This window comes from Limnohabitans sp. WS1, from assembly GCF_003063265.1.
In the GTDB taxonomy this organism is placed as follows: domain Bacteria; phylum Pseudomonadota; class Gammaproteobacteria; order Burkholderiales; family Burkholderiaceae_C; genus Limnohabitans_A.
In genome coordinates this window covers 54,370-109,401 of record NZ_NERU01000010.1, presented here as the reverse complement: position 1 = coordinate 109,401, position 55,032 = coordinate 54,370, and the positions used below count along the sequence as shown (strand labels likewise).

At 59.9% G+C, this 55,032-nt stretch carries 56 protein-coding genes and 1 pseudogene (2 of these 57 cut by a window edge); 33 read left to right on the top strand and 24 right to left on the bottom strand.

Features of this window, described 5'->3' with window-relative positions:
- Positions 1-456, bottom strand: partial view of an IclR family transcriptional regulator gene (locus B9Z48_RS13445; protein WP_108379041.1) — the 5' portion only. Its footprint begins 372 nt before the window's first position; the window shows 456 of its 828 coding nt (coding positions 1-456); its start codon is at positions 454-456; its stop codon lies beyond the left edge, outside the window.
- Between the two features lie 106 nt (positions 457-562).
- Between B9Z48_RS13445 and B9Z48_RS13440 the strand changes: the two genes are divergently transcribed.
- Entirely contained in the window at positions 563-1,573 is a 1,011-nt protein-coding gene (locus B9Z48_RS13440; RefSeq protein WP_108379039.1) for a fumarylacetoacetate hydrolase family protein, read from the top strand.
- Positions 1,574-1,693: 120 nt separating this feature from the next.
- Positions 1,694-2,104: a hypothetical protein gene (locus B9Z48_RS13435; RefSeq protein WP_108379037.1), complete on the top strand. Its 411-nt coding sequence runs from the start codon at positions 1,694-1,696 to the stop codon at positions 2,102-2,104.
- A 100-nt stretch (positions 2,105-2,204) separates the two neighbouring features.
- Here the strand turns inward: B9Z48_RS13435 and B9Z48_RS13430 are convergent, their stop codons facing one another.
- Together B9Z48_RS13430 and B9Z48_RS13425 are read right to left on the bottom strand one after the other, a co-directional pair.
- On the bottom strand, positions 2,205-2,630 hold the full coding sequence (locus tag B9Z48_RS13430) for a type II toxin-antitoxin system VapC family toxin (protein WP_108379035.1): 426 nt from the start codon (positions 2,628-2,630) through the stop codon (positions 2,205-2,207).
- 9 nt (positions 2,631-2,639) lie between these two features.
- A complete protein-coding gene (locus B9Z48_RS13425; protein ID WP_108379033.1) occupies positions 2,640-2,900 on the bottom strand; it encodes a type II toxin-antitoxin system prevent-host-death family antitoxin in 261 nt (86 codons plus the stop codon).
- Positions 2,901-3,055: 155 nt separating this feature from the next.
- Between B9Z48_RS13425 and B9Z48_RS13420 the strand changes: the two genes are divergently transcribed.
- Complete coding sequence (locus B9Z48_RS13420; protein ID WP_158273267.1) at positions 3,056-4,177, top strand: DUF4172 domain-containing protein; 1,122 nt, start codon at positions 3,056-3,058, stop codon at positions 4,175-4,177.
- Here the strand turns inward: B9Z48_RS13420 and B9Z48_RS21410 are convergent.
- The 8 genes and pseudogenes from B9Z48_RS21410 to gatC all read right to left on the bottom strand — a co-directional run bounded on the left by B9Z48_RS21410 (position 4,174) and on the right by gatC (position 10,990).
- Complete coding sequence (locus tag B9Z48_RS21410) at positions 4,174-4,500, bottom strand: hypothetical protein (RefSeq protein WP_146186286.1); 327 nt, start codon at positions 4,498-4,500, stop codon at positions 4,174-4,176. The genes B9Z48_RS13420 and B9Z48_RS21410 overlap by 4 nt on opposite strands.
- Positions 4,501-4,628: 128 nt before the next feature.
- Positions 4,629-5,063, bottom strand: a complete 435-nt coding sequence (locus tag B9Z48_RS13415; RefSeq protein ID WP_146186285.1) for a hypothetical protein — start codon at positions 5,061-5,063, stop codon at positions 4,629-4,631.
- Positions 5,064-5,192: 129 nt separating this feature from the next.
- Positions 5,193-5,525, bottom strand: a pseudogene (gene gatB / locus B9Z48_RS13410) (Asp-tRNA(Asn)/Glu-tRNA(Gln) amidotransferase GatCAB subunit B); the annotation flags it as partial.
- Positions 5,526-5,552: 27 nt separating this feature from the next.
- Entirely contained in the window at positions 5,553-7,010 is a 1,458-nt protein-coding gene (gatB, locus tag B9Z48_RS13405; RefSeq protein ID WP_108379027.1) for an Asp-tRNA(Asn)/Glu-tRNA(Gln) amidotransferase subunit GatB, read from the bottom strand.
- The gene (locus B9Z48_RS13400; RefSeq protein WP_108379025.1) at positions 7,007-8,011 is read right to left on the bottom strand and encodes a ParA family protein; all 1,005 of its coding nucleotides are present in this window, start codon (positions 8,009-8,011) and stop codon (positions 7,007-7,009) included. The genes gatB (B9Z48_RS13405) and B9Z48_RS13400 overlap by 4 nt, the downstream gene beginning before the upstream one ends.
- Positions 8,008-9,225, bottom strand: a complete 1,218-nt coding sequence (locus B9Z48_RS13395; RefSeq protein WP_108379023.1) for an RNA-binding domain-containing protein — start codon at positions 9,223-9,225, stop codon at positions 8,008-8,010. Before B9Z48_RS13395 ends, B9Z48_RS13400 begins: the two co-directional genes overlap by 4 nt.
- A 1-nt stretch (position 9,226) precedes the next feature.
- The gene (gene gatA, locus B9Z48_RS13390; protein ID WP_108379021.1) at positions 9,227-10,687 is read right to left on the bottom strand and encodes an Asp-tRNA(Asn)/Glu-tRNA(Gln) amidotransferase subunit GatA; all 1,461 of its coding nucleotides are present in this window, start codon (positions 10,685-10,687) and stop codon (positions 9,227-9,229) included.
- A gap of 3 nt (positions 10,688-10,690) precedes the next feature.
- Entirely contained in the window at positions 10,691-10,990 is a 300-nt protein-coding gene (gene gatC, locus B9Z48_RS13385) for an Asp-tRNA(Asn)/Glu-tRNA(Gln) amidotransferase subunit GatC (RefSeq protein ID WP_089952095.1), read from the bottom strand.
- A gap of 209 nt (positions 10,991-11,199) precedes the next feature.
- Here gatC and B9Z48_RS13380 point away from each other — a divergent pair, with 209 nt between their 5' ends.
- From B9Z48_RS13380 to mrdA, 4 genes are all read left to right on the top strand, one after another.
- On the top strand, positions 11,200-12,243 hold the full coding sequence (locus B9Z48_RS13380; protein WP_089952093.1) for a rod shape-determining protein: 1,044 nt from the start codon (positions 11,200-11,202) through the stop codon (positions 12,241-12,243).
- Positions 12,244-12,313: 70 nt separating this feature from the next.
- The gene (gene mreC, locus B9Z48_RS13375; protein ID WP_089952091.1) at positions 12,314-13,252 is read left to right on the top strand and encodes a rod shape-determining protein MreC; all 939 of its coding nucleotides are present in this window, start codon (positions 12,314-12,316) and stop codon (positions 13,250-13,252) included.
- Complete coding sequence (mreD, locus tag B9Z48_RS13370; RefSeq protein ID WP_108379019.1) at positions 13,249-13,770, top strand: rod shape-determining protein MreD; 522 nt, start codon at positions 13,249-13,251, stop codon at positions 13,768-13,770. Before mreC ends, mreD begins: the two co-directional genes overlap by 4 nt.
- A gap of 2 nt (positions 13,771-13,772) precedes the next feature.
- Entirely contained in the window at positions 13,773-15,758 is a 1,986-nt protein-coding gene (mrdA, locus tag B9Z48_RS13365) for a penicillin-binding protein 2 (RefSeq protein WP_108379017.1), read from the top strand.
- Positions 15,759-15,769: 11 nt separating this feature from the next.
- Here the strand turns inward: mrdA and B9Z48_RS13360 are convergent, their stop codons facing one another.
- From B9Z48_RS13360 to B9Z48_RS13345, 4 genes are all read right to left on the bottom strand, one after another.
- The gene (locus tag B9Z48_RS13360; protein ID WP_089952575.1) at positions 15,770-16,372 is read right to left on the bottom strand and encodes a MarC family protein; all 603 of its coding nucleotides are present in this window, start codon (positions 16,370-16,372) and stop codon (positions 15,770-15,772) included.
- A 244-nt stretch (positions 16,373-16,616) separates the two neighbouring features.
- Positions 16,617-16,988 carry a hypothetical protein gene (locus B9Z48_RS13355; protein ID WP_089952084.1) on the bottom strand — a complete coding sequence of 124 codons (372 nt, stop codon included), beginning with the start codon at positions 16,986-16,988 and terminating at the stop codon, positions 16,617-16,619.
- 21 nt (positions 16,989-17,009) lie between these two features.
- A complete protein-coding gene (locus B9Z48_RS13350; RefSeq protein WP_199233523.1) occupies positions 17,010-17,393 on the bottom strand; it encodes a TraR/DksA C4-type zinc finger protein in 384 nt (127 codons plus the stop codon).
- 129 nt (positions 17,394-17,522) lie between these two features.
- Positions 17,523-18,173 carry a glutathione S-transferase gene (locus B9Z48_RS13345; protein WP_108379015.1) on the bottom strand — a complete coding sequence of 217 codons (651 nt, stop codon included), beginning with the start codon at positions 18,171-18,173 and terminating at the stop codon, positions 17,523-17,525.
- A gap of 180 nt (positions 18,174-18,353) precedes the next feature.
- On the opposite strand from B9Z48_RS13345, the gene B9Z48_RS13340 reads away from it, so the two are divergent.
- A complete protein-coding gene (locus B9Z48_RS13340) occupies positions 18,354-19,733 on the top strand; it encodes an MmgE/PrpD family protein (RefSeq protein ID WP_108379013.1) in 1,380 nt (459 codons plus the stop codon).
- Between the two features lie 50 nt (positions 19,734-19,783).
- On the opposite strand, the gene B9Z48_RS13335 is transcribed toward B9Z48_RS13340, so the two are convergent.
- Both B9Z48_RS13335 and B9Z48_RS13330 read right to left on the bottom strand, forming a co-directional pair.
- A complete protein-coding gene (locus B9Z48_RS13335; RefSeq protein ID WP_108379011.1) occupies positions 19,784-20,536 on the bottom strand; it encodes an ABC transporter ATP-binding protein in 753 nt (250 codons plus the stop codon).
- 20 nt (positions 20,537-20,556) lie between these two features.
- Positions 20,557-21,552 (bottom strand): tripartite tricarboxylate transporter substrate binding protein, encoded by a 996-nt coding sequence (locus B9Z48_RS13330; RefSeq protein WP_108379009.1) that lies wholly within the window; start codon positions 21,550-21,552, stop codon positions 20,557-20,559.
- A 230-nt stretch (positions 21,553-21,782) separates the two neighbouring features.
- Between B9Z48_RS13330 and B9Z48_RS13320 the strand changes: the two genes are divergently transcribed.
- The 10 genes from B9Z48_RS13320 to B9Z48_RS13275 all read left to right on the top strand — a co-directional run bounded on the left by B9Z48_RS13320 (position 21,783) and on the right by B9Z48_RS13275 (position 33,704).
- Entirely contained in the window at positions 21,783-22,775 is a 993-nt protein-coding gene (locus tag B9Z48_RS13320) for a PQQ-dependent catabolism-associated beta-propeller protein (protein WP_108379005.1), read from the top strand.
- The gene (locus tag B9Z48_RS13315) at positions 22,772-24,037 is read left to right on the top strand and encodes a branched-chain amino acid ABC transporter substrate-binding protein (RefSeq protein WP_233261123.1); all 1,266 of its coding nucleotides are present in this window, start codon (positions 22,772-22,774) and stop codon (positions 24,035-24,037) included. The genes B9Z48_RS13320 and B9Z48_RS13315 overlap by 4 nt, the downstream gene beginning before the upstream one ends.
- Positions 24,019-24,870 (top strand): ABC transporter permease, encoded by an 852-nt coding sequence (locus tag B9Z48_RS13310; protein WP_108379001.1) that lies wholly within the window; start codon positions 24,019-24,021, stop codon positions 24,868-24,870. The genes B9Z48_RS13315 and B9Z48_RS13310 overlap by 19 nt, the downstream gene beginning before the upstream one ends.
- Positions 24,871-24,888: 18 nt before the next feature.
- Positions 24,889-25,689: a quinoprotein dehydrogenase-associated SoxYZ-like carrier gene (locus B9Z48_RS13305; protein ID WP_089952065.1), complete on the top strand. Its 801-nt coding sequence runs from the start codon at positions 24,889-24,891 to the stop codon at positions 25,687-25,689.
- Complete coding sequence (locus B9Z48_RS13300) at positions 25,686-26,669, top strand: quinoprotein relay system zinc metallohydrolase 1 (RefSeq protein WP_089952063.1); 984 nt, start codon at positions 25,686-25,688, stop codon at positions 26,667-26,669. Before B9Z48_RS13305 ends, B9Z48_RS13300 begins: the two co-directional genes overlap by 4 nt.
- Positions 26,670-26,902: 233 nt before the next feature.
- Complete coding sequence (locus B9Z48_RS13295) at positions 26,903-28,621, top strand: PQQ-dependent methanol/ethanol family dehydrogenase (protein ID WP_304438322.1); 1,719 nt, start codon at positions 26,903-26,905, stop codon at positions 28,619-28,621.
- A 144-nt stretch (positions 28,622-28,765) separates the two neighbouring features.
- Entirely contained in the window at positions 28,766-29,086 is a 321-nt protein-coding gene (locus B9Z48_RS13290; RefSeq protein WP_146186284.1) for a hypothetical protein, read from the top strand.
- Positions 29,087-29,175: 89 nt separating this feature from the next.
- Positions 29,176-30,495, top strand: coding sequence for a sensor histidine kinase (locus B9Z48_RS13285; protein WP_158273266.1), 1,320 nt, complete (start codon positions 29,176-29,178; stop codon positions 30,493-30,495).
- The gene (locus B9Z48_RS13280) at positions 30,492-31,130 is read left to right on the top strand and encodes a response regulator transcription factor (RefSeq protein WP_233261122.1); all 639 of its coding nucleotides are present in this window, start codon (positions 30,492-30,494) and stop codon (positions 31,128-31,130) included. The genes B9Z48_RS13285 and B9Z48_RS13280 overlap by 4 nt, the downstream gene beginning before the upstream one ends.
- A 390-nt stretch (positions 31,131-31,520) precedes the next feature.
- Positions 31,521-33,704, top strand: coding sequence for a TonB-dependent receptor (locus B9Z48_RS13275; protein ID WP_158273265.1), 2,184 nt, complete (start codon positions 31,521-31,523; stop codon positions 33,702-33,704).
- A gap of 318 nt (positions 33,705-34,022) precedes the next feature.
- On the opposite strand, the gene B9Z48_RS13270 is transcribed toward B9Z48_RS13275, so the two are convergent.
- Genes B9Z48_RS13270 through B9Z48_RS13255 form a run of 4 tightly spaced genes read right to left on the bottom strand, consistent with a single transcriptional unit; the run spans position 34,023 to position 36,644 of the window.
- Positions 34,023-34,721: a hypothetical protein gene (locus B9Z48_RS13270; RefSeq protein ID WP_146186283.1), complete on the bottom strand. Its 699-nt coding sequence runs from the start codon at positions 34,719-34,721 to the stop codon at positions 34,023-34,025.
- Positions 34,722-34,726: 5 nt separating this feature from the next.
- Entirely contained in the window at positions 34,727-35,251 is a 525-nt protein-coding gene (locus B9Z48_RS13265; protein WP_228769033.1) for a hypothetical protein, read from the bottom strand.
- 23 nt (positions 35,252-35,274) lie between these two features.
- On the bottom strand, positions 35,275-35,886 hold the full coding sequence (locus B9Z48_RS13260; protein ID WP_089952047.1) for a hypothetical protein: 612 nt from the start codon (positions 35,884-35,886) through the stop codon (positions 35,275-35,277).
- Complete coding sequence (locus B9Z48_RS13255; RefSeq protein WP_228769032.1) at positions 35,883-36,644, bottom strand: hypothetical protein; 762 nt, start codon at positions 36,642-36,644, stop codon at positions 35,883-35,885. Before B9Z48_RS13255 ends, B9Z48_RS13260 begins: the two co-directional genes overlap by 4 nt.
- Positions 36,645-36,873: 229 nt before the next feature.
- On the opposite strand from B9Z48_RS13255, the gene B9Z48_RS13250 reads away from it, so the two are divergent.
- A complete protein-coding gene (locus tag B9Z48_RS13250; RefSeq protein ID WP_368664955.1) occupies positions 36,874-38,127 on the top strand; it encodes an MBL fold metallo-hydrolase in 1,254 nt (417 codons plus the stop codon).
- Here the strand turns inward: B9Z48_RS13250 and B9Z48_RS13245 are convergent.
- Positions 38,104-40,389, bottom strand: a complete 2,286-nt coding sequence (locus tag B9Z48_RS13245; RefSeq protein WP_233261126.1) for a sigma-54-dependent Fis family transcriptional regulator — start codon at positions 40,387-40,389, stop codon at positions 38,104-38,106. The two genes, B9Z48_RS13250 and B9Z48_RS13245, sit on opposite strands and share 24 nt — an antisense overlap.
- A 437-nt stretch (positions 40,390-40,826) precedes the next feature.
- Here B9Z48_RS13245 and pedF point away from each other — a divergent pair, with 437 nt between their 5' ends.
- From pedF to B9Z48_RS13205, 8 genes are all read left to right on the top strand, one after another.
- A complete protein-coding gene (gene pedF, locus B9Z48_RS13240; protein ID WP_228769059.1) occupies positions 40,827-41,258 on the top strand; it encodes a cytochrome c-550 PedF in 432 nt (143 codons plus the stop codon).
- 173 nt (positions 41,259-41,431) lie between these two features.
- Positions 41,432-42,334, top strand: coding sequence for an ABC transporter substrate-binding protein (locus B9Z48_RS13235; protein ID WP_158273264.1), 903 nt, complete (start codon positions 41,432-41,434; stop codon positions 42,332-42,334).
- A gap of 347 nt (positions 42,335-42,681) precedes the next feature.
- On the top strand, positions 42,682-43,953 hold the full coding sequence (locus B9Z48_RS13230; RefSeq protein WP_199233524.1) for a sorbosone dehydrogenase family protein: 1,272 nt from the start codon (positions 42,682-42,684) through the stop codon (positions 43,951-43,953).
- A 67-nt stretch (positions 43,954-44,020) separates the two neighbouring features.
- On the top strand, positions 44,021-44,365 hold the full coding sequence (locus B9Z48_RS13225) for a cytochrome c (RefSeq protein ID WP_199233522.1): 345 nt from the start codon (positions 44,021-44,023) through the stop codon (positions 44,363-44,365).
- 183 nt (positions 44,366-44,548) lie between these two features.
- Entirely contained in the window at positions 44,549-46,738 is a 2,190-nt protein-coding gene (locus B9Z48_RS13220) for a TonB-dependent receptor (protein ID WP_233261121.1), read from the top strand.
- A gap of 282 nt (positions 46,739-47,020) precedes the next feature.
- Positions 47,021-48,541: an aldehyde dehydrogenase gene (gene adh / locus B9Z48_RS13215; RefSeq protein WP_108378985.1), complete on the top strand. Its 1,521-nt coding sequence runs from the start codon at positions 47,021-47,023 to the stop codon at positions 48,539-48,541.
- Positions 48,542-48,614: 73 nt separating this feature from the next.
- Positions 48,615-48,992 carry a DUF779 domain-containing protein gene (locus B9Z48_RS13210; RefSeq protein WP_089952565.1) on the top strand — a complete coding sequence of 126 codons (378 nt, stop codon included), beginning with the start codon at positions 48,615-48,617 and terminating at the stop codon, positions 48,990-48,992.
- Positions 48,993-49,092: 100 nt separating this feature from the next.
- Positions 49,093-49,509 (top strand): BLUF domain-containing protein, encoded by a 417-nt coding sequence (locus B9Z48_RS13205; RefSeq protein ID WP_089952029.1) that lies wholly within the window; start codon positions 49,093-49,095, stop codon positions 49,507-49,509.
- Positions 49,510-49,518: 9 nt separating this feature from the next.
- Here the strand turns inward: B9Z48_RS13205 and B9Z48_RS13200 are convergent, their stop codons facing one another.
- Complete coding sequence (locus B9Z48_RS13200) at positions 49,519-50,406, bottom strand: alpha/beta fold hydrolase (RefSeq protein WP_089952027.1); 888 nt, start codon at positions 50,404-50,406, stop codon at positions 49,519-49,521.
- Between the two features lie 7 nt (positions 50,407-50,413).
- Positions 50,414-51,403 (bottom strand): tripartite tricarboxylate transporter substrate binding protein, encoded by a 990-nt coding sequence (locus B9Z48_RS13195; protein WP_089952025.1) that lies wholly within the window; start codon positions 51,401-51,403, stop codon positions 50,414-50,416.
- Positions 51,404-51,519: 116 nt separating this feature from the next.
- Here B9Z48_RS13195 and B9Z48_RS13190 point away from each other — a divergent pair, with 116 nt between their 5' ends.
- The 6 genes from B9Z48_RS13190 to B9Z48_RS13165 form a co-directional block, all read left to right on the top strand.
- Positions 51,520-52,488 carry a LysR family transcriptional regulator gene (locus B9Z48_RS13190; protein ID WP_108378983.1) on the top strand — a complete coding sequence of 323 codons (969 nt, stop codon included), beginning with the start codon at positions 51,520-51,522 and terminating at the stop codon, positions 52,486-52,488.
- A gap of 47 nt (positions 52,489-52,535) precedes the next feature.
- On the top strand, positions 52,536-52,901 hold the full coding sequence (locus B9Z48_RS13185; RefSeq protein ID WP_108378981.1) for a DUF2946 family protein: 366 nt from the start codon (positions 52,536-52,538) through the stop codon (positions 52,899-52,901).
- Positions 52,902-53,033: 132 nt separating this feature from the next.
- Positions 53,034-53,507 carry a copper chaperone PCu(A)C gene (locus tag B9Z48_RS13180; RefSeq protein ID WP_089952016.1) on the top strand — a complete coding sequence of 158 codons (474 nt, stop codon included), beginning with the start codon at positions 53,034-53,036 and terminating at the stop codon, positions 53,505-53,507.
- Positions 53,508-53,538: 31 nt separating this feature from the next.
- A complete protein-coding gene (locus B9Z48_RS13175) occupies positions 53,539-53,937 on the top strand; it encodes a DUF2946 family protein (protein ID WP_108378979.1) in 399 nt (132 codons plus the stop codon).
- A gap of 94 nt (positions 53,938-54,031) precedes the next feature.
- On the top strand, positions 54,032-54,619 hold the full coding sequence (locus B9Z48_RS13170; RefSeq protein ID WP_146186281.1) for a cyclic nucleotide-binding domain-containing protein: 588 nt from the start codon (positions 54,032-54,034) through the stop codon (positions 54,617-54,619).
- Between the two features lie 10 nt (positions 54,620-54,629).
- A protein-coding gene (locus B9Z48_RS13165; protein ID WP_233261120.1) for a copper chaperone PCu(A)C crosses the window boundary here: on the top strand, positions 54,630-55,032 show its 5' portion. It continues 143 nt past the right edge of the window; only the first 403 of its 546 coding nucleotides appear in the window; it begins with the start codon at positions 54,630-54,632; its stop codon lies off the right edge, out of view.

Sequence of the window (55,032 nt, the reverse complement as noted above, 5' to 3'; positions counted from 1 at the left end):
GGACGACAGCAAAGGCATCACATCGCCCAAGCGCAAATTGACCGGCACGGTCAAGGGGGTCTCTTGCCAATGCACCAAGGTCGGACCACGGTTTCCCCAGACCGCCAAAGCCAGGGTGTGGCCAGTTTGGTCCAGCAGTGTTGGCAAGCGCTCACGCGCCAGCTTGACCGCATCCAACCGGGACAATGAGGCCAGTCCCAAGCGCAATGCCGCCGGGCCGAGTTCATAACGGGTGTTGCCATCTTGCACCACCAGGTGCAGACGTTGAAAGCTCACCAAATAACGGTGTGCCTTGGCTGCACTCATGCCAGCCGAGCCAGCGAGGTCGCGCAGCATGAGAGGGCCAGGGGCTTGTGCCAGCACATCGAGCAGTGCAAAGCCCACCTCAACCGACTGGATGCCCGCGCGTTCTTTGTCCTCAATCAGGGGGGTGTCTGCGGGTCTTGGGCTGGGCATATGGTCTAAAATTAATTTTTTCGTTTAGTTAAATGAGTTTAACAATACGTAATTTTGCCGTGTTTCCCCATGTGAGCAGCGGCCACCACACAAGGACACCTTCAAGATGAAATTGGCGACCTACAAAGACGGCTCACGCGATGGTCAGTTGGTGGTGGTTTCGCGCGACCTGAGCACCGCGCATTATGCGACGGGCATCGCCAGCAAGCTTCAGCAAGCGCTCGATGACTGGAATTTTCTGGCACCCCAACTGCAAGACCTGTACACCACCTTGAACCAAGGCAAAGCCCGTCATGCTTTTCCCTTTGACCCCGAGCGCTGCATGGCCCCTTTGCCGCGTGCATACCAGTGGGCCGATGGCTCAGCGTATCTGAACCATGTGGAGCTGGTACGGGCCTCACGCAACACCGAGGTGCCCAGCAGCTTTTACACCGACCCTCTGATGTACCAGGGCGGCAGCGATGATCTGTTTGGCCCCTGTGACCCGGTGGTGTGCGCCAACGAAGCGTTTGGCATCGACTTTGAGGCCGAGATCGCGGTCATCACGGGGGATGTGCCCATGCAAACTCCCGCCGACGATGCCATCGAGGCCGTGCGCTTGATCATGCTGGCCAACGACGTGAGCCTGCGCAACCTGATTCCGAACGAGTTGGCCAAGGGCTTTGGCTTCTTGCAAGGCAAACCTGCCACTGCCTTCAGCCCTGTGGCCGTGACGCCCGATGAACTCGGTGAGGCTTGGAAAGGGGGACGCGTGCACTTGACCATGCAATGCACCTGGAATGGCCGCAAAGTGGGCATGTGCGAAGCCGGACCCGAAATGACCTTCCATTTTGGCCAGCTGATTGCGCACCTTTGCAAAACCCGCCATGTTCGAGCAGGTTCCATCGTGGGCAGCGGTACGGTCAGCAACAAGAGTGTGCAAGTCAAGGGCAAGCCACAATGGCCCAAAGGCTACAGCTGCATCGCCGAAAAACGCGCCATCGAAACCATCCAGGACGGCCAGCCCAGCACCGAATACATGAAGTACGGTGACACCATCCGCATCGAGATGAAGGGCCAAAACGGTGAAAGTTTGTTTGGAGCGATTGAGCAGGAAGTGGTGCCTTTGGTGGGGTGACTTGCAAGCAAAAAGTCTTTTCAATTGATCAGCGCATCGGTCATTGGCATGGGGCGGATGGCGTCACAACAGCATGTTTGAAAACGCTATTGGCGCTTGCCCTGCGCCGATAGGCACGTTGTGCTCAGCCCCCTGTTGATCGAATTGGACAAAGTGGCGCACGCTGTTGCGGGTTGGTCCACATTGCGGGAACGTGTGAAACAGGCCTTGAATCTGTCACTGGCCAAAGCCCTGCCCGAGCAAGGCGACTGGTCCATGGTGGTGCCGGTCATGCGCTGTCAATGCGCCGATTGCCGACAAGTGATGACCTTCCTGAAAAATCACGACAGCGCAAACGTGTTGCTCGCCATGACAGAGGCCCGGCGAAAACACATCCTTGAAGAGTTTGGTCAATCCGGTCTGGGGCTGACGATGGAGGTGTTGCGCCAAGGTTCACCCCACAAACTGCGCATCACCAAGCGGGCTAACTTGCGCGAAAAAGCCGCACAGCAGCGTGTGCAGCATGAACAGTGGCGTGCCGACCTGGGCTGAAATCTATGCTCTCAGTCCAAAGAGCCTTGCGTTGCCCCCATGGATACGAGGGTGGTGCACCTGAATATTCACGCAAAACGTCCAACTCAAAACCACCCGTTCAGTGCGCTGCGTGTTCAAGCCAAGGATTCAACAGGGCCACACCGGTCGCTTCAAAATCCGACACATTGCGTGTCACGACGGTGAACCTGTGCTCAAGGGCTGTGGCCGCGATCATCGCGTCCCGGTCTGAGCGCGGGTTTGGGATGTGCAGTGATGCGCACACGGGTGCTGTGTTCTCTGCAAAGGGCAAGATGCGCCCCGAAAAAGCAGCGCGAACGCCACCCAGCCAATGGCGCAAAGCGCTGCCCTGCGGCGGTGTTTTGCGCTCCAACGCCTGAATGCCCAATTCCAACTCAAGCAGCGTGATGGCCGACAAAAAAAGTTGATGGCTGGGCTGGCCTGCGGCCCATTGGCGTACCGCCACGGACGGGTTGGGCTTGCCCTGGCGCAGCTCGGAAATGACGTTGGTGTCCAGAACGAACATGGATCGCTTTCAATCCAAGTTCGCGGCTTGAATTTGAATGCTCAGCTTGGGCGGATCAAACTCGATGCCTTCACCGCCCGGTATGCCGTCCATCACCTCCAGCAAAGACGGGGTGGCCTTTCCGGCCATGCGGTAGTAATCGTCGATTTTGAGCAGTGCAAACGCGGGGCGACCCCGGTCGGTGATGAACACAGGTCCATCCACGGCAGCGCGTTTGGCGGCTGACACGTCTCGTGTGAAGTCGCGGCTTGAAAACGTGTGAATGCTCATCTTCGACTCCAAATGACTAAATGTTTGTATGTTACGACAATTGCCTGGCTTGTCAATGCTCAGGGCTTGCTGTGCTGGATGCCGTTCACTAGCGTGAAGCGTAAAAAAGCCATTTACGCTTCATGTTTGAAGCGCAAATTTCTAAAATACGCATCATGTACCTCTGGCAATCCCCTTGCTGGCCTGAATTTCAGGTCGATCTGGCCGCGCTCCAACCGGCGTTGGCCGCTGCACGCTATGCACAAGGGCGGTCAATGGGACTCGCCAGCCATCTGCAACTGATGGACTTGGGCGCATTGGAACTGCAAGGCTGGGCCGACGAAGCGATCGCCACGGCGCAGATCGAAGGTGAGATTCTGCAAGTCAATTCGGTGCGGGCCTCAGCCGCGCGGCGCTTGGGCATGGCTGACGCCAAAGCGCTAGATCGTGATGCAAGGACCGAAGCCACGCTCGACGTGCTGCAAGCGGCCATCGAACAAAGCCAGCAGCCCTTGAGCCACGACACTCTGTACGGCTGGCAAGCGGCCTTGTTCCCGACCGGACGCAGCGGCATCCAGAAAATACGCACGGGCGCTTACCGCGACCATGCCGAACACATGCAGATCGTGACGCCCCGCATGGGCAAGCCCGACATCGTGCATTACCAGGCACCCGATTCGGCCGATGTGCATGCGCAGATGACGCGGCTGATCGACTGGTTCAACAGCAGCCTGGGCCAAACCGATGGTCTGGTGCGTGCAGCGCTGGCACACCTGTGGATCGAAGCCATTCACCCCTTCGAAGACGGCAACGGCCGCGTGGGTCGTGCGCTAATTGAAATGGCCCTGGCGCAAGACCTGAAAACCGACAAGCGTTTGTGGAGCCTGTCGCAGCAAATGTGGCTGGACCGGGCGGGCTACTACGCCCAACTGCAAGTGGCCACCGAACAGGCCAACATGGACGTGACGCCTTGGGTGCAGTGGTTCGTGGGCTGTGTGCACAAAGCCGCCGATGCCACCTGGGACCACATGCAAGCGGCCATGCGCAAAACCCGCTTCTGGTCAGAACTGCGCGAGCAACACCCGCAGCTCACGTCCACACAAACCAAGGCGATCAACAAACTCTATGACGTGGGGCCTGAAGGATTTGCCAACGGCATCAGCACCGAGAAATACGTGAACCTGTGCCGCGTGTCACGCGCAACGGCTTATCGTGAACTCACGGCTTTGTGCGAGATGGGGGTGTTGGTGCAGACCGGGGTGGGTAGGGGGACGCAGTATAGGTTCGCACCAAATTAATCTTCATTAACCAACCGAGTACAGAAGTGCACAAGTGCAGTTGATAAAAATGCATTTGCACTACCCTCACCACGTGGCGTTAAATTATCGAAGCTCACAGCGACAATGATGTCGTCTTGGCGCAAGTCAGTTTCTCTAACTTTTTGATACACGTCACCAGGTAAATTTACGGTTATCTGAATCTGATTTTGCACATCAGCGTTCTTTGAATAATCAACCCAAATGGCACCACATGGATTGTCTATTTTCCATTGGGGAGTGTCTGGAGCCGAAAGTACCTTCTCCCTATCTTCAAACGTGACGGTTACATGTGAGTTGCTCATGTCAATTGCCTCTGTGTCAATCCATATTTTTGAATCATTCTTCGTACGGCCAAAACAATGACAACGCCAAGTCGCTATAGCTGATGAAGTAACCTCGGCATATAGATTTCTGCTTCGCAGTACGGCTGTTAGTTTTCGCACAGCAACTTCTCCTTGTTGAATGACATCACAAAATTCAGAATTTCATCAATTGCAGATGAGTATGGAATGTTAAGCCTAGCCAAATCCGCTGCAGCCATAACAATCAACGCCTGTGGCTCAGCCGGAGAAACTAATACATCACAAGTTGGTTCTCTGTCGGCGTGTTTCATGCCGTTATACGAAGTAACAACAATCCTATGCACATCCCTTGTTTGATGTCCAAGTGATGCACTAACCATCTCGATGGTCGTGCCTATGCCGCGCGCCTCACACAAATCCCGCAAGACTTGCTGTGCGGCACCCGCCAATATGGTGGCGGCAATCCAATCAGCATTCTGATAGCACTGTGTCGCCCTAAGCAATGCAACTACCGCTATTTCAGATTTCGAATGTGCTTGCATTTCGGTGTCAGTCAGTTTCAATTCCAGCCAGAAAAATTCCGTGCATTCCCGAAAATATTAGGCTCATAGGTGTGTCACTCTCGACCCGAATCCATCTGTATTGATTCTCTTTGCTCTATCGATTAAATCGGCAACTCAAACTTCAAACGATCACCCAAGCTTCTTCATCAACAGCGCATTCACCTGCCCCGGATTGGCCTTGCCTTTGCTGGCTTTCATGATCGGACCCACCAAGCCGTTCAGGGCCTTGGCGTTACCGGCCTTGAACTCTTCCACGTTCTTGGGGTTGGCGGCCAGCACCTCGTCGATGATTTTTTCCAGCTCGCCGGTGTCGTTCATCTGCTTGAGGCCTTTGGTTTCGATGATGGCGTCGACTTCGCCCTCGCCGTTCCACAGGCCTTCAAACACCTGACGCGCGGCGTTGTTGCTGATGGTGTTGTCGCTGATGCGGACGATCAGCGCGGCCAGTTGAGCGGCGCTCACTAAATCGGCAACTCAAACTTCAAACGATCACCCAAGCTTCTTCATCAACAGCGCATTCACCTGCCCCGGATTGGCCTTGCCTTTGCTGGCTTTCATGATCGGACCCACCAAGCCGTTCAGGGCCTTGGCGTTACCGGCCTTGAACTCTTCCACGTTCTTGGGGTTGGCGGCCAGCACCTCGTCGATGATTTTTTCCAGCTCGCCGGTGTCGTTCATCTGCTTGAGGCCTTTGGTTTCGATGATGGCGTCGACTTCGCCCTCGCCGTTCCACAGGCCTTCAAACACCTGACGCGCGGCGTTGTTGCTGATGGTGTTGTCGCTGATGCGGACGATCAGCGCGGCCAGTTGAGCGGCGCTCACGGGCGCTTGCTCAATCGCCATTTCGCTGGCGTTCAGGCGGCGTGAGACTTCGCCCATGATCCAGTTGCTGGCCAGTTTGGCTTGGCCGCAGGCTTTGGCCGTGGCTTCAAAGTAGGAGGCAACCGCTTTGCTTTGCGTCAGTTGTGTGGCGTCGTATTCGGGCAGCGTGTAGTCGCGCACAAATCGTTCGGCCATCACGCGGGGCAGCTCGGCCATTTCACCTTTGACGCGCTCCACCCAGTCGCGGCCGATCACCAGTGGTGGCAGGTCCGGGTCCGGGAAGTAGCGGTAGTCGGCGGCGTCTTCCTTGGTGCGCATGGCGCGGGTCTCGCCCGTGTCGGGGTCGAACAGCACGGTGGCTTGCTGGATGGTGTGGCCGTCTTCGATTTGGTCGATTTGCCAGCGCACTTCGTAGTCGATGGCTTGCTGCATGAACTTGAAGCTGTTCAGGTTCTTGATCTCGCGGCGGGTGCCCAGAGGGCCACCAGGTTTGCGCACCGACACGTTGGCATCACACCGGAAAGAGCCTTCTTGCATGTTGCCGTCGCAGATGCCGATCCAGGTCACGATCTTGTGCAGCTCTTTGGCGTATGCCACGGCTTCTTCGCTGCTGCGTATGTCGGGCTGGGTCACGATTTCCAGCAGGGGCGTGCCGGCGCGGTTCAGGTCAATGCCGCTTTGCCCAATGAAGTCTTCGTGCAGCGATTTGCCTGCGTCTTCTTCGAGGTGGGCACGTTCCAGGCGCACGGTTTTGCGCACGGTCTCTTTGCCCACTTCTAAAAAGAAAGACACTTCGCCGCCTTGCACGACAGGGATCTCAAACTGGCTGATCTGGTAGCCCTTGGGCAGGTCGGGGTAGAAGTAGTTTTTGCGGGCAAAGATGCTGCGCTCGGCGATGTGCGCATTGATGGCCAAACCGAACTCGATGGCGCGTTCCACAGCGCCGATGTTCATCACGGGCAGCGTGCCGGGCAGTGCCATGTCCACCGCGCAGGCTTGCGTGTTGGGCTCGGCGCCAAAGGCCACCGAAGCGCGGCTGAAAATCTTGCTCTTGGTCGAGAGTTGGGCGTGTGTTTCGAAGCCGATGACGACTTCGTAGCCTTGGACGAGTTTGGGTGCAGTCATAAAAGATGGGCGAGATTGGCTTGAAGCAGAATTTTTGTGGCGAGGTTTTGAAAGTCGTCGTATGCGGCGCGAACAGTGGCCATTTGTGAACCACTGATACCGTCTGCGCTTTTCAAAGAAAAAATGGGTTTGCGGGCCTCTTGGCCGATGGGTACGATGCTTTTGTAGTGGCGCAGCAGTGCCAGAGCAAACGGGTCGTCTTCAATTTTTGGAGTGTTGTCAGTTGTTGTTTCTTCGATGTATTTGCGGTAGTCGCTCGGAATCTGATCCACCCATTGTTTGTAAGCTTGTACGGGTCGAGACAAACGTACTTGGTGTTGCATGGCAACGTAGCCTAAGACGTGCATATCACCCTTGGGCAATGTGTAGTCGTTGAAGGGCTTGGCGCTTCGGGTCTCCCACGATTTGCGCCAGACGCGCAATGCCGGGCCTATGTTTTGCAAGCCCCTCAAAGAAAACAAATCTGCGCCCAGCGGAACAATGACGTGGTCGGTGCCCAGTAAAACTGAGCGATTGATGGCACCCAAGTTCGGGCCAATGTCAAAAATGATGATGTCTGCTTCGCATTGGGACGCCGCTTCTTGTGCGCAGCGCCAAAACGCCGTCAAGATATCAAAAGACTGGCCATAGGTGTCTGAGTTGTCCGAATTGGCATTGCTCCATTGCTCGGACAATTGATCTTCAAAAGAAGACAGACCCAAGTCGCCCGCAATCAAATGCAACTTGGGCGTGATTTCTTGAAGCTTTGGCGTCACGTAATCGCCGTTTCCAGTCAAGGGTTGCACAGCGCGGTAAATGGTTTGCGCGCACGATGCATCGTCCCAAAGCGCTTGTAATGCTTCATCACGCAAGAAAGAAGCGCTGAGCTTGGCTTGCGGATCGCAATCCACAGCCAGGACGTGCACCCCCATGATCGCGAACATGTGGGCGATGTGGTAGATCAAACGGGTCTTTCCGGCACCCTCGTTGACGTTGAAAAAAGTGAAAACGGGTCTCGTCATGCCCGTTTCCGCATCGTCATGCTGACGTAGTTGGCGCTGGGGTCCAGTTCCAACGGTGGATTGCCATTGCTGAGCAGTTCGCTGCGCGCCAGGCCGATGCCCGCGCCAAAGCGCTGTACAAATCCCAGGTCTTTCAATGCGCCAGCCAAATTGGGGTTGCGATAGCCCACAGCATAGGGTTGTCCAAACTCTTCAAGGCCCATGCCAAATGGCCCACCAGGATTGGTGATGCGGATGCGGTCATTGAACCAATAAACACGAATGGGCGCATTGCTGCCAAAGTAGCTGCGATGCATCACGGCATTGCGAAACAGCTGTTGAAACGCCACTTTGGGGTACTGCGAAAACCGCTGTTCACGGTCTTGCGAAGTGAAGTCAATCGGTATCTGGTTGTGGGCGTTGAATTTGGCTTCGGTGCTTTGGATGACATCGGCAACGTTGCCGTGAATCTCTTGCTGGTCCAGAACGGGACTGGTTTCATCGTCACCGGCAAAACGCACAAACTGGACATAGGCACCGGGCACGGCATCGGCAGGAGACAAGCCCAAGCACAGCATGCCCAAGACCGTGGGGTAGAGCACGCCATCTCGGCCTTGCCCTGCCATCTTGGTGCTGGCCAAACGCTCTTCTTGCGTACGACCATTGGCTTGCAAAACATCTGGTGCAAAGGCTTGCACCACATATTGATTTTTGAAGTAGTCCAGATTCAAGTCATGGATGTGGAAACCTTCCAGGACTTGCGCGTCATCAGGCTGGTCTTTGTTACGGCGCTTTTCATTCAAGCGGCGCTCTTCCTCCGCGTTGGCTTGGTGTGTGACGTTGCCAGGACGCACCCAAATGCGTTGGTCAAATTTAACGGGTGTGGAAATGCTGGGCTGAATTTCGATGCACAAAATGGCTTGCCCAAGATGCTGACGCCGCACCGTGACAAAGCTGGGGAAAGGCAGGATTTTCCCCTCTCCACGAATCGATAAAACCTTCTGCTCCAACTCGTCGTCAATGGTGAGTCCAGAGGGTGAGCCATCGTCATTCACACCCAAGGCAATGACGCCGAACTCTTCATTCCCGTTCAAGTCGTTGGCAAAGGCGCAGATCGTGCGGCATATTTTTTCTTTGCCATCGCCTTTGCTGGAGAAGTCACTTTTGAATTCGCACCGATAAGACTCACCTGCTGCAATGAGGTGAGCGATCGTTTCATCGGATGCGCGGTACACGTCAAATCCCCTGAGGCTTTTGCAGGTGGAAATCGGTGGCTTGTTGCAAGCGGTGCGCAGCGTTCAGCAATTGGGCTTCTTTGAAGTAGTTGCCGATCAGCTGCAGGCCTACGGGCATACCGCCCGCGCCAAAGCCTGCGGGCACGCTCATGCCGGGCAGTCCGGCCAGCGAGGCTGGCAGGGTGAAGATGTCGGCCAAATAGTCGGCCACCGGGTCGTTGGCGTTTTCGCCAAACTTCCAGGCCACAGACGGGGCCACAGGGCCTGCGATCACGTCGCATTCTTTGAAGGCGTTCTGGAAGTCGTCGGCGATCATGCGGCGGATTTTTTGCGCCTGCAGGTAGTAGGCGTCGTAGTAGCCGTGGCTCAGCACATAAGCGCCCGTCATGATGCGGCGCTTGACTTCGTTGCCAAAGCCTTCGGCGCGGGTCTTTTTGTACATGTCCACCAGGTCGGTGTAGTCCTTGGCGCGGTGGCCGAACTTCACGCCGTCAAAGCGGCTGAGGTTGGAGCTGGCTTCGGCCGGGGCAATGATGTAGTAAACCGGAATCGACAACTCGGTGCGAGGCAGGCTGATCGGCACCAGCTTGGCACCGAGTTTTTCGTACTCGCGCAAAGCGCCGTCCACGGCGGCACGCACGTCGGTTGCCAAGCCTTCGCCAAAGAACTCTTTGGGAATGCCAATGCGCAGGCCTTCAATGGAGCTGTTGAGCGATGCCGAAAAGTCTTCACTGGGCATGTCCAGCGAAGTCGAGTCACGGTCCAAATCTGCGCCGCACATGGCACTCAGCAAGAGCGCGCAGTCTTCGGCGCTGCGGGCCATGGGGCCGGCCTGGTCCAGGCTCGATGCGTAAGCGATCATGCCGTAGCGGCTGGCGCGGCCATAGGTGGGTTTGATGCCGGTGATGCCGCAAAAGCTGGCCGGCTGGCGGATCGAGCCGCCCGTGTCGGTCCCGGTGGCGGCGGGGGCCAGGCCACCGGCCACAGCGGCGGCGCTGCCGCCGGACGAGCCGCCGGGTACGCGGGCTGTGTCCCAGGGGTTTTGCACCGGGCCGTAAGCCGAGTTTTCGTTGGCCGAGCCCATGGCGAATTCGTCGCAGTTGAGCTTGCCCAAAGTGACCATGCCCGCCGTGCGCAGGCGCTGCACCACGGTGGCGTCAAAGGGCGAGCGGTAGCCGCTCAGGATTTTGGAGCCTGCGGTGGTCGCAAAGTCTTGCGTGACGAACACGTCTTTGTGCGCCACAGGCACGCCTTCGAGGGGGCCTGCTGTGCCATCGGCCAGCTTGGCGTCCGAAGCTTGGGCCTGGGCCAGCGTCACTTCGCTGTCGATGTCGAGAAAGGCGTTGTGCGGGTTGCCGCCCATGCGGGCCAAAAAGCGCGTGGTGACTTCGACGGCGCTGACTTCTTTGGTTTGGAGCAGGGTGGCCAGCGCTTTCACGCTGAGGTTGTGCAGATCACTCATGGCTTACTCGATGACTTTGGGGACCAGGAACAGGCCGCGCTCGACGGCGGGGGCGCTTTGCTGGTTCAGATCGCGTTGGTTGGGTTCGCTCGCCAGGTCGGGACGCAGGCGCAGCGTGATGTCCTGAATGGCCGCCACGGGGTGGGCCATGGGGGTGATGCCGGTGGTGTCCACCGCCTGCATGGCTTGCACGATGCCAAAAAAGCCGTTGATTTGAGTGAGCATGCGCTCGCTTTCGTCCGGCTTGAGTTCCAGCCGGGCGAGGTTTGCAATGCGGGCAATATCCTGTGAGGTCAGCGACATGGTTTAAACGAGAGGTAAAAGGTCAGTTTTTCCAGGTTTCGCAAGGCTTGTGTGCGTACGAGTGACCAGGGGATCGGGTATTATCCTGTGTTTGCTGCAGTGACAAGAACCTTCTTGACACCTGACTGCACGCAAACCCAGATTTGATTGTTGTGCGCACCCACCCTGAATCCCCAAGCGGATGGGTTGTGGCACCTAAGGATTTCCGAATGTTTTCTTCATTCCGCCGTTATTTTTCCAGCGACCTGGCCATTGACCTGGGCACTGCCAACACCCTGATTTTTGTGCGCGACAAAGGCATTGTCCTCGATGAGCCATCGGTTGTGGCCATTCGCCACGAAGGCGGCCCCCAAGGCAAAAAGACCTTGCAAGCGGTTGGTCACGAAGCCAAGGCCATGCTGGGCAAAGTGCCCGGCAACATCGAAGCCATCCGCCCCATGAAGGACGGCGTGATCGCCGACTTCACCGTCACCGAGCAGATGCTCAAGCAGTTCATCCGCATGGTGCACCCCCGCAGCACCTTCCGCCCCAGCCCCCGCATCATCATTTGTGTGCCTTGCGGCTCCACCCAGGTCGAGCGCCGTGCGATTCGTGAATCGGCACTCGGCGCAGGCGCTTCTGAGGTGTACCTGATCGAAGAGCCCATGGCCGCAGCCATCGGCGCGGGCTTGCCTGTGTCAGAAGCTTCGGGCTCCATGGTGGTCGATATTGGCGGCGGCACCACCGAAGTGGGCGTGATCTCGCTGGGCGGCATGGTCTACAAAGGCAGCGTGCGCGTGGGCGGTGACAAGTTTGACGAAGCCATCATCAGCTACATCCGCCGCAACTACGGCATGCTGATTGGTGAACCCACAGCCGAATCGATCAAGAAAAACATCGGCTCGGCCTTTCCAGGCAGTGAAGTCAAGGAAATGGAAGTCAAAGGCCGCAACCTGTCCGAAGGCGTGCCACGCAGCTTCACCATCAGCTCCAACGAAATCCTCGAAGCCCTGACCGATCCGCTCAACCAGATCGTCTCGGCCGTCAAGACCGCGCTGGAGCAAACCCCGCCCGAACTGGGCGCCGACATTGCTGAGCGCGGCATGATGCTCACCGGTGGTGGTGCCTTGCTGCGTGACTTGGACCGCTTGCTGGCCGAAGAAACCGGCCTGCCGGTGCTGGTGGCCGAAGACCCGCTGACCTGTGTGGCGCGTGGTTGTGGCATGGCACTGGAGCGCATGGACCAGCTGGGCAGCATTTTCACCAGCGAGTAAAGCACTGCAGGTCAACGCTCGGGCGTGGACCTGCAGACGATTGACCCCCATCATCCGGTGCAACTGAACCATGGCTCTGGATACGATTGAGCGCAGCGCCCCGCCGATTTTTCGGCAGGGCCTTTCTTCGACCTCGAAGATGTTGCTGTTGGGCTTGTTGTCCATCTTGCTGATGGCCGCTGACCACCGTTTGCAAATTTCACAACCCATTCGTTCGGGGGTGGCCTTGGTTTTGTCGCCTTTGCAGTGGTTGTCACTGCAACCTGGGCGTGCCTTTGTCGCCATGGGGCAATATTTCGGCAACCTTGAAGAGGCACAAGATGCCGCGCAAAGTTACCAAAGCCGCACCATTGCGCAGGCACAGCGTTTGCAGCAGGTGGAGCAGTTGGGTCAGGAAAACGCTCATTTGCGGCAACTGCTGGATTTGCGGGTTCAGATCGCGGGTCCCTCCAAAGCGGTGCAAGTCTTGTACGACACGGCGGATCCATACACCCGTCGAGTGGTGGTGGATCGTGGGCAGCTGGCCGGTATTGTTCATGGCTCAGCCGTCATCGATACGGCGGGTGTGGTGGGTCAAGTCACTCGCGTTTACCCCTTGGTCAGCGAGGTGACCTTGCTCACCGATCGGGATCAAAGCATTCCGGTCATGAATGCACGCACAGGAAGCCGCCATGTGGCCAATGGCGACCCTTACACCTTGGGTGGATCATTGGATCTGAAGTTTGTGCCGGCTGGCGCAGACTTGCAAAAGGGTGATTTGCTGACCACCAGTGGCATTGATGGCGTCTATCCGGCGGGTTTGCATGTGGGTCGCATCGCACGCATCGACCGCCGTGTTGACTCATCTTTTGCCCGAGTCCATGCTGAGCCCATGGCCACGGAGCGGGGACGGCACTTGTTGGTGTTGTTGCCGGTCAAGGACTGGCCAGCAGCCCCCCCTGAGACGGGCAAGGCCTCCAACGCCAAGGCCAAGTCGTCCGGGTATTCGACGGCAGGAGCCAAACCATGATCATGCCCGCCGGTCGGCCGTTGTTGTTGCCTGCCAACCCCAAGTTCATCGGCATCACCCTGATGCTGGCCTTGCTGGTGCACATGTTGTTGGGTTTGCTGGGGTGGTATTGGTTGCCCGACGTCTTGGCCATTGTGGTGGTGTTTTGGACAGTCCACCAGCCACGGCGGGTCGGTTTGGTGTTGGCCTTTTTGTTGGGCTTGGCCCTGGATGTGCACGAGTCGGCCTTGTTGGGGCAAAACGCCTTGTCTTATGTGGTCTTGTCCGGACTGGCCAACATTGCCCAGCGCCGTTTGTTGTGGTTTCCGCTCAGAGAGCAAGCGCTGCAAATTTTGCCGCTGTTTGTGTTGGCTGCCTTGGTGGAGTGGTTGACGCGACTCGTTGCGCAGGACGCCTGGCCTGTGTGGACCCAAGTGTTGGGTCCTTTGCTTCAGGCGGCACTTTGGCCTTTGGTGGGCGCATTGTTGTTGGCCCCACAAAGGCGTGCATTCGAGCGTGACGATATTCGGCCGCTGTGACCATGCCTTTTCACCTGCCCTCACTTGCGGAATTGCGCGACACGCGTGTTGAGATCCAGCGTTTTCAGTACCGTGTGGCCGTGGTGCAATGGTTGGTGTTGTTTTGTTTTGCCTTGCTGGCCTCGCGCTTGATTTATTTGCAAGTGATTCGCCACGAGGATTTGCACGAGCAGGCCGAAAACAACCGCACGGCCATCTTGCCCACCGTGCCGCCTCGCGGCACCATCCTCGATCGAAATGGGGTGGTGCTGGCCAGTAATTACTCAGCTTATACCTTGGAGATCACCCCCTCCAAGGTCAGCGATCTGGAGGCCACCATCAACGAACTGTCGGAGTTGGTGGACATTCAGACCAAAGACCGTCGTCGTTTCAAACGTTTACGCGAGGAGTCCAAGAGCTTCGATTCCTTGCCCATTCGCAATCGGTTGACCGACGAAGAAGTGGCCCGCTTCAGTGCCCAGCGATACCGGTTCCCGGGTGTTGAAATCAAGGCCCGCTTGTTCAGACAGTACCCCTACGGTGAACTCGCCAGCCATGTGATCGGGTACATCGGGCGCATCAACCAACGCGAAAAAGAGCGGCTGGAAGAAGACGAGGATGCCTCCAACTACAGGGGAACTGAATACATCGGCAAGTTGGGTGTCGAGCAGCGCTACGAGCGTGAGTTGCACGGCATCACTGGGGTCAACCAGGTTGAAACCTCTGCGGGTGGACGCGCCACGCGCAGTTTGTCCAGCCGCCCCGCCATTCCTGGGCAAAACGTGGTGTTGTCCATCGACATCCAGATGCAGAAGATGGTGGAGGACCTTTTTGGCAATCGGCGAGGTGCTTTGGTGGCGCTGGACCCGAACACCGGGGAGGTATTGGCCTTTGTCAGCAAGCCCACCTTCGACCCCAACTTGTTTGTTGATGGCATTGATGTCGAGAACTGGCAAATGCTCAACGAATCGATTGACAAGCCTTTGCTCAATCGTGCTTTGCGCGGCACTTACCCTCCGGGGTCAACGTACAAACCGTTCATGGCCATGGCCGCCCTGTCCACGGGCAAGCGCAGTGCCAGCACCATCATCAACGACGCTGGCTCATGGACTTATGGCGGGCACACTTTCCGCAGCCATGGTGACCATGGCCTGGGACCGGTGGACATGGTGCGGTCGATCGTTTTGTCGAGCAATGTGTACTACTACTCGCTGGCCAACGACATGGGGGTCGATGCCATACATGACTTCATGAAGCCTTTGGGCTTTGGCCAAATCACGGGCATCGACTTGCCCGGTGAGGTGCGCGGCGTCTTGCCCAGCACCGAGTGGAAGCGCAATTACTACAAGCGGCCAGAGCAAAAGAAATGGTATGGCGGCGAAACCATTTCCTTGGGCATTGGTCAGGGCTACAACACGTTCACCATGGTGCAGTTGGCCTCGGCCACGGCCACTTTGGCCAGCGGGGGGCAACAGTACAAACCGCGCGTGGTCTCTGCCACGCAAGACGCTTTGACCCATGCGCAATCGGCCGTGCAGGTCTCTGAGTCGGTCAATTTAGGCTTCAAGCCCGAGCACATGGAAGTGGTGCGCAATGGTTTGGTCGGCGTGGTGACTTCGGGCACTTCAGCCCGAGTTTTTGCCGGGGCAGGTTACACCAGTGCCGGAAAAACAGGCACCGCGCAGGCGGTGACGATTGGACAAAAAGACAAGTACAACGCCGCCAAGTTGTCTGAGTACCAGCGCGACCACGCTTTGTACATGGCCTATGCACCTGCTGAGGCACCCAAAATTGCCGTGGCGGTGGTCGTTGAAAATGCAGGGTTTGGTGCCGCCTCTGCCGCACCCATTGCCCGGCGTGTGTTTGATTACTGGTTGTTGGGCCAATACCCCAGTGAAGAAGACATGGCCGCCACGCAAAAAGGGCAAACGGCCGGACCTGTCGGAACCCCACGGTCCAAAAAAGACGTGCCGCTGCTCAGTCCGAAAAACAAGCTGGGCGAAGAATGAGGTCTTGACCCTCAGGCATGGGGCCAGCGAAGCGCCAAGGATTGAAGGCCTCGAATCAGCATTTCCACCGAGATGGACACCAGGATCAGCCCCATCAAGCGTTCAAATGCGCTGACCACGCGTTCACCGACGACTTGTTGCAAGCGCTCGGCCATGAGCAGCACCCCTGCACAAACCACCATGGTCACCGTGAGCGCGGCCACCCATTCCAAACGGCGTTCGGGGGCCTGACTGACCAGCAACAAAACGGTGGCCATGGCCGAAGGACCGGCCAATGCCGGAATGGCCAAAGGCACGATCAGGGGTTCGACATCCGGGGTGGGACTGTCTTGGGCCGGAGGTGGAAAAACCATGCGCAGTGCGATCAAAAACAGCACCACAGCCCCACCAATTTGCAAGGACACATCGGACAGACTCATCGCTTTGAGGAAGCTTTGACCCACAAACATGAAGCTCAGCAGCAGGCCAAAAGCAATCAGGACTTCGCGCAGGATCACCCGTGCCCGTCGCTTCGGGGGCACGGCACGCAAGCTGTTGACAAAAATCGGGATGTTGCCCAGTGGGTCGGTGATCAGCAGCAGCAAGATGGTGGCCGAAGCAAAGGTGTGTTCCATGGCCATCAGCACGCGTCAAACGTGCTCAGCAAGGCCAGGTCCAATCCAGTGTCGTCAGAGCGGCCCTGCTGGCCGCTGAAGGTGCACCCATCAAAGCGAGGTGCCTCGTCAAGCTGGGGGATCTGAAAAGCAAAATGAAAAAAGCTGCGCATGCACCAAAGCATAGCAGCCCCCGGTGGGCGCATCAGGCGATGCAAGAAGCCGAAAAAGACGGGCAACTCGGACCCACCGGGGCTTGTCAGCGTCAGCCGCGAGGGGGCGTGTTCATGTTGTCAAATTTGACAAAGTACTGTTTGGCCATCGCGGCCAGTTGTGCATCCGAGGGGTGATCGCTTGCAATGCTGTCCACGATGGTGTTGGCTGTGGCTTTGTGGTGTTCGTTGCACCAAGTGCGAAACGCCAACCGAGTCTGCCCAGGCCCGGTCAACAGGACTTCGTGCGTGCCGATCAGGGCTTGGGCCACTTCGGCAAAAAAGGCGGGTGCATTGTCTGATGGGCCTTGGTGCTTGTGGTGGCTGCGTGATTGGATGCGCTGGGCTTGGACGTGCTCACGGTCAAACATGACCACATGGGCTTCGGTGTGGTCGATCCAGACGACGGCGTGAAAAGTACTCATGGGGCTCCTTATGCCAACAAATCAACGGTGGTGTTCTGCCAAAGACTGGCAGTCGATGCAGCGCTTGGCGACGGGGTAAGCGTTCAGCCGTTCGGCTGGGATGGTGATGCCGCAATCGGTGCAAATGCCATAAGTGCCCGCTTGCACACGCTCGAGTGCCGCTTCGATGTCGCCCAATTCGGCGGTTTCGTGCTCGTTCAGGGCGAATTCGGTCTGGCGTTCGGTTTGAATCTGAGCGCGGGATTCAAAACCATTGTCAAAGTGATCGGCGGCCACTTCGGCTCTGGAGCGCAGCCCACCGCGCTGATGGGCCATGCGTTGCAGCAGTTGTTGACGGGCCTCGATCAGGTGGGCTTTGTCGGCTTCGTGGAGGCGAGAGGGAGTGTTGAAAGAGGTGGTGCTCATGTCTGCATCATGAGCCGAGCCAGAGGGGGACAGGTTGATGCAGGTCAATGCCGACGAGAACGCTGTGCAGCGTCGTGACTGCGCTTGACCTGGATCAGTTTCGAGGGGCTTCGCGCCCCTGCTCGGGGTTCAGGCCTTGGCTTTGGCGCGTGCCAGCAGCAGTTCGGTGTTGGCTTTGCGGTCGGCGTTGACTTGTTGCAAGGTGGGGCGTTCGTTCATGTGCTTGAGGTAGTCGCGCACCGGCAGGTCGGCCAGAAAATCACGGCCATAGACGATTTTGGTGGCAGCCGAGACCAAGGGCAAATGCACCGCAGCAGCGCAGTCGGCCAAGCTCAGGTTGTCGCCCAGCATGTAAGGCTTGAATTGGGCCAACTTGGCAAAGGCGGCCACGTTTTTTTCGAGTTGGATGCCGGTTTTTTCCTTGGTGCTGTCGCTGATCTGGCCGCCAAAAAAAGCTTGTGGGTACAGGTTTCGAGCGACCAGTTCGAGGTGCAGCTCCAAAAAAGTCACCAATTCGCGCACCTTGGCTGCGGCAAATGGGTCTGCAGGCAGCAAAGGGTTTTGTGGGAATTTGTGCTCGATGTACTCCATGATCACGGCAGATTCACACAAGTTGCCGTGTTCGGTTCTCAGGTAAGGCACTTTGCCCAAGGGGCTGGCTTGTTCATCGGTTTGGCCCACCCAGGCCAGTTCTTCCTGAAAAGGCACGCCTTTTTCAAGCAAGGCGATTTTGACTTTGTTGTAGTAGTTGCTGGCTGAAAAGCCGCAGAGTGTCAGCATGGGGGCTCCTGTGGGGGTTGAAAATTCAAACACAAGGCTAACCGAGCCCAAGTCCTGGGAAGGTCACCCACTTGACCCTTGACCGTTCAGGGGGACAGGGGCTGACTTGTGTGTGACTGCTGGATGCCCTCCATCTCTTAAGATCGGGCGCTTGTTTTGACCCCAACTTTCATCCAAGCCATGACCGCACGCAATACCACTGTCCAAGCCGATGCCAACGCGCCCGCCGTCACGGCACTGTTGGCCCATTTTGTAGCCAACCACCCCTCTAAGGGCTGGACGGACGAGGTGGAGCAACAAGCCCACCGCACCTTTGCCAACTGGGCCGGTTGCGCCGTTGGACCCAGCACGCACGAAACGGTGACGGCGGCGTTGGCCGCTGTTCAAGCACTCGAACCCGCCCCCCAGGCCGCCGTTTTGGGCCGCAAAGAGCGGGTGGACATGGCCAATGCGGCGATGCTCAATGGCATCAGTTCGCACACCTTCGACTTTGACGACACCCACCTCAAGACCATCATTCACCCGGCAGGTCCAGTGGCCTCGGCAGCGTTGGCGCTGGGCGAGCATTTGGGTGCGTCCGGGCGTCAGGTGATTGACGCGCTGGTGCTGGGGGTGGAAGTGTCGTGTCGCGTGGGCAATGCCGTGTACCCCCACCATTACGACCGGGGTTGGCACATCACGGGCTCGACCGGCATGTTGGGCAGCGCAGCCGCTTGTGCACGTCTGTTGGGGTTGGACGCGGTTCAAACCCAAATGGCCTTGGGCATTGCCGCCTCGCAACCCGTGGGCCTGCGTGAACAGTTTGGCACCATGACCAAACCTTTTCATCCGGGGGCGGCCGCCAAGGCCGGCCTGATGTCGGCATTGCTGGCACGCCATGGTTTCACCTCCTCACGCCGGGCGCTCGAAGCACCGCGTGGCTTGATGCAGGTGTTTTCCGACAAAACCGATTGGGCTGAAATCACTGAAAACCTGGGCCAGACCTGGGAAATCGCCCTGAACACCTACAAACCCTTTGCCTGTGGCATCGTCATTCACCCGGCCATTGACGCCTGTGTACAACTGCGCAACGGTCATGCTTTGACGGCAGATCAAATTGCCCGCATCACCGTTCGGGCACACCCTTTGGTGCAAGAGCTGACCGGCAAGAAAACCCCACAAACCGGTTTGGAGAGCAAGTTCAGCGTGTTCCATTCTTGCGCCGTGGCCATCATGAAGGGCCAGGCAGGAGAGCATGAGTACGCGGACGAGGTGGTCCGCTCGCCCGAAGTCATCGCCTTGCGTGACCGTGTCGAGCTGATCGTGGACCGCCAGATCCACGAAGCCTCGGTGGACGTGACGATCGAGACCACCGACGGCCGCAGCCTGCACATCTTCATCGAGCGGGCCATTGGCAGTTTGGAAAGGCCCATGACCCACGATTTGCTCAAGGCCAAGTTTGTGGACCAAAGCGCGCCGATCCTGGGCCTTGCCCAGTCCGAACAGGCCTGGCTGGCGTGCATGGGCTTGGCCGATCAGCCTGATTTGAAAACGGTGCTCCAAAGTTTGACCCAGGGCTGAACGGGCGGGTCCAAGGATCCACGCCCTTTGTTCCAACCAAGGGCACCAGCTTAGACCCGTGTCAAACTCAAAAACGCCGCTTGCACCGTGGCCTGCCCGGTGTCGGTCAGCAGGTCGGCCACGCGGCCTTGGTGGCGGATGGCACCTTTGTGCAGCACGATCACGCGGTCGGCGTGTTCGACTTCTTCGACCAGGTGGGTGGCCCAGAGGGTGGCCACGCCTTGTTCGCGTTGCAGGTCTTGCACCGCTTGCAGCAGTTGCACGCGCGAGGCCGGGTCCAAGCCCACGGTGGCTTCGTCCATCAGCAGCACGGCGGGGCGGTGCAGCAGGGCTCGCACCAGTTCGATCTTGCGCCGGTTGCCGCCAGACAGGGTGCGGCAAGGCTTGTGCAGATGTTCCATCAGGCCCAGGCGCTCCAGCCCTTCGTGAATGCGGGCGTCGGCCGTGGCGCGGGACATGCCGTGCAAGTCGGTGTGAAAGCGCAAATTGGCCTGCACGCTCAAGTCCAGGTCCAGCGCCGGTTGCTGGAACACCACCCCCAAGTGGGCCAGGGCGCGGGGTGCGGCGCTGCGCATGTCGTGGCCCAGGATGTGGATGCTGCCGGTATCGGGCGCAAACAAGCCCGTCAGCAGCTGCATCAAGGTGGATTTGCCCGCGCCGTTGGGGCCCAGCAGGGCGACGCGTTCACCGGGCATGAGGCTCAGGGTGACCTCGCTCAGGGCCACATGGCCTTGGTAGGCCTTGCTCAAGTGGTCGGCTTTCAGGGCGGCGGCAGGGGCGGCAGGGGTGGCGGAAGAGGTCATTCGGGATTCCATCGAACGGGTCATTCGGCCAGCAGTTTCATGCGTTGCAGCAACTGGCGTTCCCGCGCCGCGATTTGCAGCAGGGTTTGTTTGTAGCTGGGGCTGTCCAGGTAGGCGGCGTCTTGGTCATAGCGTTGCAATTCGTGGAGGTGGCGCGGTGTGAACATCGCCGCCCGAAACGCATCATGCAAGGTTTTGACAATGGCCGCCGGGGTGCCCGAGGGGGCCACCAAGCCCCAGGGCGAGTGGTAGACCGATTGCGCAAACCCCAGCTCTTTCATGGTGGGCACGGCTGGCCAGCGGTTGCTGCGTTTGTCGCTGAACACCGCCAAAAGGCGCAGTTTGCCTTGTTCGACCCATGGCGCAAAACCTGTGGAGTTGACCCCGGCCATGATGTTGCCGCTGGCCAAGGCCAGCATTTGGTCGGTGGTGCCTTTGAAAGGAATGTGGGTGTAGGCAATTTGCTGCGCCCCCAGCAGTTCTTCCATGGCCAGGTGCGGTGTCGATCCCATGCCGGTGGAGCCCAGCATCAGGGCTGTGGGGTTTTGGCGTGCCCAGTCCAGCAGGTCTTGCACCTTGTGCCATGGGCTGCTGGTGGGCACCAACAAGCCAAAAGTGGTGCTGGACACCTGCAAGATGGGGCTCAAGTCGGTCAAGGGGTCCCAAGGCACTTTGTTCATGAGCGCGTGGCGCAACACCGGCAAGGGCAGTTGGCCAATGGTGTAGCCATCGGGCAAGGCCGCTTTGAGCAAGGGGGCCACCATGGTGCCCGCTGCACCGGGCCGGTTGATGACCACGATGGTTTGGCCCAGGCGATAGCTCGCTTCTTCGGCCAGGATGCGAATGCTCAGGTCCGTGCCGCCACCCGCAGGCCAGGGCACGATGAGTTGAATGGGTTTTTGGGGCCAGGCTTGCGGCGTGCTGGCTTGGGCCAAAGGGGCTCCAGCCATGCTGGCTGCACTCAGCAGCCAATGGCGTCGGGTCCAGGTGGGAGGCGCAAAAAAACCATGTGTCATGTGCCGATTTAAGCAAATTGCACGCCAAGAGTTCGCTGGCTTTGACCTGAAGCCCAAAGCCAGCATGGGGTGAAAGGGGCGGTGGTCGCGGTCCGCGCACAAGCAGGGTTCAGCTTTTGGTGTCCATTTTTGTCAGCCCGTGCAGGCACAGCTCTTGCAAAATAGGGGCTGCAAATGCGCAGTGTGTCAAAACGGAACACCTGCATCCCCCCCAAAACAGGAGACACCTCATGAAACCATCTCGCACCCCGATTGCACGCGGTCTGACGGCCTGCACCTTGGCCGTGGCACTGGCCTGGTCTTGGGCGGGCCAAGCCCTTGCCCAAAGCGTTTATGTGTCCTCGGAAAAAGACAACAAAGTGCTGGTGTTCGACGCCGCGGGCAAGCTGCAGTCCAAGATCGATGTGTGCAAACGCCCGCGCCACATGATGTTCAGCAAAGACCAGACCAAAATTTATGTCTGCTGCGGCGACAGCAACCAGCTGGGTGTGGTGGACCGCGCCAGCGGCAAGATGGTCGATACCGTGCCCTTGGGCGACAGCCCTGAAATTTTTGACCTGAGCCCGGATGGCAAAGTGGCCTATGTCTCGATTGAAGACGACAGCGTGCTCGCCGCCTATGACCTGAGCACCAAAAAACAGCTCTTCGAAGTCAAAACCGGGGGAGAGCCCGAGGGGGTGATGCTTTCTCGCGATGGCAAATTCGCCTACGTCACCTCGGAAGAAGCCAACGTGGTCCATCTGATTGACCTGAGCAGCAAAAAAATCGTCAAAGACATCAAAGTCGGCAACCGTCCACGGCGCTTTGCCGCCTCGCCCGATGGCAGCGAAATCTGGGTCAGCAATGAGCTGAGCGCGAATGTGTCGGTGATCGACGCCAAGACCCACACCGTCAAGGGCACCGTGGCTTTTGAGATCAAAGGCATGCGCGCCAGCGACATCACCCCGGTGGGCGTGCTCATGACCCGCGACGGCAAGACCGCCTGGGTCAGTTTGGGCAAAGCCAACCATGTGGCGGAGGTCGATGTGGCCACGCGCAAAGTGCGCCGCACCGTTCTGGCGGGCAAGCGGGCCTGGGGCCTGGCCCTGAGCCCAGATGAAAAACAGTTGTATGTGACCAATGGCTTGTCCGATGACATGACCTTGGTGGACACCCAAGCGGGCAAAGCCATCCGCACCGTGGCGGTGGGCCGCGTGCCCCACACCCCGCTGGTGAGCCCATGACGCCCTGCCCCGATGGCCCCAGCGGGGCCTGCACAAGCCAGGCGCGAGCACGTTTGGCCCCAGGGTTTTTGCAGCCCATGCTGGCTGCAAAGGCGTTGACGGCACTGGGTCTGCTGGCCGTGGGGCTGAGCGCAGCACCCGTGGTGCAGGCGGCCAACCACACGGTGGCCTTGGTGTCTTTGGACGATGACGCGCGTTACCAAAGTCGCCGTTTGGAGCGCCGTTTTCCGGGTCATCCTGCCGGGCGCTTGCTGCCAGCGGCGCAGTTGGGGGCCAGCGATGCCGAAGTCGGTTTGCGCGCAGCCGGGCACTCGCTCAAAGTGATCGAAGCCACGGCGGGCAGTGCCGCCGATCTGGGCAAGGTCTTGCAACAACTCAAAACCGACCGCGTGGCTTATTGGGTGCTGGATTTGCCCGAAGCCCAGTTTGCCCAAGCCGTGCAAGCCGCAGGCAGCAGTGCCTTGTTGTTCAACGCCAGCGCTGGTGCCGATGCGCTGCGGGGCAGCCAGTGCGCGGCCATGTTGTTTCACAGCTACCCCAGTCAGGCCATGTTCAGCGATGCGCTGGCCCAGTATCTGGCTGCGCGTTCTTGGCGCAACGCGCTGGTGCTGCAAGGCCCCGAAGCCGCCGACCAGTTGCAAGGCCAGGCTTGGCAGCGGGCGGCCAAACGCTATGGCATCAAAACGGTGGACACCAAGGCCTTCAAGCTCTCGGGCGATCCGCGAGAACGCGATTTGTCCAACACCCGCTTGCTCACCAACGACCGCAACCACGATGTGGTGGCGGTGATGGACGCCGATGGCGAGTTTGCCCGCACGCTGCCCTACGCCACGCAGCAGCCCCGCCCGGTGGTGGGGGCCAACGGTTTGGTGGCCTTGGCCTGGCACACCCAGTGGGAACGCAACGGCGGCCCGCAGGTCAACCGACGCTTTGCGCGCCTGGCCCAGCGGCCCATGGTCGGCCAAGACTGGGCTGCCTGGGTGGCCGTCAAGTCCATCGCAGCCCTGGTCAGCGATCACAGCAAAGCCGCCTTGCCCGAACAAGCCCGTTTGCTGCGCAGCGGTCAGGTGTTTGTGGACGGGGCCAAAGGGCCACGCCTGTCTTACCGCGCTTGGGACGGGCAGTTGCGCCAGCCCCTGTTTTTGAGCCATGTGGATGGCGTGGCGGGCACTGCGCCGTTGGACGGCGTGTTGCACCCGATTGAAGTGATGGACACCCTGGGTGTCGATGAAAAAGAAAGCCCATGCAAAGCCAAACCTTGAACGTGCAGCCCCCGCAAAGCCCACCCGGCAAAGGCCTGCATTTGCTGCGGGCCTTGCGGGCCGTGGTCGGGCGCGAGATCCACAAGTTTTTGCGCCAGCCCGCACGTCTGGCCTCGGCCCTGGTGCGGCCGCTGCTGTGGTTTGTGGTGTTTGCCACGGGTTTTCAGAACGTGTTTGGCGTGTCCATCATCCCGCCGTATGAGACCTACATCGAATACAAGGTCTACATGCTGCCGGGCCTGCTGGGCATGATCGCACTGTTCAACGGCATGCAAAGTTCACTGTCCTTGGTCTATGACCGCGAGATGGGGCTCATGCGTTTGCTGCTCACGGCGCCCCTGAACCGCGCCTGGTTGCTGGCCTTCAAGCTGCTGGCGGGCACCAGTTTGTCGGTGCTGCAAATGGTGGTTTTTTTGGGCGTGGCCTGGGTGTTGGGGGTGGACGTGGTCCCCATGCACGCCTTGCTGGCGCTGCCGGCCATGGTGCTGGCCGCCGTGCTCATGGCCGCGATGGGTTTGGTGCTGTCGGTCTATGTGCGGCAGCTGGAAAATTTTGCCGGTGCCATGAACTTCGTGATTTTTCCGATGTTCTTCATCAGCTCGGCCCTTTACCCCTTGTGGAAGTTTGAAGAAGCCGGGGCCGTGTGGCTTTACCAATTGGCGCTGTTCAACCCCTTCACACAGGCGGTGGAGATGATGCGCTTTGCCCTGCAAGGGCAAACCTACGCCACCGGCTGGCTGGTGGGCGTGCTGGGCACGCTGTTCTTTTTTGCGTTGGCGGTGCGTGGCTATGACCCGCAGCGTGGCGCGATGCGCCAACGCGGCGCGGCTTGAAAAAACCCTGGAGCTGAGATGCACACACTTTTGACGCGCCGTCGCGCCCTGGCTGGTTTGGGTGCGTCGCTGACCGCCACCGCCTGGGCTCAGTCAGCAGACCCCACCGGGGGAGACCCCTTGGGCTCCATGCAGTGGCCGGTGGTGATCAAAAAGTACATCGGCACTGCGCCTTGGCGCTTCACCGACGAGGTGGTGGTCAAAGGCCCCGAGTTCGCCGAAGACGCCATGAACGTGCCGGTGTTCGTCGATGCGCGGGCACTGGCGCGCTCAGCCGGGCCGATTGACCGGATTCGGCTGGTGGCTGACCGCAACCCGATCCAGCACATTCTGGACTTTGAACCCCTGGACAGCTGGCCGGTGTTGGCATTTCGCTTTCGCATGGAGCAAGGCTCACCCGTGCGGGCCTTGGTGCGCACACGCGATGGGCGCTGGCATGTGGGCCAGACCTGGGTGAATGCGTCGGGCGGTGGCTGCACCGTGCCGGGCATCACGCGGGCCGACGGCTCCTGGAGCCGCACGCTGGGCCAGGTGCAGGCGCGGGTCTTTCGCAACGTGCTCGAAGGCGGCACGCGCTTGCGCCTGCGCGTCATGCACCCCATGGACACGGGTTTGGTGGCGGGTATCCCGAGCTTTCACATCGAACACCTGGAGTTGCGCGACCCGCAAGACCAAGCCGTTTGGCGGCTGGCTTTGCACGAACCGGTGTCTGAAAACCCGCTGCTGACGCTGGAGCTGGGCGACACTTTGCGGGGGCCGTGGCAGCTGAGCGGGCGCGACAACAACGGCAACCGCATCCAGGCGCAGGTGAAAGCATGAGGGCGGCCCAGCTGCGCCGGGCCTGTGTGGGGCTGTTGGCCTGCCTGAGCGCTCAGGTCTGGGCAGTCGATGCGGCCCGGCTCGATTACCAATTGCAGCCCCGGCAAATTGCCCCGGACACCTGGGTGATCGAGGGGGCGGTCGAAGACTTCAGCCGCGCCAATGGCTGCAACATCATCAACACCGGCTTTGTCAGCACGGCGGCGGGCACGCTGGTGCTCAACACCGGGCCTTCGCGCCTGTATGGCGAACAGCAAAAGGCGGCACTTGAGCGGGTGAAGGCGCAGCCGGTCAAGCAGGTGGTCAGCCTCAATTTGCACCCTGATTATTTTTTGGGCAACCAAGCCTGGGGCGATGTGCCCACCGCCGCCTTGCCCGGCAGCCGAGCCGGCATGCAGGCCGAGGGCAAGGCCTACGAAGACAATCTGTACCGCCTGTGTGGCGACTGGATGCGGGGCACCGAGTTTCGGCCCTCGCGCCAAGACATTCAGCCCGGGCGCTTCGATTGGGGCGGTCACGCCATGGAATGGGTGCGCTTGCAAGGCCACACCGATGATGATTTGGTGCTGATTGACCACAGCACCGGTGTGCTGTTTGCCGGGGGGCTGGTGTTTGCCGAGCGTGTGCCCACGCTGCCGCACGCCCATTTGCCCCGCTGGATCGCCAGCTTGCAGCGCATCCGCGAATGGATCACTCAGGGCCGCGTCAAAACCGTGGTGCCCAGCCACGGCCCGGTGCACACCGGCACCCACGGCGTGGACCAGACCCTGGACTGGCTGCAGTGGTTGCACGCGCGCATGCAGACCAGCGCCGCGCAAGGGCTGGACCTGTCAGAGGTGTTGCGCCTGCCCATTCCTGAGCGTTTTGCCCGGTGGGCAGCCTTGCGGGCCGAGTACGCACGCAACCTGACCACGCTGTACCCGCGCTATGAGACTGAACAGTTTTCAATGCAGACTGCTCCGACTGCACATTCAAAGTGATCCAAAACTGAACATTCAGGTGTGCCCAAGCTGTCCAGCGGTCGGTGGGGGCACATTGAATCCCGTGATTTCTAAGGGTTATTCCGGACATTTTGGGGGTGAACGGGGTGTTCTGAGGGTGGCACGGTAATTGCCAAAGAACACCACGGCACATGCCAGCCCAGTCTGATGGATTGGCAAGTCGTTCATTTTCTTCAACGCTCTGACCCCTTCTTTCAACAGGAGACACCACTGTGAAACTCAAACTTTTAAGCTTGCTCGTCATGATGGCCGCCGCACAAGCGGGCGCCCAAGTCACCAACGACATGATCACCAAGGACGCCGCTACGACCAACGACGTTTTGTCCTCGGGTCTGGGCACACACGGTCAGCGTTATTCGCCGCTCACCGATGTGAACGCCAAGAGCATCAGCAAACTGGTGCCCGTGTGGTCCATGTCATTCGGCGGTGAAAAGCAGCGCGGTCAGCAATCGCAACCCCTGGTCCATGGCGGCAAGATGTTCGTCACGGCCTCTTACTCGCGCATCTTTGCGGTCGACGCCAAGACCGGCAAAAAGCTCTGGAAGTACGAGCACCGCCTGCCCGAAGGCATCATGCCTTGCTGCGACGTGATCAACCGTGGCGCAGCCTTGTTTGACAACCTGGTCATCTTCGGCACCCTGGACGCCCAATTGGTGGCCCTGGACCAAAACACCGGCAAAGTGGTGTGGCGCGAGAAGATCGACGACTACTCTGCAGGCTACAGCTACACCGCTGCGCCCTTGATTGCCGATGGCTTGCTCTTGACTGGCGTGTCGGGTGGTGAATTCGGTGTGGTGGGTCGTGTGGAAGCGCGTGACCCCAAGACCGGCAAGATGGTCTGGTCCCGTCCTGTGGTTGAAGGCCACATGGGTTACAAAGATGGCAAGGAAAACGGCATCACCGGTACGACCAACGCCACTTGGCCAGGCGACACCTGGAAGACCGGCGGTGCATCCACCTGGATGGGCGGCACTTTCAACGCCAAAACCGGCTTGGCCTATTTCGGCACCGGCAACCCCGGCCCTTGGAACAGCCACCTGCGCAAGGGTGACAACCTGTACTCCACTTCTACCGTGGCCATTGACGTCAAGTCCGGCCAGATCAAGTGGCACTACCAGAACACCCCCAACGACGGCTGGGACTATGACGGCACCAACGAGTTTGTGCTGTTCGACATGGACGGCAAACTCATGGGCGGCAAAGCCGACCGCAACGGTTACTTCTATGTGAACGACGCCACCACCGGCAAACTGGAAAATGCCTTCCCGTTTGTCACCAAAACCACCTGGGCCAATGGCATTGACTTGAAGACAGGTCGTCCCAACTTTGTGCCTGAAAACCGTCCTGGCGACCCCACTGGCGCAGGTGGCGATGGTCAAAAAGGCAAAGCCGTTTTTGCAGCCCCAGGTTTCCTGGGCGGCAAAAACCAGATGCCCATGGCCTACAGCCCCAAGACCAAATTGTTCTATGTGCCTTCCAACGAATGGGGCATGGAAATCTGGAACGAGCCCGTCACCTACAAAAAAGGCGCGGCTTACCTGGGCGCTGGTTTCACCATCAAGCCTTTGTACGACGATTACATCGGCTCGCTGCGTGCTGTGAACCCCAAGACCGGCAAGATCGAGTGGGAAGTCAAGAACGAAGCGCCTCTGTGGGGCGGTGTGTTGGTGGCTGGTGACTTGGTGTTCTGGGGCACGCCTGAAGGCTACCTGAAGGCCGCTGACGCCAAGACCGGCAAAGTGGTGTGGCAGTTCCAGACCGGTTCTGGCATCGTGGCGCCTCCCATCACCTGGAAAGAAGGCAACGACCAGTACGTGTCCGTGGTCTCTGGCTGGGGTGGTGCGGTTCCGCTGTGGGGCGGTGAAGTGGCCAAGAAGGTCAACTTCCTCGAACAAGGCGGGTCTGTCTGGACCTTCAAGATGATGAAGTAAACCCCAGGCGCTGGCCCTGAAAACCTCCTCGGCCTCCGGGCCGAGGAGTAAGACTGACCGGCCCCGGTCTTGGAGACCCGGGCCAAGTGGGTCATCGGGGCGGGCATGGGCGCATTTTTTTTGCCCAAATTTCAAGATACCCCCATGAAGACTTCACTCCACCTCATGGCCTTGGCCATTGGCATCGGCGCTGCAGGCTTGGCCCAGGCCAGCGATGCTGAGGCCTTGCTCAAAGACAGCGGCTGCTTGTCATGCCACGCCAAAGCCGAAAAAATTGTGGGCCCCGCATTTTTGGCCATTGCCGACAAATACCGGGGCGACAAAGATGCTGTGGCCTCCTTGGTGCAATCCATTCAAAACGGATCCAAAGGCAAATGGGGCCGCATTCCCATGCCCGGGCACAGCAGCATCAGCCAAGATGACCTGAAAACCATGGCGCGACACGTTCTGGCCACCAAACCCTGATTCATCGGTCGGCACAAGCCACACATGGCGTGGCCTGTGCCCCGAACTTTCCGAAGATGTCCGCGAAGGTTCCTGAACCCACCCATGCCATGGATTTACGCCGCACGCTGCTTGCCCGGTTGACCCTGGCCTTTGCCGTCTTGTTGCTCCTGTTTGGGCTGGTGTGGCTCAAAGACTTGCGTGAAGACGCGCTGGCCGAACAACAAGCCACCGTGCACCTGATCGAGTTCTTGCTGGCTTCGCCCGATGACGACGCCCCCGCCCGTCTGGCAGCGGCGCTGACCCCCGGGCAGTTTCGCCACGTCAAGCTGGACATGTCAGCGCCAGAGGCCATGAGTCCCGGGACGCCAGCTCAGCCCCGGGACTTACTGACTTGGCTGGGTTTGTCCATGGAAGGCGCACAGGCGCACCGCATCCGTGTCGGCACGCAAGACCTGTGGATCAGCCCCGACCCCGACAGCGAGTTTCGCGAAAAACTCTCCACCTCCGTGCAAGTGCTCATCATGCTGGTGCTGTTTTGTGGCATTTGCCTGGGCCTGACCTGGTTTGCGGTGGACCATGCCCTGTCCCCGGTCAAAGAACTCAATGCCGGACTGGTGCGCCTGGCGGCGGGCCAAGAGCGTGCCCAATTGCCCGGCTTTGCCTTGCGCGAATTTGCGGCCATTGCCCAGGTGGTGGACCAGCTGGCCGACAGCTTGAGCCGAGCCCGCGAAAGCCAGCGCCGCCTCACACGCCAGCTGATGGAAGTGCAAGACAAAGAGCGCCGCGAACTGGCCGCCGAGCTGCACGACGAATTTGGCCAATCGCTCACCGCCATCAGCGCCACAGCGGCCTACATCGAGCACCACGCCCACCATGCCGAGGCGGCCACCCTGACCGACTGCGCCCGTGAAATCGGCAGCGAATCGCGCCGCATCTCAGGCCATGTGCGGCAAATGCTCACCCAATTGCGCCCCTATGGCCTGGAAGACAGCGGCATGCGCGAAGCCCTGCGCGAACTGGTGGCCGCCTGGCAGGCCCGTTTGCCCGATTTGCAGATCAAGGTCCACATCGGCCCACTGCCCGCCGTCTCGGCCGAAGTGGGGTTGGCCCTTTACCGCTGCTTGCAAGAAGCCTTGACCAACTGCGTGCGCCACAGCGGTGCCCAGCACATCGAAGTCACTGTGGGCGTGCTGACGCCAGAACACAGCACTGCGCCAGGGGATGAACCGGTCAGGCGCATCGGATTGACCGTGTCGGACAACGGCACAGGCCAGGCCCAGGTTTTGCAGCGCCAACCGGGCGGCGGCTTGCTGGGCCTGCGTGAACGGCTGGCCATGGTGGGTGGGCATTTGCACATTTCAGATCGGCCAGGCGGGGGCGTGGTGCTGAGTGCCACGCTGCCTGTGCAAGACAAGGAGACGTTGTGAGCATTCAGGTCATGATCGTGGACGACCACGCGGTGGTGCGTACCGGCTACAGGCGCTTGATCGACGCCGAGCCCGACTTGCGTGTGGTGGCCGATGTGGCCACCGGCGACGAGGCCTGCGCCGCATTGCGCGACACCGCCATCGACGTGGTGGTCATGGATTTGTCACTGCGCGAAGGCAGCGGCCTGGAGGCCATCAAACGCCTGCTCGAGCGCCAGCCTCATTTGCGCGTGCTGGTCTTCAGCATGCACGAGGCTGTGGGCTACGTCACCCAAGCCTTGCGCAATGGGGCCTTGGGCTACATCACCAAAAATTCAGAACCCCTGGAGATGATCGCCGCCATCCGCAAAGTGGCACAGGGCCAGCGGGTGTTTTCAGCCGACGTGGCCCATGCCCTGGCCTGCCAGGCCGCCGAAGGCAGCGACGTGCTGGACAACCTGACCCCCCGGGAGTTCGACATCCTGCGCCTGTTCACGGGCGGTCAGGCGCCGGTGCAAGTGGGTGAACAACTGCACCTGAGCGGCAAAACCGTGCTGAACCACCTGTCCAACATTCGACGCAAACTCGAGGTCAATTCCGAATTGGAGCTGCTGCTGCTGGCCGCCCGCAACGGCTTGGTGAAACTCGATGCGTAAGCCGCACCCGCAAACCCCAAGCTTGCACCTTCGGTAGGTCGGCACTCGAAGAGTCCGACGTGTGCGCGCATCAGCACAGGACCCATGTCGGGGCTGAAGCCGCCGACCTACAAATACCCCGTAGGTCGGTACTCGAAGAGTCCGACGTGTGTGCGCATCAGCACAGGACCCATGTCGGGGCTGAAGCCGCCGACCTACCGGATACATCCCCCGCAACTCGGGGCTTCAGCGCCGACAGGCCTTCCGCCTGCAGGTGATGCGCGGGAAATTTTCCCGACCTGTTCGGGCGAGTTTCCCGGGTGTTTTGCAGGGCAGGTGGCTAAGCTCCATGCATCTCAACGGGGTCAGAGCCAAAGAGAAGCCTTCGAGACACATTCCATGAAAAAAACCATGAGCACACGACACCCTCACACCTTGGTTGCCACCGCTGTTTTGTCACTGTTCGCCACCTGTGCAGCGGCCCAAAACGCTGCACCGACCAACAGCACGTCCGAAGTGGTGGTCAAAAGCACCAGCATTTTGCCCAGCAGCATTGAAAACCTCCCCGGTTCTTATTCGGTCCTGACCCAGGCGCAAATTGAGGCGCGTGCACCGTTTTCCATCGTCGAGACCATCCGTGAAATTCCGGGTTTGCATGTGGTGGCCGAGGATGTGGCGGGCACGCACCTGAACATCGGCATGCGCGGCCTCAACCCCCGCCGCAGCTCGCGCACTTTGCTGCTCGAAGACGGTGCACCTACGGTGTTTTTTGCGCCTTATGCTGACCCATCCTCACACTACAGCACGCCTTTGGAACGCGTCGAGCGCGTGGAGGTGTTGAAAGGCTCAGGCCAAGTCCTGTTTGGCCCACAAACCATGGGTGGCATGATCAACTTTGTCACCCGGCCCGTGCCCACGCAGGGGGCCACTGGCTCGGTGAAAGTCACGGCCGGGCAGCAAGCGTACCAAGGTGCCCACTTCAATCTGGGCACCGGCACCGAAAACGGTGGCGTGATGCTGGATGTGCTGAAAAAACGGGGCGATGGCATTCGCGCAGAGCACCACTTTGATGTGCAGGATGTGGCCCTCAAAGCGCAGTTCAAAATCAACAACGAGCAACGCCTCTCGGGCAAGTTCTCGGCCTTCAAGGAAAACTCGCTGTTCAGTGAAACCGGCTTGACGGCGGCCGAATACATGGCATCGCGCTACAAGGGCAGCTTTGACCAAGCCGAAGACGCCATGGAACGCTTCACCATGGACCGCCAAACAGCGCAACTGGTGCACGAATGGGACCTGAACAAAAACACCAAGCTCAGCACGCAGTTTTACTATTCCAAAACAGACCGCCAATCGCACCGATCCAGAGAGTTTGAGTACGACGATGTCGACAACGCCTTTGGCATGGGCCGGGGCGAATACGCCATACGGCCACGGCAGTACGAATTTTTTGGCATTGAGCCCAAGCTGGAAATCAAGCACAACGCTTTTGGCTTGAAAAACCAGACCATCCTGGGCTTTCGATACCACTCGGAAAATGTGGACCGCAAGAAACTGGTCGGAGACAGTTTCAACGAGGTCAATGCCGCAGACGAACGCCTGACAGCCAAAATCAAGGCCATTTCTTACTACGCGCAAAGCACCTTCATCGCGGGCGATTGGACCATCACACCCGGTCTTCGCCTGGAAGATGTGACCTCCCGTAAAAACCTCTACAGCTCGGCCACAGGGGCCGCTTTTGATACCCTGGAAAGCAGCTTGACCACCAGCAAGCTGCAAGCTTTGCCCGGCTTGGGCTGGACCTGGAACGGTCTGAATGGCACCACGGTGTTTGGCGGCATCCATCGCGGCTTTGCACCCCCTCGGCCAGACCGCGACATTGACAACAACACACTGCAAAAGGTGACGCCTGAGTTGTCAACCACCACCGAGCTGGGCGTGCGCACGGGCTTGCTCAAGAGCGGCCACCTGGAGGCCACGGTGTTCAACATGGACATCAGCGACATCGTCGTGCAGTCCGGCGGGATTTTCAGGAACGAAGGTCGGGCGCAGCACACCGGCTTTGAACTCAGCGGCAAGCTCAATCTGGGGGAACTCACGGGGCAGAAAAACCACTACTTTGCCAGCCTGGCCTATACCCATTTGATGACGGCCAAATTCAAGGACAGCGGCCAGGTGGGCGGCGAGGGTGAGGATGGCTACGGCGCTTACCAGGCAGGCAACCGCTTGCCTTATGCCCCCAAGCACGCATTGGCCATGAACCTGTCTTACGAAGGTCCGCAGGGGCTGCAGGCCCGCGTGGGGGTCACTTACATCAGCCGACAATTTGCCAACACCGACAACTACCGGGGCACCTCTGCTGAAGGCTATTGCGCAGACGTCGATGGCGCCAGTCAAGCCGACTGCGGCTTGTTTGGCGAGATTCCGTACTTGACCCTGTACAACGCCTCCATCTCGTATGCGCCCAAGGGCCAGAAAGTGAGCTACTTCCTGAGTGGTGAGAACCTGGCCAACAAAAAGTACTTTGCCTCTCGCGCCAATGGCCTGCAAGCCGGTCGGGGCCGCATGGTGGTGGCGGGGCTGCGTTACGCGTTTTGATCGGTGATGTCGTGCCCATGAAGGTGCAAACCGACATGGGCCCGACATGGGGCATATGCCGGAGCGGACAAGCGTCGGACTCTTCGAGTGCCGACCTACGGGCGGTATGTGTAGGTCGGCGGCTTCAGCCCCGACATGGGGCCTATGCCGGAGCGGACAAGCGTCGGACTCTTCGAGTGCCGACCTACGGGCGGTGTTTGTAGGTCGGCGGCTTCAGCCCCGACATGGGGCCTGTGCCGAAGCGGACAAACGTCGGACTCTTCGAGTACCGACCTACTGGGCTGCATTCGTAGGTCGGTGGTCGCAGACCCCGACGGTTCAGCGCACCCGCTCCGCCGTCAAGCTGCCCCCGATCAAAAACCCCGCCAGCACTTTTTCTTCGCGGGTGAATTTGACCAGGCCCTGGCCTTGGCAGTACCACTCGTGGCTGGTCAGGGGCACGTCGGTGAAGCCGTTCACGGGGTCGGTGTAGAGGTTCAAAAAGGCTTCGCCCTTGACGTGCAGGCAGGGCGAGAGCACCTCGCCGGAGCGCAGTTTGACCTCCTCTTTGACGGACACGATGCGCCACGTCATGGTGGTTTTGTGGGTGTATTTGAGTTCGCGGGGGTATTCGTTTTTGCGCATCAGCAAATAGGGCACGGTGGGGTTGGTCCACTCAGTGTCTACCTGATACGGTGCTTTGAGCACCCACATGGGCGATTCGTCCGCTAGCGGTTCGCGGTCCATGTCGGTTTGGTGCGCCACGCGGCGCACGCCTTTTTCATTGGCCTCTAAAAAGTAGGCCACGCCTTGTGAATGGTGGCGCTGCATATAGCTTTTGCCTTGCCAGTCCACAGGGCCGCGTGTGCGCAAAGTCCAGACCTCGTCCTCGCGGGCAGATTCTGGGTTGTAGCGCACTTCGTAGCGGGTCACGTCACCAGCGCGCAGCGGAAACCAGACCGGCCCCGCATCCGGCGAACAGGCCGACAGACCCAGCACACCCAGCAGTGATGCGGCACCCAAGGACAGAGTTTTCATGGCGTTCATTTTTCGGGCAGCTGCGCACGGGGCAGGTCGCTGAGTTTGATTTGCACCTTGTCGTCGTTGGCTGGGCGCAACCAGGGCAGGCCGCCCTGGCCTCGGCGCGGCTCGGTGGTGCCGATCTGGGTGTTGCCGTCGCGGGCTTTTTTGATGCCGTCGCCCAGGATGCGGTGCAGGTCTTTTTCGTAGGGCAGGCGGTGCACGCGGGGCAGATCCAGCGCTTCGTGGTCTTTGATTTCATTGACCCAGATGTAGATCGCGCCGGGGTGGTGGCGTGCCGGGCTGGGCTCGTCAAACACGGCCGACAGCAGCACAAAGCGCGGTGGCAAGGCGTCGTCGGCCGGCCAGCCCGCAATGCCGCGCAGCACTTGGTGGTGGAACAGAAAAAAGCCGCTGACCACCACGACCATGACCGCCTTGAGCAGCCAGTGCCAACGGGTGGCCAGGCACAGGCACAGCAGCAAAAAGGCCAGCAAGGCGTAGGCAATGGCCAGCCAGAGCAGTTCGGTGGTGGTGGTAGGGATCATGTGGGTTTTTCAGGGAGGGGTGTTCAGATGCCCGAGCGCATCACGATGGGTTTGGGGGCCGTGCTCACGTCCAGCACCTGGCCCTTGTCGTCAATCGAAAAGCGCACCAGGGTGCGTTCTTCGCCTTTGGCGCCGATTTGCTGGGTGCCGGTGAAGACGATTTCGGCCTGGGGGTTGATCTTGACCACGGTCACGGTGGCGTCCACGGGCAGCTGGTTGCGGCTTTCGTAATAGTGGGCGTTGACCACGTATTCGCCCGCCACCAGGCCGCGCAGGGTGACGATTTCTTGCCGGGCGGCGCTGGTCACGGTTTTGCCGTTGACCACCACCGAGTTGTTTTTGTCGCCCCGGTCGTCACGGTCCAGGTGCAGCATGCCCACGTCGCGCTGGCGAAACCACAGCAGCTTGCCGCCGGGCTCCATCACCCAGGTGTCCAGGTCGTTGGGGTTTTCGTCGGGCCAGGACACGGTGATCATGAACTCGGCCTTGGCGGGCACGTCACCGGCTTTTTTGGCCTGCGGGTTGAAGGACAGCAGCGCGATCACAAAGCAAAAGACGAAGGCGATCAACATGTTGAACAACATGTCGTAAAACGGGTCCGTCTCGGTGTCGCGGGTGCTGCGGCCAATGCTCATTCGGCGGCCCCGTTGCCTGCAGGCTGCATGGCCTGCGCCTCGCCCAGCGTCAAAATCTCGGCCACCAGGCCGTCGGCAAAGCGGTCAATGCGCATGAGCTGCAGGCCCAGCAAAATGTTGGCCGCCAGCCCGGTGATGGTGGTCAAGAGCGCAATGCCCAGCCCGCCCGTCAGGCTCTTGAGCATTTGCGCCGATTGCTGCGGGTCAAAGCCGTCCATGCGGCCCAGCTCCAGGGCCAACACCGAAAAACCAATCACCTTGCCCAGCAAGCCCAGCTTGAGCTGGATGCCGTTGAGCCACCAGGCCATCTCTTGCGGGCCGTGCGCCCGGTCGCTCAGCACCTGCAGCAAGATGCTTTTGTCGGTGTGCGCATGGCCACGCGCTTGCAGGTAGTCGTGCGCCCAGCTGGTTGGTTCGGCATTGGCCATGGCCCCACCGCTTTGCAGCGCCTGCCATTGCAAACCCAGCGCCCAGCAGCGCATGCCCGCCCAGACCGAGCAGCCGATGAACAGCAGCACGATGACGATGGTCAGGCCCGTAGGGTCGGCCTGCACCAGGCGGTGCCACAGGCCGTGTTGCCACATCACCGCAGCGCCAAACACCAGTAAGCCCATGAAGGCCAGCCACAGCAGGAACAGGCCTTGCGGCGCTTGCTCCAGCGACAGGCTGGGGCGGCCCACCACCGGTAAGCGCTTGACCAGCAGGGCACCCCACATGCGTTGGTGCCATCGACTGGCCGAAGGGGCAAGAGCATTCATGCGGGGGTTCACTCCAAAAAATAAACGGGCTGGCATGGCAAGTGCTGCATGTGCGACCATCTCGGTCTCCACCGATCAGGTCGTTCAAACCATTGCCCCTTCTTTGTCACAGAGCAACAAAAGTGCCACCCATTCTGATCAAATTTCACCTCAAGATCCGACACACGGGCGACCCGGGGGCCTGGACTTGTTCCAATATGGAGCAAGTGAGGGGGCGGGCTTGACACAAGTGTTGCGCGTGCGCTGGGCCCAGCTTCGCTGGATCGTGGGGTGCAGCTTGACCCTGTTGGCCTGGCCCACTGGGGCTGCGCCATGCACCGCCCCGCCCGCGCTGGCTTGGCAGACGGTGTTGCCTGGAGTGGCGGTGGTGCATGGGCAGTGGCATGCGGTCACGCCCGATGGACGCTCGCACGCGGCCACCACGGTGGTACTGGGGCAAAACGCCGATGTGACGGTCATCGACCCCGGGCCGACTTATGGCGTTGGGCAGGCCTTGCAAAAAGACCTGAAATGCCGCCACCCCGCGTCGTCGGTCACGCGGCTGATCAACACCCATGCGCATGCCGAGCAAGTGCTGGCCAATGCGGCCTGGGTGCCTGAGGCATCGGCCGATGTCCCCCAAGTCGAAGCCGCAAAGCGCCGAGCTGCTCCGGGTGTGCCCATGGGTGCGAGCGTGGGGGTGGTTGTGGCCGCCACTCTCGGCACCCAGCAAGCCATGCGCCAGCGCTGCCCCGATTGCCTGGCGGCCTTGCAGCACGATTTGGGCGAACAGGCCTCGCGCGGCACGCGCATCGTGTTGCCCACCCAGGTGCTGCATGACGGGCAACGGGTGCAGGCTGGCGGCCGAAGCTGGCAGGTGCACGACATGCCCCATGCCCACACCGAAAGCGATTTGGTGCTGTGGTCGGCCCAAGAGGGCATTGTGTTGGCCGGGGGGCTGGTCGATGGCGATGTGCTGCCCGTGTTGGCCCAAGGCAGCGTGCGGGGTTGGCTGCATGCGTTGGACCGCATGCGCGCCTGGCAGCCGCAGTGGCTGGTGGGGCAGCACCTGGTGCGCGGCCCGGGGCAAGTGCAGGCGGCCTTGCAGCGTCAACAGCACTACCTGTGCAGTCTGGTGCGTTACGCCTGGCAGGGCCTGGAGCGGGGCTGGTCAGAGGCCGAGGCGGTGCAGCAAGTGCCTTGGCCTGCGGCTTGGCAGGCTGGTGCGGTGCCCGAACAATCACGGCCGCATAAGGTGCGGCCAGACCGTTCGCCTCTTCAGAAGGCGGCAGAACTGCCAGTCAACGGTCAGCGCAGAGGCGGCCTTTTAGAGACCGAACAGCAGGATAAGGCCCAAGAGGCTTGGACAACGCAGCAGCGCCAGCAACATGTGTTCAACCAACTCCGCGCCTGGCGTGAGGTGGAACTCAGCTGGCTGGAGCAAGCCGAGCGCCCCAGCCCTTGGGCAAGCTGGTGTGCCTTAACCCCAGACGTCGGCCGGTAACTGCTCTTTTTTGCGGTAGATGGTGTTGCGCGACACCCCCAAGAGCTTGGCCGCCGCTGACACATTGCCCTGACATTGGCGCAGTGCATCGGTCATGGCTTGCAGGGCCACGTCTTGCAGGCGTGCGGCGCTGGTGGCTGGTGCGGCGAAAGGGTTCGCGGCGGCGTTCGCGGAAGCTGCGGCAGCCATGGGGTGCTCTGTGGCGGGGGCTTGTGCCACCCACACCGGTGTTGCATGGGCACCGCCTGCAAGGCCCGAGGGCGTCGAAGCCGTGCTGCCGCTGACGGCCGCGCCGGGTGCGAAAAAGCCACGCGGGTGGGCCGATTGCAGCGCCTGCACATCGGCCAAGGGGGGCGCGGCGCAGCCTGCTGCGTGGGGCATGCCCAGCGCGGCCTCTTCGCAAGGCAATGGGTCGGGCGTGCTGGTGTGGGTGAACTGCTGAACTTCGTCCAAAAAGTCATCGGGCAGGTGTTCCACCTCAATTTGGCCGCTGTGGCCCACCATGACCACGGCGGTGCGCAAGAGGTTGTGCAGCTGGCGGAAGTTGCCAGGCCAGCGGTACTGCTTGAACATCGCCATGACGCCGGGCGACACGCTGATGTGCTGTTCGGGCGTGCACAGGTTGAACAAAATCTTGTTGGCCACCACTTCAAAGTCCGAGCGTTCGCGCAAGGCGGGCAAGCGCACCACCAGGCCGTTCAGGCGGTAGTACAGGTCTTCGCGGAACTGGCCCTGGGCGATCAGGGTTTTGAGGTTTTTGTTGGTGGCGCAAATGAGCATCACGTCCACCTCGTATTCCTTGCCCGAGCCCAGCGGTGTGACCCGGCGCTCTTGCAGCACACGCAGCAAACGCGCCTGCAGCTGGGTGGGCATGTCGCCGATTTCGTCCAGAAACAGCGTGCCGCCGTGCGCCATCTGGATCTTGCCGGGGGCGCCACGCCGTTTGGCACCGGTGAACGCGCCTTCTTCGTAGCCAAAGAGTTCGGACTCGATCAGGGTTTCAGGAATGGAGGCGCAGTTGATCGACACAAAGGGCCGCCGTGCCCGTGCCGAGTCGTTGTGGATGGCCTGCGCCAGGATGTCTTTGCCGGTGCCGGTTTCACCCAGGATCATGATCGGGATGTCGCTGCCCTGCACCCGCTGCAGCTTGTGCAGCACGGCGGCCACTTGCGGGTCGCCGGTGTTCAGGTAGCGCAAGCTCGACAAGCTGGCGCGGCCGGCCGCAGCGGCGGTGGTGGCACGCGTGGCCGGGCTGGGGTTGGGGGGCTGCAAGTTTTCCGCTTGCGGATTGGGGTTGCTCTGGGGTGAAGGCTGTGCAGAAAACGCCTCTTGCATGCTGCTGAACCAGTGGCTGGTTTTCAGGCGGGCTTGGCAAAACACCTGCACGCCGTTGTGCATGCACAGGTTCACCGGCTGCCCGGCGGCATGGCGCAGGCGGTCATGAAACTGCGAGATCGGCTGGTTGAACAGTGACGAGAAGGTATGCGCCTGCATGGCATTGACCGACAGTCCGAGCTGAAACTGGGCGCTGCGGTTGGCCGACAAAAAACGTCCGTCCAGCGTGAAGACGATGATGCCTTCGACCAAAGTGCTCAGGAATTCAGGGCGGCTATGAAAGTGAATCCGCATGGCGTCGGGAAACACATTGGCAAACATGTGGTTTTCGATCATTTGCGCCGACATGCGCACCAGCGCCATGGTGTGCTGGTGGTAGCTGCGCTGATCGCCCGTCACGTCCAATGCGCCCATGACCTTGCCGTAGGGGTCAAAGATGGGGGTGCACGAGCAGGTCAGGAACTGGTTGGCTTGCAAAAAGTGGTCGTTCCCATGCACGACCATGGCTTGGCCCTCGGTCAGGGCGGTGCCAATCGCGTTGGTGCCTTTGCTTTGTTCGGACCATTCCACGCCGGGCATCAGGGCCACGCGGGAGGCTTTTTCCAGAAAATCGGCATCGCCCAGCGAGTGCAGGATCAGCCCGTTGCTCGACGTCAGCAGCACCATGCTGTGCGTGTTGGCAATTTGCTCGTACAGGGTTTCCATGACGGGGCTGGCGTGCTGGTACAGCAGGCGGTTTTCATCACGGGCGTTGGCAATGGCCGGGGCTTGCAGCTGTGAGAAGTCGGGTTTTTCCGAAGCCTGGAGCCCGAAAGAATGGCTGCGCCCGTGCGATTGCAGGATCGCGCTGCGGTGGTGGTCACTGTCCAGCGCATACAGGCCTTGGCCATGGGCCACGGTCGCCGCGCGTGCAGGCATGCTGAGCATGGTGTCTCCTAGGGGATCTATCACCGCCCAGGTGGCGCTGTAGACCTCGTCTAATTCTTGTAGGTTGGCCGAGTCTGTGGATTCGGTCGGAATGCCATGGTCAGGCCTGAAGCTTTCATTTTCTTGACGCAAGACAGCTCCCAGGGATCAAAGTGTGTCGTTTTTGGACACATGCAAAACTTCGGCCAAGGGTGAGAGCCATGAAATCCAGCGGGAGACAGGGCTGAATCTTGAAAACTGTCACCATTTGCAACACACCCTGTGACAAGTGACCCCGCGCTTGTGCCATTCGTGACTGCAGGGGGGCGCTGTGGCGGGTAAAAACATGGCACGCAATTTGCCAAGTCAGGGCATCCTCTTCAACTTTACGAGTTCATTCCATGAAAATCAGCTCTTTGCGCCTTTCTTGCCTGCGAAACATCTTTCTGGCTTCGGCCATGACCGTGCTGGGGGCCGCTGCGTGGGCCCATGGCGATGTGACCCCCCAAGCGGTGGACACCAAAACCCTGCCCCAACTGGGCAGCAAATGGTTGCCCAGCAACCCGTACAGCACAGGTCCCGCTGCCAAAGAGGCCTTGCGCATTGGCACCTCGGCCTACAACCAGAACTGCGCACGATGCCACGGGCTGGAAGCCATTTCGGGCGGCATTGCCCCTGACTTGCGCAAAATGGATGCCGATTGCACCGGCATGGCCGATGCGCAAAAGAAAAGCGCCTGCCTGGCAGAAATGGACGAGTTTTATGTGGCCACCGTGCGCCGTGGCCGCACCCGCGATGGCCGCGTCTACATGCCCCCCTTTGAGGCGACTTTGAGCCAGGAAGCCATCTGGGCCATCCGCACTTATCTGGAAACGCGCCGCGAAAAATAAGCCATCAGGCCGTTCAGGCTGTAGGTCGGTGGCTTTAGCCCCGACAGAACGCCGAAGCCGAAGCCAGCGATGTCGAACCTAAGGTGCCGACCTGCACCCCTGAAGACGCGCTGCGCCCCATGGCTTGCAACCTTGATTCCCCCATTCCAAACCCACTCATTTCAGGAGACACCATGAACACCCCTTTGCAGCGCAGTCCCGAAGACGCAGGTTTGTCGCGTCGCCAATGGCTGACCGGAGCCGCGGCGGCCTGCCTGGGTGGCGGCCTGGTTGCAGCGCCGGCGCAAGCGCAAGAGCTGTTTGACCTCGACAAAGTGCGGGCCAGCGGCATCCTCAAGGTGGCTTTGTACAAAGACAACGCGCCTTATTCGGACGGCAAGGGGCAAGACATGGAGGGCGTTGATGTGGCGCTGGCGCAGGCTTTGGCCGCCGAAATGGGCCTCAAGCTCAGCCTGTTGCCCTTTGATGCCGGCGAAAAAATGAACGATGACCTGCGCAACATGGTGTGGCGTGGCCACTACCTGGGCTATGGCCCGGCCGATGTGATGCTGCATGTGCCGGTGGACAAATTCCTCATGGTGGACAACCGCCAAGCCCTGATTTTTGCGCCTTATTCACGCGAGGTGCTGGTGGTGTTTCACGCCCTGGACCGTTTGCCCTCGCTCCAGTCGGGCATGGACCTGCAAGACCTGCCCTTGGCCGCTGAGCGAGGCAGCGGTGCGGCCAGCACCTTGATTGGTTTCAGCGGTGGGCGTTTGCGCTCGCAGGTCAAGATGTTCAATTCCGGCATCGACGCCGCACACAGCGTGATCAAGGGTGAAGTCGCCGCCGCTTACGTGACCCGTGCCCAAGCCGAAACCGCTTTGCGCGCTTCGGGACGGCCCCCTGCAGGCTTTGGCCTGACCCAGTTGACCTTGCCAGGCTTGGCCGATAACGGCTGGCCCATCGGCATGGCGGTCAAATCCGGCAACAAGCAACTGGCGCTGGCGCTGGAAAGCGCCCTGCAAAAAGTCCGCGCCGACGGCCGCCTGTTGGCCATGTACCGCGACCGGGGCTTGACCCTGGTGGCACCTTGAAAGCTTGAGTTCATCGGCTGTTGACCCAGTGCCTGCCCCATTGGGCGAGAACCTGCCTTCGCTCACAGTGTGAGTCGCTTGGCTTGGTCAGACCTGGTGGGCAGCGCATCTCAGGGTTTGTGCGTCGCAATGCTTGTCAGTCTCGGATGAGACAAAAATTTCATACATTTTTTTTAGAAAAGGTCAAATTTTTTTCATCTCATAAATGGGTTTTGGAAGGGTTTTTACCAAGGTTGAGTGCGAGTCTTTGGCCTAAATTGGAGCGTGCCAAGTTCCTGCATTTGGGACTTTTCAAATGGCGTCAACCGATCGATTCCAAAGATCAATAACAGGAGATGAACGTGAAAATGACCCGACTCAGTGCTGCTTTGCTCGCAGCCGCCCTGTCCACTGGGGTGCATGCCCAGTCCGGCAAGGACAATCTCAACACGATGAAGCAGATGAAGGTCGCCACGACCGATCTGAACATCCCCGTGGTGCCGCAAACCGGCCGCAATGCCGACGCGATCCGCAACAACCTGAAAAAGATCAAGATGCCCGATGGCTTCAAGATCGAGTTGTTTGCCGTGGTGCCCGATGCGCGACACATGGCCGTCGCACCTTCGACCAACATGCTGTTTGTCGGTACCCGCAAAACCACTGTCTGGGCTGTCACGGACCGCAACAGCGATGGCGTTGCCGACGAAGTGAAGTCGTTTGCCCCTTCGCTCAATTTCAAGGTGCCCAACGGCGTGTGCTGGACCAAGGACGGTTTCCTGGTCGTGGCTGAACACAACCGTGTGCTGAACTTCCCGGCTGCCGAATTCTTCTACGAAGGCCCGGACGTTGCGGTCATTGAGGTGGTGCCACAGGGCAAGCTGATCCCGACCGAGCACGAGTCTTACAACCACGGTGCCCGCACCTGCCGCGTCGGTCCTGACGGCAAGTTGTACATCACGCTGGGTCAGCCGTTCAACGTGCAGCCCGCCGACAAGGTCGACGAGTTCAACCGCCTGGGCATTGGCGGCATCGTGCGCATGGACCCCTTCAGTGGCGGTGACCGCGAGGTCTTCAGCATTGGTGGTCGCAACTCAGTGGGCCAAGACTTCAACCCCAAAGACGGCACCTTGTGGTGGACCGACAACCAGACCGATGGTCTGGGCAACGACGTCCCACCCGGTGAGTTGAACCGCTCCACCAAGAAGGGCGAGCACTTTGGTTACCCCTACTGGAATGGCAAGTTCAAGGTGGCGGGTTCCGCTGCTGCGCCTGACCTGAAAGACATGAAGCCACCAGCCAACGCCGTGTTCCCCCAGATCGAATTCCCGGCGCACCAAGCGCAGCTGGGCATGACCTTCTACACAGGCAAGCAATTCCCGGCCAAGTACCGTGGTGGCATTTTTGTCGCTTCGCATGGTTCGTGGAACCGCAGCCCCGCCAGCGGTGCGCTCATCAACTTTGTCTCGCTCAAGGCTGACGGCACTGCCGACAAGTCCGAGGTGTTTGCCGAAGGCTGGTTGAGCCCAGAAACCGGCACCTACATCGGTCGTCCAGTCGATGTGGCCGTCATGAAAGATGGCTCCATGCTGATCTCTGACGACTACGTTGGTGCGATCTACCGCGTGACCTACGGCAACTGATGCCGTGACCCCTGAAGGCACCCGCAGTCTGCGGGTGCCTTTTTTTCAAAGAGCGAAAAGGTTGAAGATGTTTTCAGCAAAAGCAAGAATGTTTCAGGGGCTGGGTGTTGTGCTGGCCCTGTGCTTGGGTCTGGCTTTTCAGGCCCAGGCGGCCGATGCCAAAGCCGGACAGGTCAAGGCCGGCATGTGCGTGACCTGTCATGGTGCCTTGGGTTTGTCCAGCATGCCCAATGCGCCGCACTTGGCCGGACAACCGGCCATCTACATCGAAGAGCAACTCAAGCAATACCGCAGTGGCAAACGTGCCAATGAGGTCATGGCGGTCATGGCCAAGCCGTTGACCGACAAAGAAATTGAGAATCTGGCCGCTTGGTACGCCTCAATTCCGATCGAAGTCGGACAACCCCGCTGAGACGCAAAGGCAAGCGGGCATATTTCATGCATTCAATTTCGGCAAGTCTTGTCTGTCACAAAAGAGGACAAAAGCCATGGTGGCCCAGGCCACCCAGTTTGGAACACACCCTTTCGAGACCGCGCAATGGTAACATTGAGCGTCAACCCCACTGAACACTACACGATCATGAATGCAGTACACATGAACTATCCATCCCCCCGATCTGCGCAGCGGGCTTCTTCTCTCCAACTGGCCCCCGTGGCATGGGCCATTGCAATGTTGTGCGCTGCTGGCGCGCAAGCGCAATCGGTCCCTCCATCTGCCGCGCTGGCGGATGCGGGGGCTTTGTCGCCGATGGTCGTGACCGCAGAGCGAAGCGCTGGCGGTTTGTGGCGTGGGGCAGGTTCGGTCGATATGGTTGAAGGCGATGAGCTGCGCGACGGTCAAGCGCAAGTCAATCTGTCTGAAAGTTTGGGTCGTGTGCCCGGTTTGGTGATCCGCAATCGGCAAAACTACGCGCAAGACCTGCAAATATCGGTGCGCGGCTACGGCGCTCGCGCTACCTTTGGCGTGCGCGGCGTGCGCCTCTTTGTAGACGGCATTCCGGCCAGTGCGCCGGATGGCTCTGGCCAGGCAGCCAACTTTCCTTTGGGCAGCGCAGACCGTGTAGAAGTGGTGCGTGGCCCCATGGCAGCGCTCTACGGCGCATCTTCGGGCGGTGCCTTGTTGCTCTACACCGAAGACGGGCAACAGCCGTCGCAGTGGCGGACAGGTGTGGTCGCAGGGTCAGATGGTTTGTGGCGCGCCTCCACCCAAGTCACAGGCCAGACTGGCTCAGCGCAGGCCCCGGGATGGTCGTATGCGCTGGACGTGAGTGGCTTTGCCACCGATGGCACACGTCCTCAGTCCGCCGCCGACCGCAGTACAGCGAATATGAAACTCTCTCGCCCACACGACGGTGGGCGCACCGTGCTGGTGTTCAACCGGCACAGCAGTTTTGCGCTGGACCCGCAAGGTTTGGACCGCGCAGCGTTTGATGCCAACCCGGATCAAACCAATTCGGGCGCGCTGGATTACAACACTCGAAAAACAGTCTCGCAAACCCAATTGGGCTTGGCTTTCGAGCAAGCGTTGGGTCATGGTCACAAGCTGGAGCTGATGGCTTATGGCGGTCAACGCCAAGTGGTGCAGTTTCAATCCATCACGGCCGGGGCGCAGGCCGCACCAGGCAGTTCGGGGGCCGTGATTGATTTGGACCGTGACTATTGGGGTTGGAACGCCCGTTGGCGTCATGAACAAGACTGGCAAGGTGGTCGTTTGTCCGTCAGCGCGGGTGTCGCGTCAGACCACCAAAGCGACAGCCGTAAAGGCTATGAAAACTTTATGGGTGATGTTGTGGGTGTGCAGGGCAAACTCCGTCGTGACGAGATCAACCGCGCCCAGACACTCGATCCCTATGTCCAAACCGAATGGCGCACGCAAAACCTGACGCTCATGGGTGGCGTGCGCCAGACACGCACGGACTACAAATCCACCGACCTTTACATCGTGGGTAACAACAAAGACGACAGCGGAACCAAGGACTTCAAAGCCACTTTGCCGGTGGTGGGTGCGCGCTGGCAGTGGAGCCCCGCCGTGCAAGCTTTCGCCAGCATCGGCAAAGGCTATGAGATTCCCACGCTCAACGAAGTGGCCTACCGCAGTGGCGGCGTTTCGGGTTTCAACACCGAACTCAACGCTGCCCGCAGCACCAGCGCCGAGCTGGGCTTGCGCGGTCGCGCCGACAAGTTGCGCTGGAGTGCGACCGCATTTGACATCCGCACCGACGACGAGATCGTGGTTCAAAACAACACTGGCGGACGCACCACGTTCCAAAATGCTGGACGCACCTTGCGCCAAGGCTTGGAGCTGGCCGGTGAATGGCGCACGGGACCTGTGACGTTGACATCGGCCTACACCTGGATGCGGGCCAACTACAAAGACAGCTTCACGACATGCGTGGTGACTCTGTGCCCCAATGTGAACCAACCCGTGCAAGTGCCCGCAGGTAACCTGATTCCAGGCCTGCCCAAGCATCAGCTTTTTGTTCAGACCGCTTGGGACACAGGCTGGGCTGGCAGTCGTGTGACGCTGGAGGCGCGCCATGCAGGGCGGGTCATGGTCAATGACCTGAACGACGATGCGGCAGCTTCCCACACCTTGTTCAACTTGGGCGTGCAGTTCAAGCAAGAACACGGGGACTGGACACTGCGCGAGTTTGTCCGAGTGGATAACATCACCGATCAAAAACATGCGGGTTCGGTGATCGTCAACGATGGCAACAAACGCTTTTTCGAGCCAGGTCCAGGTCGCAAGTTGTTGTTGGGCTTGGAGGCTCAGCGCAGGTTCTGATTCATTTCCCTCTGCAACAGTCAAAGGCCCCTTTTCAGGGGCCTTTTTTTGACCTTGGCCTTTTGAGTGGTGAACGTTTTGAGGGGGTATACCTATGAAATCATTTGCCGTGCCACATTGACGCAGTGTCACAAGCGAGCGCATGGGCCGTGAACGCTCAGTTCAGAAGTTGCTTCACGTTGGCGCAAAAAGACAGGTTTTGGGCATGTTTCAGGGTTGGCACGGTTGCTGCGAAAAGAAAGGCACGTCAAGCAAGACGTTTAACCTTTTCAGGAAACTCTCATGATTTACGCAGCACCCGGCACCGCAGACGCCAAAGTTCAATATAAAGCCCGTTACGACAACTTCATCGGTGGCCAATTTGTGGCCCCGGTCAAAGGCCAATACTTCGATGTGATCACGCCCATCAGTGGCAAGGTCTACACACAAGCTGCACGCTCTGACGCGGCCGACATCGAGCTGGCGCTGGACGCCGCACACGCCGCCGCCGACGCTTGGGGCAAGACCGATGCCGCCACCCGCGCCAACATCCTGCTGAAAATTGCCGACCGCATTGAAGCCAATCTGGAAATGTTGGCTTACGCCGAAACCGTGGACAACGGCAAAGCGATTCGCGAAACGCTCAACGCCGACATTCCGCTGACGGTGGACCACTTCCGTTACTTCGCCGGTTGCCTGCGTGCGCAAGAAGGCGCACTGTCCAACATCGACGAGAACACCGTGGCCTATCACTTCCAGGAACCCCTGGGCGTGGTCGGTCAGATCATTCCTTGGAACTTCCCCATCTTGATGGCGGCCTGGAAACTGGCCCCCGCCATTGGTGCGGGCAACTGCGTGGTTTTGAAGCCCGCCGAGTCCACCCCCATCTCGATCATGATCATGGCTGAGCTGATCGCCGACTTGTTGCCCCCTGGTGTGCTCAACATCGTCAACGGCTATGGCCGCGAAGCCGGCATGCCACTGGCCACCAGCAAGCGCATCGCCAAGATCGCCTTCACAGGTTCGACCTCCACAGGCCGTGTGATCGCCCAAGCCGCTGCCAACAACCTGATCCCCGCCACGCTCGAACTCGGCGGCAAGTCGCCCAACATTTTCTTTGCCGACATCATGGACAAAGACGACGGCTTCCTCGACAAAGCCATCGAAGGTTTGGTCTTGTTCGCGTTCAACCAAGGTGAGGTTTGCACCTGCCCATCGCGTGCCTTGATCCAAGAAAGCATCTACGACAAGTTCATGGAGCGTGTCTTGAAGCGCGTGGCCGCCATCAAACACCAAAACCCACTCGACACCGACAGCATGATGGGCGCACAAGCGTCCAAAGAGCAGCTGACCAAAATCTTGTCTTACCTGGACTTGGGCAAGCAAGAAGGCGCTGAAGTCTTGGCCGGCGGTGAACAAGCCCATTTGGGTGGTGACCTCGAAGGCGGCTACTACGTGCAGCCCACCTTGTTCAAAGGCCACAACAAAATGCGCATCTTCCAAGAAGAGGTCTTTGGCCCCGTGTTGGCCGTGACCACCTTCAAGGACGAAGCCGAAGCCCTGGAAATCGCCAACGACACTTTGTATGGTTTGGGCGCTGGCGTGTGGAGCCGCAACGGCAACGTGGCCTACCGCATGGGTCGCGCCATCAAGGCCGGTCGTGTGTGGACCAACTGCTACCACGCTTACCCCGCACACGCTGCGTTTGGTGGCTACAAAGAGTCCGGCATCGGCCGCGAAACCCACAAGGTCATGCTCGACCACTACCAGCAAACCAAGAACCTCTTGGTCAGCTACAGCGAGAGCAAACTGGGTTTCTTCTGATCGATTGAATCGGTCATCCTCACAGGGGCGGAGCAATCCGCCCCTTTTTGTCTTGGCATGTCAGGAGATGAACATGGTTGAACGTGTGGTGGTCACGCCCGAAGCGCTGGCCTTGATCGATGAACTCAAAGCCCAATACGGCGAACTGATGTTTCACCAAAGCGGCGGCTGCTGCGACAACAGCGCTGCCAATTGTTATTTGCCCACCGACCTGACGATTGGGCCTTACGACGTGTTGTTGGGCCATGTGGGTGGGGTGCCGTTTTATATCAGCAAATCGCAGTACGAGTATTGGAAACACACGCAGTTGATCCTGGATGTGATCGAAGGCTCGGGCGGCACCTTTTCGCTGGAAGGCAACACCGGCAAAGCGTTTCACACCCGCTCGCGCCTGTTCACCGACGAAGAGTGGGCCGCCATCGAGCCGCAGGTGATACGCGATTTGGCCTGAGTCGTATTCGCCCTTGGTATGCAAATGTGTAAGAGCCAGCGTTTTGTAAGGCAGGCATCAAGACCGTCGACAAAAATACCCGGTTGGTCTTGGAGCCCCTATGTTGGAACGCTTGGTTTATCGCTCAAAAGCCACCCACAAATTGGGCAGCTTGCATTTGTTCAATTTGCTGGTGCAGTGCCGCAAGCGCAACCTGAGCTTGGGCATCACGGGGCATTTGCTCTACACCGAGGAAATTTTTGTTCAGTGCATCGAAGGCCCCTCTGGCTCGATCGATGCTTTGTGGAAAAGCCTCCAACGCGATGAGCGGCACCACAACGTAGAACTGCTAGGGCGAGGCCCCATCACCGACCGGCAGTTTGTAGATTGGGCCATGGCCTTTTCTTCCTATGCGCACTACGACAAATACGACATTCCCGGTTTTTTCCCGGTAGATGAGGCGGGCATGGGTGAGGCTGCCCAGCGCTGTTTTGAGCTGGCACTTGAGTTGACCCGATGCCATGCGCTATCCGATTGAGGAAGGACGTCACGCTCCTGCGTGGCTGGTCTGAGCCACTGGCAAGCCGCCAAGCTGGTTCAAAAATGCCAAGCTTCTTTGGTTGAATTCAGCCGGATTGTCCCGAGCAGCACCATGTCCGGCGCTGCTGATGCGTCCGGTGTGTGCCTGTGTCATCACACGGCAAAGGTTGTTGTAGACGGCCTCGTGAATGGCCGGGGTCTGATCACCCGCCAGCAACAGAGTGGGTGTGCGGATGGCCCGAATGTCATCGGGCGTGATCATGGGAAATTCGTCGCTGGAGAGTGTCAGCATGCGGATGGACGCTGCGTTTTGCAAACGCCGATCGATGGCAGCATGGGGCAATTGACGCATGGTCTGGGCACCCACGATGCCGCCCGTCAGCAGCAGTGCGCCGCGCTCGGTGTCACCCGACAGGAAGGCTTGTCGGGCGGGCTCTCGCACTTCGCGCTCGAATGTGGCCAGGGCCATGCGACCGGCTTCGCTGCGCTCGGCCCAGCGCAGCATGGGCGGCTCCAACAAGACCATGGCCCGCACGCGGGAAGGGTGCCGATGGGCCAGCGCCAAGGCGGTGAAGGCCCCGTAGGACGAACCCACCAGCACCGCCGATGGAATGCCCCAGGCATCGAGCAATTGCAGGAGGTCGTCGGCCTCGACCAGGGCCGAATGGTCAGGCTGAGCTTGGTTGTTTCGGTTGGGCCAGTTGTAGCGGCGGCTGTAGGCAATGCAGCGAAATTGCGACGTGAATGCGGACCATTGGGGTGCCCAGGTTCGCCAGTCGCCCAAGACCCCATGCAAAAACACCAAGGGTGGCCCAGACCCCGCCTCGACATGGTGAAACTCCAGCCCGTTGGACAAAACGGTTCGCTGCGGGGTTTCTTGTTCAATATCCTGCATGGGTAACTTACTCCAGCTTCATGCCTGTGGCCAGTTCCCGGTAGCGGGCATCTTCGGCCAGCAAAAAGCGCCCGAACTCGGCCGGTGGCGCAAACGGGACCGAGGTGTCACCGGACTTGGCACGGCGTTCAACGTAGGCCGCATCCGTCAGGACGGCTTTGACCGCCTGGCTCAGGCGGTTCACCACAGCGGGCGGCAAACCGGATGGCCCTGCAATACCGGCCCAAATCTCGGTCACCACGCCTTCAAACCCGGGTGTTTCGCCCAAGGTGGGCAAATCGCTGGCTTGGGGTACTCGTTTGTCAGACAACACGCCAAGCCATGTCAATTTGCCTGCCTTCACATGGTGCAGAACACCGGGCAAGGCCACAACGGCCAAGTCGATCTGACCGGCCAGTAAGTCATTCAAAATGGGCGCACCCCCTTTGTAAGGTACAGCCAACAGATCAATTTTGGCGGCCCTCTCCATGGCCACGGTGGCAAATGCCTGAAGCGATGCATTGCCCGTGACGCCCACACTCAAGCCCTGGCTTTTTTGTTTGGCCAGGGCCAGCATTTGCGCCGCCGTGGTGGCTCCCAAATTGTTGCGTGCCACCAGCGTCATGGGGGTGCTGCCGACTTTGGCGATCGGACTGAAGTCCTTGGCGCTGTAACCGGCGGTTTTGAGGGCGATGGGGGTGACCACCATGTCACTGGTGGTCCCAAAAAGCAGGGTGTAACCATCGGCTTGGGCCCGCAGGACCTTCTGCGCTGCCAATGCGCCCGAGGCCCCACCGAGGTTTTCCACCACCACCGATTGCCCCAAGTGTTTGCCCAGTTCGTCGGCAAAGGAGCGTGCCAGGTTGTCAGCGGCACCCCCTGCAGCGTTGGGCACGACCAGGGTCACCGGGCGTTGCGGGTAGGCGGCTTGGGCGCTGGATGGCATGTGCCAGACCAAGGGGGTTAAGGCCAATGCAGCGCACAGAGCGCGGCGTGACCAAGTGGTTGGGTGCGGCATGTCAGTCTCCTTTTTATTTGGGCAGGAATGGGTCTTCGAAAAAACCGATTGTGGCGGCCACAATTCAGACAATGATCAATAATTGGCTTCACCTATAAGCATTTCAAATACCTTCTATGAGCTTGATCACGGCCACAGTGCTGATGAACCGTCTGCAAGCGAAGGCCAAGTTGCGGCACTTGCAAGTACTGGTGATGCTGGGTGAACTGCACAGCGTCAAAAAGACGGCCGAGAGCGTTGGTTTGAGTCAACCGGCTGTGAGCCAATTGCTGGCCGACTTGGAGTCTCTGCTCGATGTCGCCTTGTTTGACCGTTTGGCGCGAGGGGTTCAGCCCACGCCTGCCGGACGCGAACTCATCCCAATGGCCGCACGCATTCTCGAAACCATGGCCCAGGCCACCGAGGCTTTGACTGCGCTCAAGTTACAGGGCAGTGGGTCTGTGCGCATCGCGGCGATTGCTGGCGCCATCAGCGGTTTTTTGAGTCAGGCCATACCCGCCTTCAGCTTGGCACACCCGCATATCCAGCTGCATGTGATGGAGACAGGTTCGACGGAATGGGCCCTCTTATTGGCAAGAGGAGACATCGATTTGGCCGTTTGCCGCGAGCCCCGGACACCACCCCAAGGCTGTCGGTTTTGGCCCCTGATGCCAGATCGCTTTGTCATCGCCTGTGGCCCACAACACCCCTTGCTGCGACGCAAGGCCTTGAACTGGCCCGACTTGTTCAGGCGTACATGGCTGCCCCCGCCCGTGGGGACCTCGGCCCGCACCGTGTTCGATCAACTGATGAACGAGCACGAGGTGCAAGCCCCCCTGTCTTCGGTGGTGACCCGCGTTTCCAGCTTGACTTGGGCCATGCTCAAGCAACAGCACTTGCTCACCTTGGTGCCCTTTGGTGTGGTGCGTCAGTGGGTGGACGCAGGTGAATTGGCGGTGATGGAACCCCCCGCACCCTTGCCCTTCACGCCCGTGGGTTTGGTGATGCCCCAAGAAGGATTGAGCAGTGCTGCTCAGACTTTTGCTGACTTTGTTGCCAGCCTTCAGGGTCCAGCCCAAGAGCAGGACGCGCAAGCCTTGGCATGAGACGCCAATGCTCAAGTTGAGTGCGTCGATGTCATAATCAACGCCTTATGTACTTCTTGCAATCCCTGCGCAACGCCCACCACCTCACCCGCCTCGTGCTGGTGTGGTTTGTGTTGTTTGTGGGGGTGGCCGTGGCTTCGCCGCTGGTCAACCCCGAGGGTGTGCAACTGGTGTGCACCACAGCGGGCAGCGTCAAGTTGCTCCAGCTCGATGCCGATGGCGAGGAAGCGCAAAGCAGCCACCAAGGCCTGCACTGCCCCTTGTGTTTGCCGGTGGCAGCGCCCCCGGTGGTGTCGGTTTCAGCGCCAGTCCATGTCGGGCTGTCTCATGCGCTGCGTCCCCTAGAGCAGGCCCGGCTGGCCTCGCTCATTGGCCTGCCTTGGCAGGCCCGCGCTCCCCCCTCATTTTCTTGATCACGGCAGCTGTTTGACGGCCAAGTGCGGCGTGTCCGCATGCGCCGGTCCCCCTGCCCGAGATCCGGTGCGCTGGCTTGCAAGCGTCGCCACACCCCTTTTCCCTTGTGTCTTTTTTAACTGGAGTTCGCCATGAAACGCGTTGTTGTCTCTTTTGCCGTCCTGATGTCGGCCCTGTTCAGCCAGGCCCAAGCCCAAGTCACCGTGAAGGACGCTTGGGTGCGTGCCACCGTGGCGCAACAAAAAGCCACAGGTGCTTTCATGCAGCTGCAGTCGGCGCAAGACGCCAAACTGATCTCGGCCCAGTCGCCAGTGGCGGGTGTGGTTGAGGTGCACGAGATGGCCATGGACGGCGGCGTCATGAAAATGCGTGCAGTGCCCAGCCTGGCCTTGCCCGCTGGCAAAGCCGTCGAGCTCAAGCCTGGTGGTTACCACGTCATGCTGATGGACCTCAAGGGTCAGGTCAAAGACGGTGACACCGTGCCCGTGACGCTGGTGGTCGAAGGCCAAGACGGCAAGCGCCAGAACATCGAGATCAAGGCCTCTGCCCGCATGGCCGCCGCACCCGCCATGAAGCATGGCGAAGGCAAGATGCACAAGCATTGAGCTGACGGCTTGACCCTCGACTGACCTTTCAATGACCTGGACTTCTGCCCAACTGCGCAGGCTCAGCCTGTGGCTGCTGTGCGCGATGCTGCTGGCGGCTTTGGCCCCCACGGTCTCGCGTGCGCGGGCCTGGAGCCAGGGCAGCGCCGTGCCATGGATGGCGGTGTGCACCACCGAGGGCACACCACAGACGGCGCTCAACCAACAGGGCCATGCACAGAGCGACGAAGGTTCTGTGCCGACTGCTGCCATGCTCGACCATTGCGCTTTGTGCGTGCTGGCCAGCGACCGCATGGCGCCCCCGCCCACCCCCTTGGCGTGGCAGGCATTGCCACAAGTGCTGCCCTTGTTGGCGCAGTTGGATCCACACATGCCTCAAGCCGTCCCCCGCTGGACGGTCCACTCCCGCGCCCCGCCTGCCCACGCCTGAAGTCAGCCGTGGCAGGTCGGGCCATGCCCGCCTGCTGTTTGCCAAGAGCCTGTTTTCAAGCAGGTGTTCTGGCCCATTCAGTCAGGAGCAGAGTGTGCAATTTTTAAATCAAATTCCGGTGGGTGAACCCATCAGCGTGAGCCGTGGCCAAAGCTTGTTGGCCGCAGGCGGTGTCGGCCCCGTGTGGCGCGTGACCCAAGGTGTTTTCAAGCTGGAGCGCCAGGGCCAGGATGGCCAAATTCTGGTGCAACTGGCCCAGGCCGGTGACCTGATCGGCGTGGAGTCGCTGTGTGCCGAGCCTTATGCCTTCACGGCCGTGGCCTTGGTGGCTGCGCAAGCACAGCCGCTTGCGGCTGGCCAAGACCTGGACCGTTACACCACCATGACGCAGGGCTTCATGCAGCAGCAACGCCAGACCTGCGACATGCACCGTTTGCGCACGGGGTCGATCGTGCAGCGCCTGGCCTATTTGTTGACCGTGTTGGGCAAACAGGCCGATGGCCGTGTGTTGACCGTGCAGCGCAAAGAACTGCCCACGCTCAAAGAAATGGCCCGCGTGGTCGACTCCACCTTCGAGACGGTGTGCCGCGAACTCAACACCTTGCTGCCCGAACGCAAGCAGCCTCGCCTGCGCGTGCCCAGCGTGTGGGCGGTGGGCCAGCCCTTTGCCATGGCTGCCTGAAAGGTCTGGTATGCAACAAGTGATTTTCAGGTTCTGGCAAAGCGCTCAAAAAACCGGCTTTGGCCTGGGTTTTGTGGTGGGCGGCTTGTTCATGGGGCTGGTGGCCCTGGCGTTGTTGGGCATGGGCTCTGCCCAAGCGCACGACTTTCGCCAAGGCGATGTGGTCATGGACCACCCCTACGCCACGCCCAGCCTGGCAGGCACGACCACCGGCGCGGTGTATTTCAAGTCCATCCGCAACAAAGGCAAAACGCCTGACCGTTTGTTGTCGGCCCGCACCGCCGTGGCTGCTCGGGTCGAAATCCACCACATGCAGATGGACGGCAACGTCATGCGCATGCGCCAAGTGCCTGCCTTGGAGCTGCCCGCGCAAACCGAAGTGTCCTTGCGGCACGGCGGCGCAGGCACGCACC

Excerpts from the sequence above, each read along its gene's own strand:
- B9Z48_RS13430 (WP_108379035.1), bottom strand. The coding sequence starts at position 2,630 with ATGTTCGTTCTGGACACCAACGTCATTTCCGAGCTGCGCCAGGGCAAG.
- B9Z48_RS13190 (WP_108378983.1), top strand. The coding sequence starts at position 51,520 with ATGAGCTTGATCACGGCCACAGTGCTGATGAACCGTCTGCAAGCGAAG.
- B9Z48_RS13440 (WP_108379039.1), top strand. The coding sequence starts at position 563 with ATGAAATTGGCGACCTACAAAGACGGCTCACGCGATGGTCAGTTGGTG.
- B9Z48_RS13425 (WP_108379033.1), bottom strand. The coding sequence starts at position 2,900 with ATGAGCATTCACACGTTTTCAAGCCGCGACTTCACACGAGACGTGTCA.
- B9Z48_RS13275 (WP_158273265.1), top strand. The coding sequence starts at position 31,521 with ATGAGCACACGACACCCTCACACCTTGGTTGCCACCGCTGTTTTGTCA.
- B9Z48_RS13420 (WP_158273267.1), top strand. The coding sequence starts at position 3,056 with ATGTACCTCTGGCAATCCCCTTGCTGGCCTGAATTTCAGGTCGATCTG.
- B9Z48_RS13245 (WP_233261126.1), bottom strand. The coding sequence starts at position 40,389 with ATGCTCAGCATGCCTGCACGCGCGGCGACCGTGGCCCATGGCCAAGGC.
- B9Z48_RS13180 (WP_089952016.1), top strand. The coding sequence starts at position 53,034 with ATGAAACGCGTTGTTGTCTCTTTTGCCGTCCTGATGTCGGCCCTGTTC.
- B9Z48_RS13350 (WP_199233523.1), bottom strand. The coding sequence starts at position 17,393 with ATGAGCACCACCTCTTTCAACACTCCCTCTCGCCTCCACGAAGCCGAC.
- B9Z48_RS13185 (WP_108378981.1), top strand. The coding sequence starts at position 52,536 with ATGTACTTCTTGCAATCCCTGCGCAACGCCCACCACCTCACCCGCCTC.
- B9Z48_RS13205 (WP_089952029.1), top strand. The coding sequence starts at position 49,093 with ATGTTGGAACGCTTGGTTTATCGCTCAAAAGCCACCCACAAATTGGGC.
- B9Z48_RS13175 (WP_108378979.1), top strand. The coding sequence starts at position 53,539 with ATGACCTGGACTTCTGCCCAACTGCGCAGGCTCAGCCTGTGGCTGCTG.
- gatB (WP_108379027.1), bottom strand. The coding sequence starts at position 7,010 with ATGACTGCACCCAAACTCGTCCAAGGCTACGAAGTCGTCATCGGCTTC.
- B9Z48_RS13305 (WP_089952065.1), top strand. The coding sequence starts at position 24,889 with ATGCACACACTTTTGACGCGCCGTCGCGCCCTGGCTGGTTTGGGTGCG.
- pedF (WP_228769059.1), top strand. The coding sequence starts at position 40,827 with ATGACCGTGCTGGGGGCCGCTGCGTGGGCCCATGGCGATGTGACCCCC.
- gatC (WP_089952095.1), bottom strand. The coding sequence starts at position 10,990 with ATGTCGCTGACCTCACAGGATATTGCCCGCATTGCAAACCTCGCCCGG.
- B9Z48_RS13235 (WP_158273264.1), top strand. The coding sequence starts at position 41,432 with ATGAACACCCCTTTGCAGCGCAGTCCCGAAGACGCAGGTTTGTCGCGT.
- B9Z48_RS13195 (WP_089952025.1), bottom strand. The coding sequence starts at position 51,403 with ATGCCGCACCCAACCACTTGGTCACGCCGCGCTCTGTGCGCTGCATTG.
- B9Z48_RS13290 (WP_146186284.1), top strand. The coding sequence starts at position 28,766 with ATGAAGACTTCACTCCACCTCATGGCCTTGGCCATTGGCATCGGCGCT.
- mreC (WP_089952091.1), top strand. The coding sequence starts at position 12,314 with ATGGCTCTGGATACGATTGAGCGCAGCGCCCCGCCGATTTTTCGGCAG.
- mreD (WP_108379019.1), top strand. The coding sequence starts at position 13,249 with ATGATCATGCCCGCCGGTCGGCCGTTGTTGTTGCCTGCCAACCCCAAG.
- B9Z48_RS13200 (WP_089952027.1), bottom strand. The coding sequence starts at position 50,406 with ATGCAGGATATTGAACAAGAAACCCCGCAGCGAACCGTTTTGTCCAAC.
- B9Z48_RS13225 (WP_199233522.1), top strand. The coding sequence starts at position 44,021 with ATGTTTTCAGCAAAAGCAAGAATGTTTCAGGGGCTGGGTGTTGTGCTG.
- B9Z48_RS13340 (WP_108379013.1), top strand. The coding sequence starts at position 18,354 with ATGACCGCACGCAATACCACTGTCCAAGCCGATGCCAACGCGCCCGCC.
- B9Z48_RS13355 (WP_089952084.1), bottom strand. The coding sequence starts at position 16,988 with ATGAGTACTTTTCACGCCGTCGTCTGGATCGACCACACCGAAGCCCAT.
- B9Z48_RS13320 (WP_108379005.1), top strand. The coding sequence starts at position 21,783 with ATGAAACCATCTCGCACCCCGATTGCACGCGGTCTGACGGCCTGCACC.
- B9Z48_RS13345 (WP_108379015.1), bottom strand. The coding sequence starts at position 18,173 with ATGCTGACACTCTGCGGCTTTTCAGCCAGCAACTACTACAACAAAGTC.
- B9Z48_RS13330 (WP_108379009.1), bottom strand. The coding sequence starts at position 21,552 with ATGACACATGGTTTTTTTGCGCCTCCCACCTGGACCCGACGCCATTGG.
- B9Z48_RS13310 (WP_108379001.1), top strand. The coding sequence starts at position 24,019 with ATGCAAAGCCAAACCTTGAACGTGCAGCCCCCGCAAAGCCCACCCGGC.
- mrdA (WP_108379017.1), top strand. The coding sequence starts at position 13,773 with ATGCCTTTTCACCTGCCCTCACTTGCGGAATTGCGCGACACGCGTGTT.
- B9Z48_RS13255 (WP_228769032.1), bottom strand. The coding sequence starts at position 36,644 with ATGAATGCTCTTGCCCCTTCGGCCAGTCGATGGCACCAACGCATGTGG.
- B9Z48_RS13220 (WP_233261121.1), top strand. The coding sequence starts at position 44,549 with ATGAACTATCCATCCCCCCGATCTGCGCAGCGGGCTTCTTCTCTCCAA.
- B9Z48_RS13360 (WP_089952575.1), bottom strand. The coding sequence starts at position 16,372 with ATGGAACACACCTTTGCTTCGGCCACCATCTTGCTGCTGCTGATCACC.
- B9Z48_RS13270 (WP_146186283.1), bottom strand. The coding sequence starts at position 34,721 with ATGAAAACTCTGTCCTTGGGTGCCGCATCACTGCTGGGTGTGCTGGGT.
- adh (WP_108378985.1), top strand. The coding sequence starts at position 47,021 with ATGATTTACGCAGCACCCGGCACCGCAGACGCCAAAGTTCAATATAAA.
- B9Z48_RS13265 (WP_228769033.1), bottom strand. The coding sequence starts at position 35,251 with ATGATCCCTACCACCACCACCGAACTGCTCTGGCTGGCCATTGCCTAC.
- B9Z48_RS13230 (WP_199233524.1), top strand. The coding sequence starts at position 42,682 with ATGACCCGACTCAGTGCTGCTTTGCTCGCAGCCGCCCTGTCCACTGGG.
- B9Z48_RS13380 (WP_089952093.1), top strand. The coding sequence starts at position 11,200 with ATGTTTTCTTCATTCCGCCGTTATTTTTCCAGCGACCTGGCCATTGAC.
- gatA (WP_108379021.1), bottom strand. The coding sequence starts at position 10,687 with ATGAGTGATCTGCACAACCTCAGCGTGAAAGCGCTGGCCACCCTGCTC.
- B9Z48_RS13300 (WP_089952063.1), top strand. The coding sequence starts at position 25,686 with ATGAGGGCGGCCCAGCTGCGCCGGGCCTGTGTGGGGCTGTTGGCCTGC.
- B9Z48_RS21410 (WP_146186286.1), bottom strand. The coding sequence starts at position 4,500 with ATGAGCAACTCACATGTAACCGTCACGTTTGAAGATAGGGAGAAGGTA.
- B9Z48_RS13285 (WP_158273266.1), top strand. The coding sequence starts at position 29,176 with ATGGATTTACGCCGCACGCTGCTTGCCCGGTTGACCCTGGCCTTTGCC.
- B9Z48_RS13260 (WP_089952047.1), bottom strand. The coding sequence starts at position 35,886 with ATGAGCATTGGCCGCAGCACCCGCGACACCGAGACGGACCCGTTTTAC.
- B9Z48_RS13335 (WP_108379011.1), bottom strand. The coding sequence starts at position 20,536 with ATGACCTCTTCCGCCACCCCTGCCGCCCCTGCCGCCGCCCTGAAAGCC.
- B9Z48_RS13400 (WP_108379025.1), bottom strand. The coding sequence starts at position 8,011 with ATGACGAGACCCGTTTTCACTTTTTTCAACGTCAACGAGGGTGCCGGA.
- B9Z48_RS13315 (WP_233261123.1), top strand. The coding sequence starts at position 22,772 with ATGACGCCCTGCCCCGATGGCCCCAGCGGGGCCTGCACAAGCCAGGCG.
- B9Z48_RS13210 (WP_089952565.1), top strand. The coding sequence starts at position 48,615 with ATGGTTGAACGTGTGGTGGTCACGCCCGAAGCGCTGGCCTTGATCGAT.